Source organism: Nonomuraea sp. NPDC049141 (genome assembly GCF_040648415.1).
In the GTDB taxonomy this organism is placed as follows: domain Bacteria; phylum Actinomycetota; class Actinomycetes; order Streptosporangiales; family Streptosporangiaceae; genus Nonomuraea.
This window is the reverse complement of sequence record NZ_JBEZDR010000006.1, coordinates 364,115-421,785: the sequence shown is the minus strand read 5'-3', so window position 1 is coordinate 421,785 and position 57,671 is coordinate 364,115. Positions and strand designations below refer to the sequence as shown.

37 protein-coding genes and 1 pseudogene (1 of these 38 cut by a window edge) are annotated in these 57,671 nt (G+C 70.6%); 19 read left to right on the top strand and 19 right to left on the bottom strand.

Features of this window, described 5'->3' with window-relative positions:
* Nucleotides 1-41: 41 nt before the first annotated feature.
* Nucleotides 42-4,751: an amino acid adenylation domain-containing protein gene (locus AB0B91_RS20865; protein ID WP_358321780.1), complete on the top strand. Its 4,710-nt coding sequence runs from the start codon at nt 42-44 to the stop codon at nt 4,749-4,751.
* The gene (locus tag AB0B91_RS20860; protein WP_358321778.1) at nt 4,748-14,437 is read left to right on the top strand and encodes an amino acid adenylation domain-containing protein; all 9,690 of its coding nucleotides are present in this window, start codon (nt 4,748-4,750) and stop codon (nt 14,435-14,437) included. Before AB0B91_RS20865 ends, AB0B91_RS20860 begins: the two co-directional genes overlap by 4 nt.
* Here the strand turns inward: AB0B91_RS20860 and AB0B91_RS20855 are convergent, their stop codons facing one another.
* The 3 genes from AB0B91_RS20855 to AB0B91_RS20845 form a co-directional block, all read right to left on the bottom strand.
* Nucleotides 14,438-16,672: an Orn/Lys/Arg decarboxylase N-terminal domain-containing protein gene (locus AB0B91_RS20855; RefSeq protein WP_358321774.1), complete on the bottom strand. Its 2,235-nt coding sequence runs from the start codon at nt 16,670-16,672 to the stop codon at nt 14,438-14,440.
* 125 nt (nt 16,673-16,797) lie between these two features.
* Nucleotides 16,798-17,751: an alpha/beta hydrolase gene (locus tag AB0B91_RS20850; RefSeq protein ID WP_358321771.1), complete on the bottom strand. Its 954-nt coding sequence runs from the start codon at nt 17,749-17,751 to the stop codon at nt 16,798-16,800.
* A gap of 73 nt (nt 17,752-17,824) precedes the next feature.
* Nucleotides 17,825-18,460, bottom strand: a complete 636-nt coding sequence (locus AB0B91_RS20845; protein WP_358321768.1) for a hypothetical protein — start codon at nt 18,458-18,460, stop codon at nt 17,825-17,827.
* A gap of 251 nt (nt 18,461-18,711) precedes the next feature.
* On the opposite strand from AB0B91_RS20845, the gene AB0B91_RS20840 reads away from it, so the two are divergent.
* Together AB0B91_RS20840 and AB0B91_RS20835 are read left to right on the top strand one after the other, a co-directional pair.
* A complete protein-coding gene (locus AB0B91_RS20840) occupies nt 18,712-19,581 on the top strand; it encodes an MEDS domain-containing protein (protein ID WP_358321765.1) in 870 nt (289 codons plus the stop codon).
* The gene (locus AB0B91_RS20835) at nt 19,571-20,347 is read left to right on the top strand and encodes an STAS domain-containing protein (RefSeq protein WP_358321762.1); all 777 of its coding nucleotides are present in this window, start codon (nt 19,571-19,573) and stop codon (nt 20,345-20,347) included. The genes AB0B91_RS20840 and AB0B91_RS20835 overlap by 11 nt, the downstream gene beginning before the upstream one ends.
* A gap of 5 nt (nt 20,348-20,352) precedes the next feature.
* Here the strand turns inward: AB0B91_RS20835 and AB0B91_RS20830 are convergent, their stop codons facing one another.
* From AB0B91_RS20830 to AB0B91_RS20805, 6 genes are all read right to left on the bottom strand, one after another.
* A complete protein-coding gene (locus AB0B91_RS20830; RefSeq protein WP_358321759.1) occupies nt 20,353-21,261 on the bottom strand; it encodes an LLM class F420-dependent oxidoreductase in 909 nt (302 codons plus the stop codon).
* 110 nt (nt 21,262-21,371) lie between these two features.
* Entirely contained in the window at nt 21,372-22,322 is a 951-nt protein-coding gene (locus tag AB0B91_RS20825) for a catechol 2,3-dioxygenase (protein WP_358321756.1), read from the bottom strand.
* An 11-nt stretch (nt 22,323-22,333) separates the two neighbouring features.
* Nucleotides 22,334-23,416, bottom strand: a complete 1,083-nt coding sequence (locus AB0B91_RS20820; protein WP_358321754.1) for a 4-oxalomesaconate tautomerase — start codon at nt 23,414-23,416, stop codon at nt 22,334-22,336.
* 34 nt (nt 23,417-23,450) lie between these two features.
* A complete protein-coding gene (locus AB0B91_RS20815) occupies nt 23,451-24,161 on the bottom strand; it encodes a 4-carboxy-4-hydroxy-2-oxoadipate aldolase/oxaloacetate decarboxylase (RefSeq protein ID WP_358321751.1) in 711 nt (236 codons plus the stop codon).
* Nucleotides 24,158-24,910 carry a PIG-L deacetylase family protein gene (locus AB0B91_RS20810; RefSeq protein ID WP_358321748.1) on the bottom strand — a complete coding sequence of 251 codons (753 nt, stop codon included), beginning with the start codon at nt 24,908-24,910 and terminating at the stop codon, nt 24,158-24,160. Before AB0B91_RS20810 ends, AB0B91_RS20815 begins: the two co-directional genes overlap by 4 nt.
* A gap of 57 nt (nt 24,911-24,967) precedes the next feature.
* Nucleotides 24,968-25,618 carry a GntR family transcriptional regulator gene (locus tag AB0B91_RS20805; protein ID WP_358321745.1) on the bottom strand — a complete coding sequence of 217 codons (651 nt, stop codon included), beginning with the start codon at nt 25,616-25,618 and terminating at the stop codon, nt 24,968-24,970.
* Between the two features lie 193 nt (nt 25,619-25,811).
* Between AB0B91_RS20805 and AB0B91_RS20800 the strand changes: the two genes are divergently transcribed.
* Nucleotides 25,812-27,161, top strand: coding sequence for an aromatic acid/H+ symport family MFS transporter (locus AB0B91_RS20800; RefSeq protein WP_358321743.1), 1,350 nt, complete (start codon nt 25,812-25,814; stop codon nt 27,159-27,161).
* 44 nt (nt 27,162-27,205) lie between these two features.
* Here AB0B91_RS20800 and AB0B91_RS20795 read toward each other — a convergent pair whose 3' ends face one another.
* A complete protein-coding gene (locus AB0B91_RS20795) occupies nt 27,206-27,952 on the bottom strand; it encodes a pectate lyase (RefSeq protein WP_358321740.1) in 747 nt (248 codons plus the stop codon).
* Between AB0B91_RS20795 and AB0B91_RS20790 the strand changes: the two genes are divergently transcribed.
* Genes AB0B91_RS20790 through AB0B91_RS20780 form a run of 3 tightly spaced genes read left to right on the top strand, consistent with a single transcriptional unit; the run spans nt 27,951 to nt 30,661 of the window.
* Nucleotides 27,951-28,169 carry a hypothetical protein gene (locus tag AB0B91_RS20790; protein WP_358321738.1) on the top strand — a complete coding sequence of 73 codons (219 nt, stop codon included), beginning with the start codon at nt 27,951-27,953 and terminating at the stop codon, nt 28,167-28,169. The genes AB0B91_RS20795 and AB0B91_RS20790 overlap by 2 nt on opposite strands.
* A gap of 21 nt (nt 28,170-28,190) precedes the next feature.
* Nucleotides 28,191-29,360 (top strand): FxsB family cyclophane-forming radical SAM/SPASM peptide maturase, encoded by a 1,170-nt coding sequence (locus AB0B91_RS20785; RefSeq protein ID WP_358321735.1) that lies wholly within the window; start codon nt 28,191-28,193, stop codon nt 29,358-29,360.
* Nucleotides 29,357-30,661 (top strand): HEXXH motif domain-containing protein, encoded by a 1,305-nt coding sequence (locus AB0B91_RS20780; protein WP_358321732.1) that lies wholly within the window; start codon nt 29,357-29,359, stop codon nt 30,659-30,661. Before AB0B91_RS20785 ends, AB0B91_RS20780 begins: the two co-directional genes overlap by 4 nt.
* Here the strand turns inward: AB0B91_RS20780 and fxsT (AB0B91_RS20775) are convergent.
* Complete coding sequence (fxsT, locus tag AB0B91_RS20775) at nt 30,621-33,110, bottom strand: FxSxx-COOH system tetratricopeptide repeat protein (protein ID WP_358321729.1); 2,490 nt, start codon at nt 33,108-33,110, stop codon at nt 30,621-30,623. The two genes, AB0B91_RS20780 and fxsT (AB0B91_RS20775), sit on opposite strands and share 41 nt — an antisense overlap.
* A gap of 340 nt (nt 33,111-33,450) precedes the next feature.
* The gene (gene fxsT / locus AB0B91_RS20770) at nt 33,451-35,979 is read right to left on the bottom strand and encodes an FxSxx-COOH system tetratricopeptide repeat protein (RefSeq protein ID WP_358321726.1); all 2,529 of its coding nucleotides are present in this window, start codon (nt 35,977-35,979) and stop codon (nt 33,451-33,453) included.
* Nucleotides 35,980-36,115: 136 nt separating this feature from the next.
* Between fxsT (AB0B91_RS20770) and fxsA the strand changes: the two genes are divergently transcribed.
* The 4 genes from fxsA to AB0B91_RS20750 are packed head-to-tail and all read left to right on the top strand — an operon-like array spanning nt 36,116 to nt 40,012.
* Complete coding sequence (fxsA, locus tag AB0B91_RS20765; protein ID WP_358321724.1) at nt 36,116-36,304, top strand: FxSxx-COOH cyclophane-containing RiPP peptide; 189 nt, start codon at nt 36,116-36,118, stop codon at nt 36,302-36,304.
* A gap of 60 nt (nt 36,305-36,364) precedes the next feature.
* Nucleotides 36,365-37,255 (top strand): SIR2 family protein, encoded by an 891-nt coding sequence (locus AB0B91_RS20760; protein ID WP_358321722.1) that lies wholly within the window; start codon nt 36,365-36,367, stop codon nt 37,253-37,255.
* Nucleotides 37,252-39,255: a tetratricopeptide repeat protein gene (locus AB0B91_RS20755; protein WP_358321719.1), complete on the top strand. Its 2,004-nt coding sequence runs from the start codon at nt 37,252-37,254 to the stop codon at nt 39,253-39,255. The genes AB0B91_RS20760 and AB0B91_RS20755 overlap by 4 nt, the downstream gene beginning before the upstream one ends.
* A 31-nt stretch (nt 39,256-39,286) precedes the next feature.
* Nucleotides 39,287-40,012, top strand: coding sequence for a maleylpyruvate isomerase family mycothiol-dependent enzyme (locus tag AB0B91_RS20750; RefSeq protein WP_358321716.1), 726 nt, complete (start codon nt 39,287-39,289; stop codon nt 40,010-40,012).
* Here AB0B91_RS20750 and AB0B91_RS20745 read toward each other — a convergent pair.
* On the bottom strand, nt 40,009-40,977 hold the full coding sequence (locus AB0B91_RS20745; RefSeq protein ID WP_358321713.1) for a teichoic acid biosynthesis protein C: 969 nt from the start codon (nt 40,975-40,977) through the stop codon (nt 40,009-40,011). The genes AB0B91_RS20750 and AB0B91_RS20745 overlap by 4 nt on opposite strands.
* 324 nt (nt 40,978-41,301) lie before the next feature.
* Between AB0B91_RS20745 and AB0B91_RS20740 the strand changes: the two are divergent.
* The 3 genes and pseudogenes from AB0B91_RS20740 to AB0B91_RS20730 all read left to right on the top strand — a co-directional run.
* Nucleotides 41,302-42,123: pseudogene (locus tag AB0B91_RS20740) on the top strand (IS630 family transposase); the annotation flags it as partial.
* Nucleotides 42,124-42,212: 89 nt separating this feature from the next.
* A complete protein-coding gene (locus AB0B91_RS20735; protein WP_358321710.1) occupies nt 42,213-42,464 on the top strand; it encodes a hypothetical protein in 252 nt (83 codons plus the stop codon).
* Between the two features lie 344 nt (nt 42,465-42,808).
* Nucleotides 42,809-44,974: an NACHT domain-containing protein gene (locus tag AB0B91_RS20730; protein ID WP_358321708.1), complete on the top strand. Its 2,166-nt coding sequence runs from the start codon at nt 42,809-42,811 to the stop codon at nt 44,972-44,974.
* A gap of 592 nt (nt 44,975-45,566) precedes the next feature.
* Here AB0B91_RS20730 and AB0B91_RS20725 read toward each other — a convergent pair.
* From AB0B91_RS20725 to AB0B91_RS20715, 3 genes are all read right to left on the bottom strand, one after another.
* Nucleotides 45,567-45,800: a hypothetical protein gene (locus AB0B91_RS20725; RefSeq protein WP_358321705.1), complete on the bottom strand. Its 234-nt coding sequence runs from the start codon at nt 45,798-45,800 to the stop codon at nt 45,567-45,569.
* 9 nt (nt 45,801-45,809) lie between these two features.
* The gene (locus AB0B91_RS20720) at nt 45,810-48,035 is read right to left on the bottom strand and encodes a hypothetical protein (RefSeq protein ID WP_358321703.1); all 2,226 of its coding nucleotides are present in this window, start codon (nt 48,033-48,035) and stop codon (nt 45,810-45,812) included.
* Between the two features lie 184 nt (nt 48,036-48,219).
* A complete protein-coding gene (locus AB0B91_RS20715; RefSeq protein WP_358321700.1) occupies nt 48,220-48,927 on the bottom strand; it encodes a DUF4386 domain-containing protein in 708 nt (235 codons plus the stop codon).
* Nucleotides 48,928-49,081: 154 nt separating this feature from the next.
* On the opposite strand from AB0B91_RS20715, the gene AB0B91_RS20710 reads away from it, so the two are divergent.
* Nucleotides 49,082-50,269, top strand: coding sequence for a TetR family transcriptional regulator (locus AB0B91_RS20710; RefSeq protein WP_358321697.1), 1,188 nt, complete (start codon nt 49,082-49,084; stop codon nt 50,267-50,269).
* A 26-nt stretch (nt 50,270-50,295) separates the two neighbouring features.
* Here AB0B91_RS20710 and AB0B91_RS20705 read toward each other — a convergent pair whose 3' ends face one another.
* The 3 genes from AB0B91_RS20705 to AB0B91_RS20695 all read right to left on the bottom strand — a co-directional run bounded on the left by AB0B91_RS20705 (nt 50,296) and on the right by AB0B91_RS20695 (nt 52,014).
* On the bottom strand, nt 50,296-50,571 hold the full coding sequence (locus AB0B91_RS20705; protein ID WP_358321695.1) for a hypothetical protein: 276 nt from the start codon (nt 50,569-50,571) through the stop codon (nt 50,296-50,298).
* Nucleotides 50,572-50,867: 296 nt separating this feature from the next.
* Nucleotides 50,868-51,110 carry a hypothetical protein gene (locus AB0B91_RS20700; RefSeq protein WP_358321692.1) on the bottom strand — a complete coding sequence of 81 codons (243 nt, stop codon included), beginning with the start codon at nt 51,108-51,110 and terminating at the stop codon, nt 50,868-50,870.
* A 496-nt stretch (nt 51,111-51,606) separates the two neighbouring features.
* Nucleotides 51,607-52,014 (bottom strand): hypothetical protein, encoded by a 408-nt coding sequence (locus AB0B91_RS20695; protein WP_358321689.1) that lies wholly within the window; start codon nt 52,012-52,014, stop codon nt 51,607-51,609.
* A 616-nt stretch (nt 52,015-52,630) separates the two neighbouring features.
* On the opposite strand from AB0B91_RS20695, the gene AB0B91_RS20690 reads away from it, so the two are divergent.
* From AB0B91_RS20690 to AB0B91_RS20680, 3 genes are all read left to right on the top strand, one after another.
* Nucleotides 52,631-55,645 (top strand): BTAD domain-containing putative transcriptional regulator, encoded by a 3,015-nt coding sequence (locus tag AB0B91_RS20690; protein ID WP_358321687.1) that lies wholly within the window; start codon nt 52,631-52,633, stop codon nt 55,643-55,645.
* Between the two features lie 112 nt (nt 55,646-55,757).
* Complete coding sequence (locus AB0B91_RS20685; RefSeq protein WP_358321685.1) at nt 55,758-57,458, top strand: IS1182 family transposase; 1,701 nt, start codon at nt 55,758-55,760, stop codon at nt 57,456-57,458.
* Nucleotides 57,459-57,559: 101 nt separating this feature from the next.
* Nucleotides 57,560-57,671, top strand: partial view of a hypothetical protein gene (locus AB0B91_RS20680; RefSeq protein WP_358321682.1) — the 5' portion only. 872 nt of this gene lie beyond the right edge of the window; 112 of the gene's 984 nt are visible here — the first part of the coding sequence; it begins with the start codon at nt 57,560-57,562; its stop codon lies off the right edge, out of view.

Here is a 57,671-nt window from a genome sequence, read left to right as displayed (position 1 = left end):
CGCGCAAAACGTGCGAAAAAACTCAATCGGCGGGGGCGGCAATGGCAGCGGGTGGATCACCCCTGGAATCTGTTCTGCACCTCTATCAAGATCAGCTGAGCGCGGCCCCAGAAAGGGTCGCCGTCGCGGCCGGTCAAGATCAACTCACCTACCGGGAGCTGGATCGCCTCGCGAACGGCATCGCCGCTGAGCTGCGTCATCTCCCGATGAACGAGCAGCGCTGGGTGGCCGTGCTCGCGGGCCGCTCGATCCGGCTGATCGCGGGTCAGCTCGGTGCCATGAAGGCGGGCCTCGCCTTCGCCCCGATCGACCCGGCCACGCCCGCGGAGCGGATCCACGCCATGCTGGCGGGAGCCACGGCCGTCGTCACGGCGCCGGAGTGGAGATCCCTGGTCCCCGACGGCATCCCGGTGATCGACACGCCCGCCGAGGCGGATGCGTCACCCCCGCCCCACGTCGAGCCCGGCGAGCCCGCCTACCTCATCCACACCTCCGGCTCCACGGGGACGCCCAAGGGCGTGCTCGTCCCGCACCGCGCGCTGACCAACCTGATCAGCTGGTCGCACGAGACCTTCGGGCTGGGCGGCCGTGCCCCGCTGGTCACCAGCCCCAACTTCGACCCGTCGGTGTGGGAGATCTGGACGTACCTGACCGCGGGCACCACGATGGTCATCCCCAGCGAGCGGACCAGGCTCTCCCTGCCCGCCTTACGCGACTGGATCGTGGAGCAGGAGCTGACCACCTGCTACGCGCCCACTCCCATCGCCGAGGGCCTGCTCGGCCTGTCCTGGCCGGCGGAGACCAAGCTCGCGACACTGAGCACCGGCGGCGACCGGCTCACCACCTACCCGAGACCCGAGCTGCCCTTCCGGCTGATCAACCTGTACGGCCCGGCAGAATGCGCCGTCAACGCGATCGCCGGCGAGGTGCCGGTCTACGACGGCCAGAGCCGCCCGCCCGCGCTCGGCACGCCGCTGCCCGGCGTCACCGTCCACCTCCTGGACGAGGCGATGCGGCCGGTCGAGGAGGGCGAGATGTACCTCGGCGGCGTGTGCGTCGGCCTGGGCTACCTCGACCGGCCCGACCTGACGGCCGAGCGCTTCGTCCGCGACCAGGACGGGCGGCTGCTCTACCGCACAGGTGACCTGGCCAGGCGGCGGTCCGACGGGGTCATCGAGTTCCTGGGGCGGCTCGACGACCAGGTCAAGATCCGCGGCAACCGGGTGGAGCTCGGCGAGATCGAGACCGTGCTCGGCCGTCACCCGCGGGTCCGGGCCGCCACCACCGCGCTGCGCGGCCACGAACTGGTCGCCTACATCGTGGGCACGGCGACCGAGCAGGAAGCGCACGCCCACCTCCGCAGGTTCCTGCCCGACTACATGATCCCCACCGCCTGGGTCTTCCTGGACGAGTTACCGCTGACCGGCAACGGCAAGGTGGATCGTGCCGCCCTGCCCGACCCGGTCCGCGAGCCCCGCTCGATCACGCCGCCCGGCACCGCCACCGAGCTGCTGCTCGCCGAGCTCTGGCAGGACGTCCTCGATGCCGGGCCGATCGGCGCCGACGACGACTTCCTGGCACTGGGCGGCCAGTCGCTGCTGGCGATGCGTATCGCCGCCCGCGCCTGCGAAAGGCTGGGCAAGCCGGTCGAGCCCCGGATGCTGTTCGAACACCCCACGCTCGCCGCGCTCGCCCGGGCGATCGACGGCCTGCCGGAGGCGACGGCGGCGACCCCGGCCGAGGGCGGCCTGACGCCGGCGCAGCGCCGGCTCTGGTTCATCGACCAGGTGGCGCCCGGCGCGCAGTACAACGTGCCCATCCTGTTCGCCCTCGACGGCCCCCTCGACGCCGGGCGGCTGGAGAACGCGATCAACGAGATCGTCCGCAGGCACCCACCCTTGCGTACCCGCTACGAAGAGCACGACGGCGAGCCGGTGCCCGTGGTCGAGCCGACGCGGCTCGTACAGCTGAAGGTCGTGGACGCCACCCCGCGTGGCGCGGACGCGCTGGCCAAGCACGCCGCCCGCGACCCCTTCGACCTGCGCAACGGTCCTGTGCTGCGGGCGCTGCTGCTCCGGCTCGCCGACGACCGGCACCGGCTGCTGGTGACCGTCCACCACATCGCCTTCGACGGCTGGTCGGCCGGGGTCTTCCTGGACGAGCTGGCGCGGCTCTACGCGGGGGAGAGCCTGCCCTCGCCGGTCGGGGCGTACCGGCGCACGCTGGATCTCGACCGCCTGCTGTACTGGAAGCAGGCCCTGGAGGCGCCGCCCGAACGGCTGGGGCTGCCCGCCGACCGCCCCGGATCGACGGGGCCGCTCCGGCGCGGTTCCCGGGTCCGGGCCACGCTGCCGGACGGGCTGCTCGCCGAGGTGGAGACGCTGGGCAGGCGCGCTCAGGCGAGCCCGTTCATGGTGCTGTTCGCCGCCTTCCAGGCGCTGCTGCACCGCTACAGCGGCCAGGACGACATCGTGACGGGCGTGCCGTTCTCCGGCAGGGAGGCGCCGGGCGCCGACTCCATGATCGGCTTTTTCGTGGAGACGCTGCCGATCAGGACCGGCCTGGCGGGCGACCCCTCCTTCGAGCGCCTGCTCTCACAGGTGCGGGCGACGGTCCTGGCCACGCCGACGGACGTGCCGCTTGAGGAGATCGTGCGGGAGCTCTGTCCCGACGGCCGGCCGCCCTTCGACGTGATGTTCGCGATGCAGGAGCCGCCGGACGCCAAGCGGGCCGATGGCGTGACCTTCCGGATGCTCGAGGAGGTGGAGAACGGCGGCGCCAAGGCCGACCTGGTGCTCTACGCCGAAGGGCAGGAGATGAGCCTGGAGTTCGCCACCGACCTGTTCGAGCGCGCCGGCGCGGAGCGGCTGCTGGGACACTACGTGCGCGTCCTGGAGCAGGTGGCGGCCGACCCGGCCGCGCCGATCTCCACACTGCTCGCCCAGCGGCACGAGCCCGCCGGTCACGGTCCCGACCAGTGCCTTCACCGGCTCTTCGAACAGCAGGCGGACAGAACACCGGACGCGGTCGCCGTCGAGTTCGACGGCGCCGCCCTCACCTACGCCGAGCTCGACCGGCGGGCCAACAGGCTGGCTCACCTGCTGCGCGAGCTGGGGGTGGGCCCGGAGGTGCCGGTCGCCCTGCACGTGCGGCGCTCACTCGACCTGCCCGTGGCGCTGCTGGGGATCCTGAAGTCGGGCGGCGCCTACGTGCCGCTCGACCCCTCCTACCCCCAGGGACGCCTCACCCAGGTGCTCGACCGGGTCGACACCCTGGTCCTGGTGACGCACCGGGCGCTGGCCGGCAGCCTGCCGCACGAGCGGCCCGTCCACGTCGACACCGACCTCGACGGCCGGCCGGAACACCGCCCGGACAGCGGCGTCACGGCCGACAACCTGGCCTACATCCTGTTCACCTCGGGCTCGACCGGCCGGCCCAAGGGCGTGGCGATGCCGCACCGCCCGGTCGCCAACCTCATCGCCTGGCACAGCGGCGCCTACCGGAGCCTGCAGTTCACCGCGCTCGGCTTTGACGTCTCCGTGCAGGAGATGTTCAGCACCTGGGCGTACGGCGGGACGCTGGTCATGGTCAGCGACGAGGTGCGGCGCGACCCGGCCGCCCTGCTCGACCACATCGCCCGGAACCGGGTGGAGCGGATCTTCCTCCCCTTCGTGGCGCTGCAGTCGCTGGCCGGCGCCGGGCTCGAACCGCCCGCCACGCTGCGCGAGGTGATCACCGCGGGCGAGCAGCTCCAGGTCACCCCGCAGCTCGAACGGTTCATCAAGCCGTGGATGACGCTCCACAACCAGTACGGGCCGACCGAGGGCGCGATCATCGACCTCGCCCACACGCTCACCGGCCCACCGGCGGACTGGCCGCGGCTGCCACCCATCGGCAAGCCGGTCACCGGCATCCAGACGCCGATACTCAACCGCCTGGGCCACGAGGCGCCCGACGGCGTCCCCGGCGAGCTCCACCTCGGCGGCGCCTGCCTGGCCAGGGGCTACCACGGCCAGCCCGAGCTGACGCGGGAACGGTTCATCACCTGGCGGGACGGGCGCAGGCTCTACCGGACCGGGGACCTGGCCCGCCGCAACGAAGCGGGGGAGATCGAGTTCCTGGGCCGCGTGGACGATCAGGTCAAGATCCGCGGTTACCGGGTCGAGCCCGGCGAGATCGCCGCGGTGCTGTCCGGGCATCCCGCCGTGCGTGAGGCGTTCGTCATGGCCAGGGACGGCGGGCTGGTGGCCTACGTGGCCGCCGACAGCGCCACCGACTGGACCCCGGTTCTGCGCGCCTACCTGGCCGAGCGGCTGCCCGAGTACATGGTGCCGAGCACGTTCGTCGCGCTGGAATCCTTGCCGGTGAACCCTTCGGGCAAGGTGGACCGGCAGGCCCTGCCGGCCCCCGGCCGGAGCGCGCGGACCGTCACGGCCCCGGCCACCCCGGTGGAGCAGGCCATCGCCGTCATCTGGCAGGAGGTGCTGGGCAGCCCGGTCGGGCGGCACGACAACCTCTTCGAGCTGGGTGGCAACTCGCTCAACGCGACCCAGATCGCCTCCCGACTACGCGAGGCGCTGGAGGTGCCCGTGCCCCTGCGGACGCTCTTCGCCCACCCGACCGTCGCCGAGCTGGGCGCGCGGCTCACGTCACCGGACGTGGAGGCGGCCGCCGAGATCTATCTGATGGTCGCAGCATATTCCGACGAAGAGGCCGAGGCTCTGCTGCGGTCGATGGAGGGCGGGCAATGAGCCTGTCAGCCCAGCAGCGCCAGCTCCTGGACGCGTTACGCAAGAAGAAACAGCAGGCCGGGCGCTCCAGGCCCGACCGGCTGCCGATGTCCTTCGCCCAGCATCGCGCCTGGTACCTGGACAAGATCGCGCCAGGCGCCGCGCACTACCTGATACCGCTCGCCTTCCGCATCGAGGGACCGCTCGACCGCGAAGCGCTGCACCGTGCGCTGAACGCCCTGGTGGCCAGGCATGAGAGCCTGCGCACCACGTTCGCCATGGACGAGGACGGCCCGTACCAGATCGTGGCCGACTCGCTGACGCTCGACCTGGCGGACGCCGAGGACGACGCGCCGATGGACCTGACCACCGGCCCGCTCATCCGCGCCTGCCTGCTGCGCGAAGACGCGGAGCGGCACGTCCTGCACCTCATGCTCCACCACATCGTCGCCGACGCCTGGTCGCTGGATGTGCTGCGCCGGGAACTGAGCGCGCTCTACCATGGCCAGGAGCTGCCGGCGCTGTCCCAGCAGTACCCCGACTACGCGATCTGGCAGCGGGAGAACGACTACGGCCAGGATCTGGACTACTGGCGCGAGAAACTGGCGGGGGCGCCGCCGTTCACCGAGCTGCCGACGGATCTGCCCCGGCCGGCCGTCCAGACGTACGCGGGCGCCGAGCTGCCCTTCACCCTCGGCCTCCCGCGCGCGGACTTCCAGGCGTACTGCCGAAGCCTGGGCGCCACGCCGTACATGGTGCTGTTCGCGGCCTACCTGGTGGTGCTCGCCCGGCGCTCCGGCCGGCGGGACCTGGTGGTGGGCACGCCCATCGCCAACCGGGACCGGATCGAGTTCGAGGGCCTGATCGGGTTCTTCACCAACACCCTGGCCATCCGCGCCGACCTGTCGGGCGAGCCGTCGTTGTCCGAGGTGGTCGAGCGGGTCAAGGAGGCGGTGCTCGACGCCCACGACCACCAGGGGATGCCGTTCGAACGGCTGGTGGAGGAGCTCAACCCGGAGCGTCGCCTGGACCGTAGCCCGGTGTTCCAGACGATGTTCGCCATGCTGCCCGCGGCCACAGGGACGTTGGAGCTGGCCGGCCTGACGGTCACCCCCGTGGAGATCCCCGAGCGTACGGCCAAGTTCGACCTGACCGTGGGCGTCCGCGAGAGCCTGGACGGGCTCGTCGAGTACAACACGGACCTGTTCCACGCGGAGACGATCCGCGGCCTGGTGGCCGACCTCCAGCAGGTGCTGGCCGCGGCGGTCGGCGGGGACGAGGCGTCCGGGGAGCTGCCGCGCCACGAGATCTCCCAGATCGTCACCCGGGCCTGGCGCGAGGCACTGGGCACCGGCGCCTTCGGCCCCGGCGACAACTTCTTCGAGGTCGGCGGCCACTCGCTGCTGGTCCTGCAGGTGCACGAGCGCCTGCGCAAGCGGTTCAGCCTGACGGTCACCGACCTGTTCAGGTACCCGACGATCGCCTCGCTGACGGCCTTCCTCAGCTCCGACAGCCTCACCTCCGACGGCCTCACCTCCGACGGTCCCGCGCCGAAGGCGGTCCCGGCCACCGCGCCCGCCGCCGGCGGCGGGCTCGCCATCGTCGGCATGGCCTGCCGCTTCCCCGGCGCCACGGGGCCCGAGGAGTTCTGGACGGCGATCCGCGACGGCGTGGAAGCCGTCCAGGACTTCACCGACGAGGAACTGCTCGCCGACGGCGAGAACCCCGAACTGCTGGCCGACCCCGCCTATGTCAGGTCGGGGACCGTGCTGGACGGCATCGACCTGTTCGACGCCACGCTGTTCGAGTTCACCCCGCGCGAGGCCGAGATCCTCGACCCGCAGCAGCGCCTGTTCCTGGAGACCGCCTGGGAGGCGCTGGAGGACGCGGGCTGCGACCCCGCCCGCCATCCGGGGCAGATCGGTGTCTTCGCCGGCTCGGCGATGAGCAGTTACCTCATCGAGAACCTGCTGGCCGCGCCCGACGTGCTCAAGGCGGTGGGCGAGTACCAGGTCATGCTCGGCAACGACAAGGACTCCCTGCCCACCCGGACCTCCTACAAGCTCGACCTGCGCGGGCCGAGCGTCAGCGTCAACACCGCCTGCTCCACCTCGCTGGTCGCGCTCCACCTGGCCAGGCAGAGCCTGCTCGCCGGCGACTGCGACCTCGCGCTGGCCGGCGCCGTGCGGGTCAACGCCTGGACCCGCCGCGGCTACCTCTACCAGAGCGGCGGCATCGGCTCGCCGGACGGCCACTGCCGTCCCTTCGACGCCGAGGCCCGGGGCACGATCGGCGCCAGCGGCGTCGGCATCGTCGTGCTCAAGCGGCTGGAGGAAGCCATCGCCGCGGGCGACACCATCCACGCCGTTGTACGTGGCTCCGCGGTCAACAACGACGGCACCAGGAAGGTCGGCTACACCGCGCCCGCCGTGGACGGCCAGGCCGAGGTCATCACCGCGGCCCTGGCCTCGGCCGGCGTCGACCCCGGCACGATCGGCTACATCGAGGCGCACGGCACGGGCACCGCGCTCGGCGATCCCATCGAGGTCGCGGCGCTCTCCCAGGTCTTCACCGGGAACCGGCGCATCGCGCTGGGCTCGGTCAAGTCCAACATCGGCCACGCCGACGCCGCCGCCGGGATGTCCGGGCTGATCAAGACCGTGCTGGCGCTCAAGCACCGCACCCTGCCGCCTTCGGCCAACTTCACGACGCCCAACCCGCGCATCGACTTCAGCCCGTTCTACGTCCCCACGACCGGCGCGGACTGGCCCCAAGGCCCGGAACCGCGAAGGGCGGGCGTCAGCGCCTTCGGAATGGGCGGCACCAACGCCCACGTCATCCTGGAGGAAGCACCCGAACCCCCCGCCGCCCCACCGGCGCCCGGCCAGGTTCTCGCTCCACTGACGGCCGGCCAGGCCGCTGTCCCATCGGCGACCGGACAGCTCTCAGCCCCACCGGTGACCGGCCCGCACCTGCTCATCCTGTCGGCCGCCAGTGAGCCGGCGCTGGCGGACATGGCCGTCCGGCTCCGCGCCCACCTGCGCGCGCGTCCGGGTACGGACCTGGACGACGTCGCCGCCACCCTCCGGCACGGCCGCCGCCAGTTGCGCCACCGCGGCATCCTGGTCGCCGAGGACCGCCGGTCGGCACCGGACGCCGAGTTCATCACGGGCGACGAGTCACACCCCCGCGAGGTCGCCTTCGTCTTTCCCGGCCAGGGCGCGCAACGCCGGGGGATGGGCGCGGGCCTGTACCGGTCGGAGGGCGCCTTCCGCGCCGCCGTCGACGACTGCTCCACCATCCTCACGTCGTACCTCGACCTCGACCTGCGCCAGGTCATGTACGGCGAGGCCGGCGATCTCGACCAGACCTGGCTCACCCAGCCCGCGCTCTTCGTCACGGAGTACGCGCTCGCCCGCACGCTGATCGAGCGCGGGGTCCGCCCGGCGATGATGGCCGGGCACAGTATCGGCGAGTACGTCGCCGCCTGCCTGGCCGGCGTCCTCACCCTGGAGGACGCCCTGCGCCTGGTCGCCGCGCGCGGCCGCCTGGTGCAGAGCCTGCCCCCCGGTTCGATGCTGGCCGTGCCGCTGCCCGAGTCCGAGGTACGCCACCTGCTCGGCGAGGACATCTCCCTGGCGGCGGTCAACACCCCCGAGCTGTGCGTCCTGGCCGGCCCGGAGCAGGCCATCGCCGAACTGGAGCAGCGGCTGATACGCCAGGACGTCGCCTGCCGCACGCTGCGCACCTCACACGCCTTCCACTCCGCCATGCTGGATCCGGTGCTCGACGCCTTCGCCGCCGAGGTCGCCTCCGTGCGGCTGGGCACCCCCGACCTGCCGTACCTCTCCAACGTCACGGGCGGCTGGGTGTCCGGCGCCGAGACCAAGGACCCCGCCTACTGGGTACGCCATCTGCGGGAAACCGTACGGTTCGCCGACTGCGCCCGCGCGTTGGTGACGGCCGACGCCGCGGTGGTGGAGGTGGGGCCGGGCCGGACGCTGAGCACGCTGGTGCGCCGTCAGGGCGGCCAGGCGACGGTCGCGCCGCTCGCCGAGCCGGAGAGCGGACAGGCCGCCCTGCTGGAGGGCATCGGGCGGCTGTGGGTGAATGGTGCCGTCGTCGACTGGGCGGCGGTCGGCCCGCCGGGCAGGCGGGTGTCCCTGCCCACGTATCCGTTCGAGCGGCGCCGCTACTGGATCGAGCCGCGCGCCCGGCGCTTCGAGATCGCGCCGGTGGCGGTCGACACAGCTCAGGGGGTTCAGACGAGCCACGCGGCCGGCACGGTTCAGGGGGGTCATACGGCCGACGCGGTTCAGGCGCTCGACGTGGTCGCCGCCGCCTGGCGGGATGTGCTCGGCATCACGCCCACCGGCCCTCGGGACGACTTCTTCGACCTGGGCGGCGACTCCCTCGTGGCCACCCAGCTCGCCTCCCGCCTGGGCCTGCCCATCGAGGCGGTCTTCGACCACCCCACCCTGGCCGGCCAGCAGGCGCTCGTCGCCTCGGCAGGCCGGCACGAGGTGATCCCACCCATTGCCTCGGCGGTTTCCCCGGACATCGCCTCGGACATCGCCCCGGCCATCGCTTCGGCGGTCGCCCGCGAGGTGATCCCGGTCGTCGAGGAGCCCGGTCCGGCTCCCGTCTCGTTCATCCAGCGGCGCATGTGGTTCATCGACCAGGTGCACGGCTCGGCCGCCTACGCCGTGGCCACGGCGCTGGACCTGCGGGGCGAGCTGGACGTGGAGCGGCTGCACGGCGCCCTGCGCGAGCTGGTGCGCCGGCACGAATCGCTGCGGACCGTCTTCCACGCCCCGGACGGCGAGCCGGTACAGGTGGTGCTGCCCGCGGGGGAGACGCCGCTGCCGATCGAGGACTGCGACGACGTCGAACGGGCGCTGAGCGAGACCGCGGCCCAGCCCTTCGACCTGGCGCACGGCCCGCTGTTCCGAGCCCGGCTGTTACGGCTCGACCCGGACCACCACGTCCTGTCGCTCGCCTTCCACCACATCGTCGTGGACGGCTGGTCGATCACCTTGCTGCGGAGCGAGCTGGCCGCGCTGTACAACGGCGAGACGCTCCCCGAGCCGCGGGTCAGGTACCGCGACTACGCGCGCTGGCAGCGGGAGCAGGCCGCCGACCTCGATTTCTGGAAGGAACGGCTGCACGGCATCCCGCACAGCCTGGACCTGCCCACGGACCGGCCGCGCCCGCCGACGCAGACCTTCGAGGGCGCCGTCGCCACCCACGTACTCCCCACGGAGCTGGCCTCGGGGGTGCGGAAGCTGAGTCAGGAGCGCGGCGCCACGCTCTACATGACCCTGCTGGCCGCGCTCCACACGCTGCTGTACCGCTACAGCGGCCAGGAGGACATCTGCGTCGGCTCGCCGGTGGCCGGGCGCACGCGTCCCGAGCTCGAAGGCATCGCGGGCTGCTTCATCAACACCCTGGTCATGCGGGCCACGATGGACGGCGCCCTGCCGTACACGGAGCTCCTGGCGCAGGTACGCTCGTACGCCCTGGGCGCGTACGCCCATCAGGACGTGCCGTTCGAACGCCTGGTGGAGGAGCTCAACCCGCCCAGGGACCTGTCGCGCAATCCGCTCTTCCAGGTGCTGTTCAACCTGCTCAACCTGCCCAAGAGCGACCTGGACCTGACCGGCCTGGCCGTGACGGAACGGGCCGTGGAGACCGGCACCGCCCAGGTGGACCTGGTGCTCTACGTCGACGAGCAGGGCGACGAGCTGCTGTGCAGGCTGGAGTACAACACCGCGCTCTACGACGCCGGCACCGCCCGGCGGCTGCTGCGGCACTACGAGAGCCTGCTCTCCGCCATCGTCGCGGCGCCCGAGACCCCGCTGTCCGACCTGGGCTTCCTCACCGGGGAAGAACTGGCCGAGCAGCTGGACGTCCAGGACGTCGAGGTGCCAGACCTGTGCATCCACGAGCTGGTGGAAGCCCAGGTCGACCGGACGCCCGACGCCGTGGCCGTCACGTTCGAGGGCGTCTCGCTGACGTACCGGGAGCTGGACGAGCGGGCCGGCCGGGTCGCCCGGCGCCTGCGGGCGGCGGGGGTGGGGCCCGAGACGCTGCTGGGCGTCGCGATGGAGCGGTCGGCCACGATGCTGGTCACCCTGCTCGGCGTGCTGAAGGCGGGCGGCGCGTACGTGCCGCTCGACCCGATGTACCCGCAGGAGCGCCAGGACCACATCCTGGAGGACTCCGGCCTCGGCGTCCTGGTCACCGAGCGCGAGCTGGCCGGCCGCTACACCGGCTACCAGGGCGAACTCATCCTCGCCGACGACGAGCGCGACAGGCACGTCCCCGGCGAGAGCCCCGAACGGCGACCCGTGCCGGAGAACCCCTGCTACGTCCTGTACACCTCCGGCTCCACCGGCCGGCCCAAGGGCGTGCGTGTCCAGCACTCCTCGGTGGTCAACTTCCTCACCTCGATGAGCCGCGAGCCCGGCCTGACCGGCCAGGACACGCTCCTGGCCGTCACCACGTTCGCCTTCGACATCTCGGTGCTCGAGCTGTTCCTGCCGCTCACGGTCGGCGGCCACGTGCTGATCGCGAGCCGCGAGGCGGCCTACGACCCGCTACGGCTGGCCGCCCTGCTGGACGGCGCGACGGTCATGCAGGCCACTCCGGCGACCTGGCGGCTGCTGCTGTCGTCGGGATGGCAGGGCAAGCCGGAGCTGAAGGCGCTCTGCGGCGGCGAGGCACTCCCCGCCGACCTGGCCACCGACCTGCGCGGCCGGGTGGCCGAACTGTGGAACCTGTACGGACCGACCGAGACCACGATCTGGTCCACCCTCACCCGGGTCACCGACGGGCCGATCACGATCGGCCACCCGATCGCCAACACCCGGATCCACCTGCTCGATGCCACGATGCAGCTGGTTCCCACCGGCGTGGTCGGCGAGCTCTACATCGGCGGGGCGGGACTGGCCCGCGACTACCTCGGCCGGCCCGAGCTGACGGCCGAGCGCTTCATCACCTGGCGGGACGGGCGCCGGCTGTACCGGACCGGTGACCTGGCCCGCCGCCGGGCCGACGGCTCGATCGAGTTCCTCGGCCGGGCCGACAAGCAGGTGAAGGTCCGCGGTTACCGGATCGAGCTGGGCGAGATCGAGTCGCTCCTGCTGGCACATCCGGCGGTCCGCGAGGCGGCCGTGGTGGTGCGCGGCTCGGACGAGGCCAAGAGCATCGCCGCCTACCTGGTCCATGATGCCGAGCACGACTGGCGCGAATACCTCCGGCGCAAACTGCCCGACTACATGATCCCCTCGGCGTTCGTGACACTGGACGCGCTGCCGCTCACCCCCAACGGCAAGGTGGACCGCAAGGCGCTGCCCGAGCCGGTCGGCCAGGTACGCGCTGAGGGCATGGCACCGCGGACCCCCGCCGAGGTCAAGCTGGCCGAGCTCTGGTCGGCGATCCTGGGCGTGCGGGGGATCGGGATCGACGACGACTTCTTCGCGCTGGGCGGCGACTCCTTCAAGGCGGTGCGTGCCGTACGGGACTCGGGGATCCAGGCGACCGTGATGGACCTCTTCAAGAACCCGACGATCCGAGCATTCGCCGCACTCGACGGATCATCCCGAAATTTCGGTCTCTTGCATGAACTGACGCCTCCGCGCTCCGCGGCCTCGCTGACCGTGGTCTGCGTGCCGTTCGCGGGCGGCGGCGCGATCACGTACCAGCAGTTGGCCGCGGCCCTGCCCGAGCAGCTCACCATGCTCGCGCTGGAGCCGCCGGGCCACGAGATCGGCAATCCCGGCGAGCCCGTGCTGCCCTTCCACGAGCTCGTCGAGGGCTGCGTCAAGGAGATCAAGGAGAAGGTCGACGGGCCCCTCGCGCTCTACGGCCACTGCATGGGCGGCGCGCTCACCGTCCAGCTGGCGCGCAGGCTGGAGGAGGAAGGCGTCAGCCTGGAGAAGGTGGTCATCGGCGGGCACTTCCCGGCGCCCCGGCTGCCGGGCAAGGCCTTCGCCTGGATCCGCAAGGTCTTCCCGATGGAGCGGTGGACCTCCAAGCGGCAGGCGCTGGAGTTCCTGCGGGCCATGGGCTTCTTCACCGAAGCGCTGGACCCTCACGAGCGCGACTTCCTCATGGGCGTCTTCCTCCATGACACCCAGGAGGGCGAGGACTACTACACCGACCTCTACCAGGCGCCCATCAAGAAGCTGGCGGCGCCGCTGGTATGCGTGGTCGGCGAGAACGACCGCGCCACCGAGCTGCACGAGGAGCGCTTCCGCGAATGGGAGGCCTTCTCCGACACGGTGTCGCTGGAGGTCATCCCCAAGGCCGGGCACTACTTCCAGAAGCACCAGGCGCCCGAACTGGCCGAGATCCTCGGCGGTGGCGACCGGCCGGCGGCGCCGCTGCCACCCCGCTACCAGCAGGCCAGCCTGAAGACGTTCCTCCTGGTGGCCCTCGGCCAGCTGGTGTCGCTGATCGGCACCGGGCTGACCACGTTCGGCCTGGGCCTGTGGGTCTACCAGCAGACGCGTTCGATCTCGATGTTCGCCATCGTCTCGGTCATGGCGCTGCTGCCCGCCGTCGTCCTGGCGCCGATCGCCGGAGCGGTGGCGGATCGCTGGAACCGCCGGCTCGTCATGATCACCGCCGACTCGGCGGCGGGTTGCGCCTCCGCCTCGCTGGCCGCCCTGCTCTGGACGGGCGGGCTCCAGCTCTGGCACGTCTATGTCATCGTCGCCGTCGGCGCGGTGTCGACGGCCTTCCACCAGCCCGCCTACATGGCGGCCATCGCCCAGCTGGTGCCCAAACGCTATTACGGCAGAGCCGGCGGCCTGGCCCAGTTGGGACCGGCGGCGGGGACCGTGCTGGCGCCGCTGCTGGGCGGCGCGCTCGTGGCCGCCATCGGACTGCCCGGCATCATCGTGATCGACCTGACCACCTTCGCCTTCGCGGTCACCGTGACCTTGGCGGTCCGCTTCCCGGACACGCTCTTCAAGAAGCGGGAGGAGCCGTTCTGGCAGGAGGTGACCGGCGGCTGGCGCTACATCACCCGCAGGCACGGGCTGCTGGCGATCATCCTGTTCACCTCGTTCCTGAACCTCCCCTTCGCCATGGTCGAGGTTCTGGCCACGCCGCTGCTGCTCAGCCTCACCGACAGCCGGGGCCTGGGCATAGCGCTCTCGATGAGCGGCATCGGGCTCGTCGTCGGCAGCGTGATCATGACGGTCACCGGCGGCCTGGCGCGCCGCACCAACGGCATCCTCGGCTGCTTCATGGCACTGGGCGTCGCCTTCGCCGTCATCGGGATCGCCCCCCACCCGGCGCTGCCCGCCATCGGGCTGTTCTTCATCGGGCTGCTCACCGCGCTGCTGAACGCGCACTGGTTCGCCATCGTGCAGCAGAAGGTCGGGCTCGACCTGCAGGGCCGGGTCATCGCCACCAACCTGATGCTCAGCTGGGCCCTGGTCCCGGTGGGCTTCCTGCTGGCCGGACCGCTGGTCGAGCAGGTCTTCAACCCCATCGCCGGCGCCGCGCAGGGCCGGGGGATCGCGCTGCTCACCCTGGTCGCCGGTGCGGTGACCGTGCTGATCGGCCTGGCGGCCTTCCGCTACCGGCCGGTCCGCTACCTGGAGGACGAGCTGCCCGACGCGATCCCCGACGGCGTGGTCATCACCGACAAGGACCTGATCCAGCGGGAGGCCGACAAGCAGCTCGTCCCTTGATCAGCGTTCGACCTCGACGTGGTAGCGACCGCCGTCATCGCGGTGCGCGCCGTGGATGTCGGTGGCCAGGTCGGGATAAGAGCGGTCGAACTCCTCCAAGGCGTGCAGGTACGCCATCAGCGGGCCGTCGGCGGGCCCGGTCGCCTCTCCGGGCATCAGCATGGGGATGCCCGGCGGGGTGACGACGACGGTGGTGGCGGAGACGCGGCCGGGCAGGTCGGCGAGCGGGACGCGTTCCGTGCGTGAGCGGATCAGGGCCTGGTAGCTGTCGGCCGGGGTGCGGACCGGTTCGGGCAGGGTGGTGAAGATCTGGTCGAGGAGCGCGCCGAGCCCGAGGGCACGGAGCTTGTCGTGTACGTCGGTGCAGAAGCGGCGCAGCGTGGTGTCCGGCGGCCCGAACCCCGGCAGCACCTCGGCCAGGGGCAGGTCGTCGTCATAGGCGCGCTTGAAGTCGGTGAGCGCGTCGATCAGCGTGCCCCACTTGCCCTTGGTGATGCCCATGGAGAACAGCACCAGCAGCGTGTGGTCCCCGGTCTTCTCCACGACGATGCCGCGCTGCCGCAGGTAGGTGGCGACGATCCGGGCGGGGATGCCCCAGTCGAGCGTGCCTTCGGCGGCGTCGGCCCCCGGGCAGGTGATCGTCACCTTGATGGGGTCGAGCAGGCAGTAGCCGTCGGTCAGGCCCTGGAAGCCGTGCCAGGCGGCGCCGGGCTCCAGCGTCCAGCACTCCGCATGGGTGCTCAGCAGGACGGGGTCGGCGTCGGCGAAGGAGACGGGCAGGCCGGTGCCGGGGTCCGTGACGTGCGTGGGCTGCCAGACGCCGAAGTACCAGTCCGGCCGCCGGCCGTCCTCCCGGATGCGGGCGGCCAGCCGGACCATGGCCTGGCGGAACCGGACCGCCTCGATGACGGCCTCGCCCGTCAGGTGCGCTCCGGACGCGCCGTCCATCATCCCCGCCGCCACGTCCAGCGAGGCGATCATCGGGTAGAGCGGCGAGGTGGAGCAGTGCATCAGGTACGTCTCATTGAGCCGCTCGTAGTCCACCGGAGCACGCCCGGCCGACCGGACGTGCAGCATCGCCGACTGCGACAGGGCCGCCAGGAGCTTGTGCGTCGACTGGGTGGCGAACACGGTGGGACGCTCCGGTCCCGGCAGCGTCCGCTCGTCCACGGCCATGCCGTAGCGGCGGGCGTACAGCGGGTTGAAGCGGGCGTAGGCGAACCACGCCTCGTCGAAATGCACGCGCGGAACGCTCTCGCTCAGCAGCTCGGCGACCCGTACGGCGTCGTAGCAGAGCCCGTCATAGGTGGAGTTGGTGATCACGGCGTAGGCCGGGTCGGTCCGCGCGAGAGGGTGGCCGGACAGGCGGGCGCGCAGGGTGTCGGCCCGCAGCTCGGCGGGCGGGATGGGACCGGCCAGGCCGAGGCCGTTGCGTTCGGGCACCAGGTAGACCGGGCGGGCGCCGCTGATGGTCAGCGCGTGCTGGAGTGACTTGTGGCAGTTGCGATCCACCAGAGCGGTCTCGTCGCGGGCGATGGCGTGGTGGCCGACGATGCGGTTGGCGGTGGCGTTGCCGTTCATCACGAAGAACGTGCGGTCGGCGCCGAAGACGCGGGCGGCGTTGCGTTCGGCGTCGCCGATCGGTCCGGTGTGGTCCAGCGGCGAGCCCAGCTCGGGCACGGAGATGGACAGGTCGGTGCGCAGCAGCCGCTCGCCGTAGAAGTCGAAGAACGCCCGCCCGACCGGTGACTTCAGGAACGCGACGCCGCCGGCGTGCGCCGGGGTGTGCCAGGAGTACTGATGGTGGTCCTGCAGCTTGCGCAGCGCGCGGAAGAACGGCGGCAGGATCCGCTCGGTGTAGGCCTCGGTCGCGTGCGCGATGCGGCCGGCGATGAAGTCAGGGGTGTCCTCAAGGGGGAACACGTAGCCCTGGATGACCTCGTACACCCACAGGGGGAGTTCCTGCTCGGCGGTCATGAGGAAGACCGGCAGGCCGTGGAAGCGCTGGGTGACCGCGCCCAGCACCTGATCGGCGCCCGGCGCGTCCCAGTCGGCCAGCATCCCGGCCAGTGAGGCGTCCGAGCCGATCACCGCCAGCGCGTCCTGCGTGCGGTGCGTCCAGCGCAGCTGGACGCCGAGGTCGTCCATGGCCGCGCTGACGCGGCGGATCTGCTCGGCGAGTGCCGTGTCGGCGTCGGGGCGTTCCGCGACCGCGGCGAGGACCGTTCGTTCCATGCGAACTCCATGGCAGGGGGGACTGGTCGATCCGCCCCTTACCCTGAGTCGTAGATCGTCACTCAGGGTGCTCCGGATCGGAGTGGCGCGAGCTCACCGGACGAACTCCGACAGCTCGATCTCCGTCATGGTCGGGGCCGTGCGGACGTGGCGGCGGCGGGACCGTTCGCCGGTCGATGATCGAGCAGGTGGCGGCGCAGGAAGGACAGCTCGGCGTCGACGGCCTGCTCGTGCCCGTCCAGGAAGGGCTCGTAGTGGCCACCGGGCATCCGGACGAGCTCGCCGCGGGGCGCTCGACGCGCCGCCGCGGCGGCGGGCTCGGCAAGGGCGCTCTGATCCTGGTCACACACGAGGACCAGCAGCGGACTCCGGGTCCGGGAGGCGAAGCGGCCGGGCCGGTACAAGGCGATACCCAGCATGGAGCGGGTGGCGATCGCCTGCCGCCAGCCGGGATACCTGTTGCCCGGGTTGAGGGCCCGGTCGCCGTCGACGGAGTCCGGCGTGGTGAGGAGCGCCAGGGTCCCCGGCCGGCCGGCGAGCGGCACCAGCAGGGGCGGGCGGCCGAGCAAAGCGCCCATGGCGTCGAGGAGGCTCAGGGCGGTGAGGCGCAGCAGCGTGAGCGGCCTCTGGTGGCGCCCCGCGCCGCGCGCGGCGGCGGGCCCGTCGGCGTTCGGCGTCTGGGCGATCGCCGCCGCCAGGTGCGGGTTGCGCGCGGCGACGCGGAAGACGTGACCGCCGGACAGGGAGAAGCCCCAGATCGCGAGCCTGGCCGGGTCGACTCCCGGCAGGGTCGCGGCGAAGGCGATCGCGGCCTGCCAGTCGGCGAGTTGCCGGCCGACGGACACGATCTGGCGCGGCCGCCCGCCACTCTCTCCGAGGTGCCGGTAGTCGAAGGCGAGGACCGTGTAGCCGGCTTCGTGGAATCGCCTGGCGAACGGGTCGGTGCCCGGCTCCTTGGTCACCCCGCCGCCACCGGCCATGATCACGCAGGCGCCGTTGACGCCCGGATAGTGCCAGGCGACGCACTCGGTGCCGCCGCTGGTGAAGCGGACCTTCTCCCGCTCCGTGGACATGCGCATGCCGACCTCCAGGTGGTTGACGTCCCTCTTCGAGCAAAGTGAACCACCTGGTTCGCAAATTGTCCACGCGCGGCTATGCGCCGGCAGCCTCCTCCCGATCCAGCGCGCGGATCAGGGCCTCCAGCCCCGCGGAGATCCCCGAGGTGTCCCCGCTGGTCGACCACTCCACCAGGAAGCCCCGGAGCGTCGCGAGGATCATCTCGGCGATCTCGATCTTGCGCTGTTCCGGCCAGCCCGCCGGGCAGATGGACACCAGGGTGGGCAGGTACTGCCGTGAGGCCTCCCTGCCGAGCCAGCCATAGCGGCCGGGGTCGTACATCGCCAGGCCGATGGCCTGATCGAGGACTCGCAGTCCCGACTCCGCCGTCATGAGGATGGGCCACACGGTACGCACCCAAGTCCCCAGCGTCTGGCGGCCGGGTTCGCGGGTGGTGGCGGCCAGCGCGTTGCCGATGCGTCTTTCGCGCAGCTTGATGATCGCCTGTCTGAGCAGGTCGTCGGCTCCGTCGAAGTGGTAGAGCAGGACCTTGTGCGTGGTCCCGGCCGCCCGCGCGGCACGCCGCAGCGAGAAGTCCACGAGCCCGTTGATCGCCAGGTCATCGGTGATGCGGTCCAGGAGTTCCCGGCGCCTGGCCTCGCCCCGCGGCGACCCCGCCGACCGCCGGTAGGCCGCCTGCCCCCTTGAGCCGTCGCCGGCGGAAGTGTTCACAGCGCCCCCTTGGGTCGCCCGTTCTCACACAGTGAATGCACGGGCCGACATTAACCCGCCGGCCGCTTCGGCATGGACGGCCTGGCTGAGCTGCGGCGTCGTATCACGTGTGGCTCGGTGTCCCTTGGGCAGATGGCACACCTGTAGGGCGGGTCACGGGGTCGGGATGCCCCGCGGCCTGTTGATCACTACTCTAAGTTCCGCAGCGATGCGGGCTCCGGGAGGTGGCCGCGATCGGGAAGGTGGCATGGGTGACGGTCGGAGCTGAAACGCAGATCACGGATCTGACGATCAACGATCATGCCTGCCTGACGTTCGGCGAGCACGAGGAGCTGCTCGACCTCACCACGGCCTTCGTACGGGATGGGCTGGCCGAGGGTCAGCGCGTCGTCTGGCTGACAGAGGAGCCGGCGCGCGGCCTGGCGGAGCTGGGACGGCGGGGCGTGGTCGCGCAGGAGGCCACGACGGCCGGGCGCATGAAGGTCATGGCCTGCCAGGACGGGCTGCTGGACGGGCAGGCGTTCACGGTGGAGCACGCCACGCGGTGGTTGCACGGTCAGATAGCGCGTACGGCGCGCGAAGGCTATCCGGGACTGCGCGTGGCGCTCGACATGAGTTGGGCATTACAGCCCGTGAGCGGCATCGAGCAGTTGCCGGCCTTCGAGGAGGAGATCGCGGCCACGCTGTCGGGTGGCAGCGCCGCGGTCCTGTGCCAGTACGACCGCGAACGCTTCGACCCGGTCACGCTCGCCTCGGTCTCCGGCTATCACACCCGCACGGTCGCCGCGGCCACCTACCATCACGACGCGCTGCTGCGTATCTGCCGCCAGTACGCGCCGCCGGGAATCCGGCTGGCCGGGCAGATCGATCGGTCGGCCGAAGGCGCGCTCAGGCTGGCCTTGAGCGAAAGCATCCGGGTTGACGGCGACATCACCGTTAACATGACGGAATTGTCGTTCATTGACCTGTATTGCGCTCGTATGATCATAGATGCCGCCCGTAGCCTGCCCACACCTCGCAGAGCCGTACTCCGCTGCAGCCCTGCGACCCACACGCGATTCCTCCTGCTCGGTGCTTCCGCGATGCCGGGGATCAGCTTGGTGACCGCTCATGATGGCTAGCCGTCCGCCGTCGTCGTCCGGCGGGCTGGACGGTCAGCGGGACATGAAGCGGCCTGTTGAGCCGGCGACCCTCCTGGAGCAGCCCTTCGACCGCGAGTCGATGTACGCGCTGCGCGCGACGCTGGAGGCGCACGCGATCCGGGCCGGCCTGCCCGAGGGCCGGAGCGCGGACCTGGTGCTCATCGGGCACGAGCTGGCCAGCAACGTCATCCTGTACGGCTCCGGCAGGGGATGGGTGCGCCTGAGTGTCGTGGACGACATGCTGCGCTGCGAGGTCATCGACGGCGACGCCACGTCCCCGGAGCGAGAGACTCCCGGATGGCCGTACGAGTTCGGGCACGGGCTGTGGATGGCCCGCTGCCTGAGCGACCTCCACGCCGTGACCCGCGGCCCGGACGGCACCGTCGTCACCGCCGGCTTCACCCTTCCCCATCCCGTCCATACGGACTTCCAGCTGACCCGGCACGACCACGACGGCCGCACCACCCTGAGCCTGGCGGGGAACCTCGACCAGCGGACCGCCTCCGACGTCATCGCCGCCGTCCAGACCCTGATCTCGACCACGACCTCCCTCCGGCTCGTCCTGGACCTGAGCGGCATGACGTTCTGGGACTCCACCGGCATCACCGCCCTGGTCACCTCGCAGGCGAACGTCGCCGCCACGCCGGGCGCGACCATGATCCTGGCTGGGCTCTCCACCGACTACAAGGGACGTCTCGACTCCCTCAGCTTCGTCCCGTTCACCTACGAGAACCCTGGCGACTAGCGAGATCAGGTCGAGGTCAGATCGCTCCGGGCCAGGACGCGCAGGTGCTCCAGCAGGTCGCCGGCGGTCTCGGCGAGCGGCTGGACGCAGACGTGGTCCGCGCCGGCGTCGAGGTGAGCCCGTACCCGGCCGATGATCGTCTCCGGGTCGCCCCACGCCACGATGGCGTCGACCAGCGCGTCGCTGCCCCCGTTGGCGAGATCCTTGTCATCCCAGCCCAGCTCGCGCAGGTTGTTCGTGTAGTTCGGCAGGGCGAGGTAGAGGGACATGAAACGACGGGCGGTCCGCCGCGCCCGGTCCGGGTCGGTGTCGAGCACGACCGTCTGTTCCGGGGCCAGCACGGGATCGGGGCCGAGGACCGCGCGGGCGCGCGCGGTGTGCTCGGGGGTGACGAAATAGGGGTGCGCGCCCTGGGTACGCGTCGCGGCCAGGTCCAGCATCTTGCCGCGAAGGGCGCCCAGCAGCCGCGGGACCGGGGCCGGCCGCGGGCCGTCGTACTCCGTCGCGTCCATGGCGTCGAGGTAGGCACGCATCGCTGACACGGGCTTGCGGTAATCATGGCCTCTCGACGACACCAAGGGCGCGTGGCTCACGCCCAGGCCGAGCACGAAGCGGCCGTCGAACGCCTCCCCGAGAGCGTTGGCCCCGTTCGAGGCGGCGGTGGCGTCGCGGACCCAGATGTTGGCGATGCCGGTGGCGATCAGCATCCGTTGCGTCGCGCCGAGCAGGATCGCCGAATGGGCCAGCGCTTCCTTGCCCTTCGGGCTCTCGCCCACCCACAGCGTCCCGAAGCCCAGGCTCTCCAGCTCGGCGGCCGCTTCCCGCTCGAACGACGCCGGCTCGCCGCCCAGCGTGCTGTTCCAGACCCCTACTCGGCCCATGCGCCGCTTCAGCGCCGCGACATCGATCGTCATCTCGGGCATCACACCTCCACCATGCGTTCACTCGCGCATCTCACGATACGTAGCGCATCACCGGGGCCGGTTAATGCCCGATTCACGGGTTGACTTGATCTCGCGGCACCTCAGCCGAGCGGAGGGGTGCCGTGTGTGTGGAAGGACTCGATGGTCTTCAGTCCCCAGGCCTGTCCCTTGGCGCGTTCCTCCTCCGTCCAGGTGATCAGCGGCCAGTCGGGGGCGAGCACCAGGCGGGTGAGCGGGTTGCACAGCTCGATGCGGTTGCCGCCGGGCTCGTAGACGTACAGGAAGAACGTCTGCTGGATCGCGTGCTTGTGCGGTCCGGTCTCGATGTGGACGCCGTTGTCGAGGCACAGGTCGGCGGCGCGGAGGATGTCCTCGCGACTGTCGGTGGCGAACGCGATGTGGTGCAGGCGTCCCCGCGTGCCCGACCGGTCCTCGGTGTAGACGACGTCGTACGACTTGTTGGTGAAGGTCAGCCACTGCGCGCTGACCTTGCCGGAGTTGAGCACGATCTGCTCGGTGGGTCTGGCCCCGAGCAGCCGGTGCGTGAAGTCGGCGTTGGGGGCGACCTCGGCGGCCAGGAAGTTGACGTGGTCGAGCCGCCGTACGCCGACGCCCTGGCCGGGCTTGGCCTGCGGCTGGTTCTTCAGCCCGGGGCGCAGCTCGGGCGGCGCCTGATACCACTCGCTCTCCCAGTAGAGGGCGATCTCGTGCCCGTCGGGGTCGCGGGTGACGTACAGGGGGCCGATCCCGGGCTCGTCGTCCACCCACGCGCCGGTCAGGCCGGCGTTCTCCAGAGCCTTGACCCGCGCGTTCAGCGCCTCCTCGCTCGACGTCCGCAGCGCCGTGCGGCCGATGCCGGACGTGTCGTGAGCGATGAGCGTGAGGCTGTGGTGTTCGTAGTCGTCCCAGGTGCGCAGATAGACCGAGTCGCCCGAGCGCCCGCTCTCGGTCATGCCGAGCATCTGCGTGAAGAACCACAGGCTGCGGTCGGGGTCGGGGGTGAGGAGCTGGACATGGCCGAGATGGGCGATGTCCCCCAGCGGCGGGGCCATGAGGAGCCTTTCTAGGTGTCGGACGGGCGCGGGTGGACCGTGCCGTCGAAGATCTTGCGGGCGGTGCGGACGACGGCCGTACGGGCCGCGTGAAGGGAGCCGGACGGCCCCTCCGCGACGGCGGTCTCGACGTCGAGGAACCCCGTCGGATGCTCGACGCGCAGCCGCTCCCCGGCGCCGGGGAGCACGGCGAGGTCGCGGCCGGTGCCGCCGGGGACGAGCAGGCCGGCGGCGACGCTCGCCGCGCCCAGCACGCCGATGGAGGTGTGGCAGCGGATCGGGATGAACGTACGCGTGCAGACGGCGCCACCGTCACGGGGCGGCGCGAGCAGGGACAGTTTGGGCACGGTCGTGTCCCGGACGTCGCCGAGACCCATCAGCTTGCCCGCCGCGAGGCGTATCTCGCCCAGCCGGGCGGCGAGCGCGGTGTCGCCCTCCAGCTCGGCCGGGCTCTCGTACCCCGTGACGCCGAGGTCGGCCGCCCGGATGAGGACCACCGGCATGCCGTTGTCCACGCACGTCACCTCGACGCCGGCCACGTCGTCGCGGGCGTTTCCGGTCGGCAGCAGCGGCTGCCGGTCCGCGCCGCCGGGGAACTCGATCACGATGGCGGCGGCGGTCCCCGGCACGCCGGAGATCTCCGTCGAACCGTCGTAGCTCACCACCCGGCCGGGGCTCGGGAAGGTCGCCGTGGCCAGTTCGCCGGTGTTGAGCATCCGGATCCGCACGGTGGTCTCGCCGTCGGCGGCCGGGACCAGTCCGCGTTCGACGGCGAACGGGCCCACTCCGGCGAGGAGGTTGCCGCAGTTCTGCCGGTCGGTGACCTCGGCGGTCTCGACGCCCGTCTGCAGGAAGAGGTAGTCGACGTCCGCGGCGTCGTCGCCGGAGCAGGAGACGACGGCCACCTTGCTGGTCAGCGGGTGCGCGCCGCCCAGGCCGTCGATCTGGCGCGGATCGGGGCTGCCCATGACGCGCAGCAGCAGGTCGTCGCGTGCCGCCCGGTCGGCCGGCAGGTCCTCGGCGAGGAAATAAGCCCCCTTGGAGGTGCCGCCGCGCATCAGCATGCAGCGCACGCCGCGCTCACCGGAGCTCACGTCGCGGTCCTCTCGCGGTCGCGCTTCTCGGTCGTCACGTCGTCGTCCCCTCGCGGTCGTACTCCTCCGCCGTCACGTAGCGCACGCCCAGGCGGGCCAGCGTCTCGCGCAGGCCGTATCGGTCGAGGCCGAGCTCGCCGGCGGCGAACGCCGCTCGGGCGGCCTCCTCCTTGGCCGCCCTGGCCTCGGCCGCCTTCACGGCCGTGGCGACGAGGTCACGCGGGACGCACATCACCCCGTCGTCGTCGGCGAGCACCGCGTCGCCGGGCCTGATCACCTGCCCGCCGACCACCACCGGCACGTTGACCGAGCCCGCGGTCGCCTTGACCGTGCCCTGCGCGCAGACGGCCGCCGACCAGACGGGGAACCCCATCGCACGCAGCTCCGCGGTGTCCCGCACGCCGGCGTCGATCACCAGCCCGCGCACGCCGCGCCGCCCCAGCGCCGTGGCGAACAGCTCCCCGAACATCCCGTCCGTGGACGGCGAGGTGGTGGTGACGACCAGCACGTCCCCCTCACGGCACTGCTCGACCGCCGCGTGGATCATCAGGTTGTCACCGGGCCAGCACAGGACGGTGACCGCGGTGCCGCCGACGCGCACGCCCTGCTGGATGGGCCGCAGCCCGGGACCGAGACTTCCCGCCCGGCCCAGGGCCTCGTGCACGGTGGCCACCCCGAACCCCGCCAGCGCGGCCACCTCGGCGGCATCGGCCCTGGGCGGGCCGGTGACGATCACTCCGGTCATGCCAGCACCGCCGTCACCTGGGGGTAAGGCCGCATGTACGCCTCGCCGTACGTCGTGTGGGGCAGCCCCAGATTCGGGCCGGCATTGCGCTTGAGCTGCACCCCGCGACGCGTGGCCAGGTCGGTGTAGTAGTCCCACATGTGCCGCTGGGCGGGCAGGCACTCCATCGCCTTGCGCTTGGTGTCGAAGACCTCGGTGATGTCGAGCAGCACCTGCGGGGTGAAGCCGCACATCTCCGGCTGGTGGGGCTCGAAGAAGAACACCGGCGGGGCGCCGAGCGGCTCACCCGATGCCGGGTAGCCGATCGCCTGGGCCAGGACGCGGGCCTGCAGCGCCATCCGGGCGGCCGCCGGGTGGTCGCCGTTGTACGGATCCTCCAGCGGATGCGTGAGCACCACGGTCGGCACCACCTCGCGGTAGACGCCTACGAGCGCGTCCGTGAGCTCCGGCGTCTCCCGCAGCGGGTAGTCACCGGCGTCCAGGAAGCGGATGCCGGCCCCCAGGGTCGCGGCGGCCTGCTCGGCCTCGGCCCGTCGCAGTTGTTTGATCTCGTCGAGGGATCTGCCTTCGCGCCAGGCCTTCGCGGACTCGCCGCGTTCGCCGAAGGACAGGCAGACGATGGTCACCTTCTCGCCCCGCGCGGCGGCCAGGGCGATCGCCCCGCCCGCGCGCCAGACGAAGTCGCCGGCGTGCGCGCTGATGACCAGGGTGGACTGCGCGGGAGCTGCCGGCTTCCCGTCGTCGGTCATTGTCGTTCTCCTCGGTGTGTGGGGGTCGCGGCGGCGGTCGGTGGCTGGCGGACGGCGTCATTCGCGCAGGGCTGCGATGACGCTGGCCAGGTGGGCGTGCGCGGCCACCTGGGCCGCCTCCGGGTCGTGGGCACGGATCGCCTCGATCAGCGCCAGGTGCTCGTTGAGTGACTTCTGCGGACGCCCGGGGCGCAGGGCGAGCTGGAAGCGGTGCCGGACCAGCTGGGCGTTGAGCCGTCGCAACAACTCGACCGCGACCTGCTGCCCGGAGATGTCGCGGATGTAGGCGTGCAGCTCGTGGTTGAGCGCCGAGTACGTCAGCGGCTCGCCGGCGGCGACCGCCTTGACCATCGCCTGGCCCAGGGCGGCGAGCTCGGACAGCTGCTCGTCGGTGGCCCGCACCGCCGCCTTGGCCGCGCACAGCCCTTCGAGGACCATCCGGCACTCGGTGATGGCGACCGCCTCCTCGACGGAGACGACCCGCACCCGGGCGCCCCGGTTGTGAATGCGCTCCACCAGCCCCTCGGCGGTCAGGTCGATCAGCGCCGCCCGGATGCTCCCTCGGGTCACCCCGAACCGCTCCGCGAGCTCGCCCTCGACCAGGCGCTGGGCGGGCGCCATCTCGCCCCGCGTGATGGCTTCACGCAGGCCGGTGAGTGCGTGCTGTTTCGCCTGTTCACCGCTGATCGGGCCGTCTTCGTACGGCATCGGCCGCCCTTCCTCTGTACGTGCGTGTCGAGGCTAAATCTAGGGCAACAAAAATGTCAACAATCGTGTTCGCCATATTGCCAACAGGATTATGGCAAGTTACGGTCGGCGGCACCGGGCCGGCCCGCACCCACCGCCGCCCCACCTGATCGCGATTCCAGCCCCCCAGGAAACCCCTCCGAGAGGAATCAGGATGTCCTCCACCCCACCCGCCGTCGCCTCGGGACGGCCCACCAGGCTCGTCGTCCTGGTGATCGCCTTGTGTTGGATGGTCGTGCTCTTCGACGGGCTCGACATGTTCATGTACGGAGCCGTACTGCCGAAGATGCTCGACGACCCCACCCTGGGCCTGACCGCCGCGAAGGGCGGCGAGATCGGCAGCTACGCCACCTTCGGCATGCTCATCGGGGCGCTCGCCGCGGGCACCGTCACCGACTGGGCGGGCCGTAAGAAGGTCATCGCCGGCTGCTGCGCGCTGTTCTCGATCGCCTCGGCCGTGTGCGCCGCCGCGCCGTCGCTCGGCGTGTTCGGCTTCGGCCGCCTCCTGGCCGGTCTCGGTCTCGGCGGCCTGCTGCCCATCGCGATCGCCATGGTCGTCGAGTACGCCCCGCGCGGCCGCGGCAACCTCATGATCGGCATGCTCATGACCGCCCACCACGCGGGCGGCATCCTCGCCTCAGCGCTGAGCCTGTGGCTGGTGGCGCCCTTCGGCTGGCGCTCGCTGTACTGGGTGGGGGTCGTGCCGCTGATCATCGCGGTGCCGCTCGTCGCGCGGTTCCTCCCTGAGTCGCTGGGCTTCCTGGTGACCCGTGGCCGCCGCGACGAAGCAGAGGCGCTCGCCCGCAGGCACGGCGTCGATCTGGCCGAGTTCCCCGCCACTCAGGACGCCTCGGCCGCCCGCGCCGACCGCTGGGCCGGCCTGCGCGGCCTGTTCCAGAACTCCCTGTGGCTGCCCACCCTGCTGTTCTGGCTCGCCTCCTTCGGCGGCCTGCTGCTGGTCTACGGCGTGAACACCTGGCTGCCGACCATGATGCGCGCCAACGGCTACGAACTCGGCTCCGCACTGGGCTTCCTGCTCGTCATCAACCTGGGCGGCATCGTGGGCATGCTCGTCGCGGGGCGGATCGCCGACCGCTTCGGCGCCACCCGCGTCTCCGCGCTGTGGTTCGCGCTCACCGCCGTCGGCACCTTCCTGCTGGGCATCCGCATGCCTCTGCCGATCACCTACATCGTCGTCTTCCTCACCGGTGTGTGGTTGTTCAGCGCCCAGACGATGGTGTACGCGGCGGTCGCCGGGCGCTTCCCCACCGAGAGCCGGGCCACCGCCCTGGGCTGGACCGCCGGCATGGGCCGTTTCGGCGCGGTCTTCGGCCCCTGGCTGGGCGGCGTCCTGCTGGCCAACCACGCGCAGAGCTGGGGCTTCACCGTGTTCGCCATCACCGCGGTCTTCGGCTCGGTCATGATCACGCTGAGCGGCCGCGGCGCCAAGCCTTCCGCGCCGGCCACCCCGTCCGTCCCTTCCGGGCGGCCCGTGGTCACCTGACGCGGCGGCGGGCGCGGCTTCGGGGAGCCGCGCCCGCCGGTGGGTCACCGGTAGGTGATGTCCGAGGCGGCGTAGAAGCAGTTGACGCCGTCGGCGCCGCTGCCGATCTTGGTGGGTTCGCCGCTGGTCACGCCCTTGTACTTCTCGCAGATCACGATCTTCTTGCCGGAGTCGCCGACGATCGTGATGCCGGAGAACCTGGCGGTGTCGCCGTAGTTGGTGTTGATGCCGGCCAGCGTCTTGCCCGGGTACGTGGCGGTGACGTTGGAGATCACGACGTGCCGCGCGTACTGGCTGGAGCAGTTTCCGCAGGAACGGTAGAGCTTGCCGAAAGTCTCCACCTGGAAGTTCCTGATGTACATGGTGCCGGGGCCGTTGTGCTGGAAGACCTTGTCGCTGGCCGCCCTGGCTCCGCCGCCGTCGATCGTCATCGTCTGGGACGACGAGGTTCCCTTGAAGGTGGCGGCGTCCTCGCCGACGTCCTCCCACCAGACGTTCTGGAGCGTGCAGGTGCCCGTGCAGTGGATGCCGTCGGCCGCCGGGGCGCCGATGATGACGTTCTTCAGCACCGCGCCGTTGGCCAGCTTGAAGATCGGGCTCTGTCCCTCTTCCTGCCCGCCGCTGCCCAGGGGCCCGGTGCCGTAGTAGCGGACCATGTTGCCGTCGCGCGTGCCCGACACGCTGATCGTCGCGCTGACCGGCTGCTGGCCGCTCGGCGTCGGCCAGGTGGCGGCGGATGCCACCGGCCCGCTTCCGACGGTGCAGGCCAGGGCCAGTGCTGCTGCTGTCATGGCCAGGATCGTGCTTCTCACCGTTGCCTCCCTGCGGATGCTCGTCCACATGACCGTCAATCTAGGAAAGCGCTTTCCGGTGGTCAATGTGGACCTTGGAGCCGGCCTTCGGCAAGAAGGCGTCGTGGCTGGCCAGGGCATGACAGAGCCCTTTGCCCAAAGTGAAACTTTCAGGTCCGAGGGCTTCCGTGTGCGTCAAGTGGCCACTGCCGAATGAATAAGCGTAAGGTTCCGCCACGTGTCACGCTCGAATGAAGGATGGCAGCCGTGGCCTTTGTGCCAGTTCATCCTAAAAATACACAGTAGATGCGACCTGAGGTGCGATTATTGTTATGTCTATGAAATGGCCGATCAAAGCTGGAAAGAGCAGCCGCGTCGGGTTTCAAAGGCCGTCATCGCACACACCGCCTTCCGGATCGCTGAGCATGCTCACGCGCACCGGATGCCTTCCGTCCACCTGATCCTGCATGGCGGGGAGCCGCTCCTCGCCGGTGCCGACCACATCGCCCATACCGTCCGAGCCGTCCGGCAGGCCCTGGGGCCGGGCGTCCGGCTCGACGTCAGCCTGCAGACCAACGGGATGCGCCTCGACGAGACGTACCTGAAGCTGTTCGATGATCTCGGGATCCGCGTCGGCGTCAGCATGGACGGCGGCGCCGACGATCACGACCGGCATCGGCGGCGGGCCGACGGGAGCGGTAGCCACGCCACCGTCTCCGCCGCGCTCGACCTGCTCACCGAGCGCTATCTCCACCTGTACGGCGGGCTGCTCTGCACCGTCGACCTCGACAATGATCCCCTCACCACCTACGAGGCGCTGCTCGCGTCCGGGCCGCCCCGGATCGACTTCCTGCTGCCGCACGGCAACTGGGCCGAGCCGCCGCCCGGCCTGCCCGCCGCGGACGGCGCGACGCCGTACGCGGACTGGCTGATCCCGATCTTCGACCGGTGGTACGGCGCGGCGCACAGGGAGACCGAGGTGCGGCTGTTCGCCGATATCCTGCACCTCCTCATGGGCGGCACGTCGTCGAGCGAGACCCTGGGACTGGGGCCGGCCCGGATGGTGGTGATCGAGGCCGACGGCGGCATCCAGCAGTCCGACACCTTGAAGTCCGCCTATCCCGGCGCGCCGGTCACCGGATTCCACGTCGCCCGCGACACCTTCGACGCGGTGCTGCGGCATCCGGCCGTCATGACCCGCCAGCTCGGCGCCGAGACCCTCGCGAAGGAATGCCGGGACTGCCCAGTCCTGTCCATCTGTGGCGGTGGCCTGTACGCGCACCGCTACGACCCGGACAACGGCTTCGGCAATCGCTCGGTCTACTGCGACGACCTGTTCCGCCTGATCGACCACATCCGCGGCGAAGTCCAGCGCGACGTCGCCACCCTGCTGGAAGGGCGCCGATGAGCCTCAAGCACCACATCATCCCGGACGAGCACTTCCAGGCGCTCGGCTCGGGCGGCGGGGGCGCGGAGGCGGCTCGCCTCCTGCTTGGCGCCCAGCACAGCAAGCACGTCCTGCTCCTCCACGGGGTGGGCCGGGCGGCCCCGGAGGCGTACCGGCTGCTGAGCGCGGCCCAGGGGCATCGGCCGCGCGCGGTGGACGCCGTGCTCCGCCATCCCGCCGTCGGCGCCTGGGCCTGGCGTACCTACCACGCGCTGGCGACCGGGGCCGGCGGGCACTCGCCCGCCCGGCTCGCGGCCGTCGCCGCCGCGGCCGCCGTCCGTTCGGGCATGGACTTCGAGATCGAGGTGCCCGCCGACGAAGGCGGCATCACGCTGCCGTCGCTCGGCCGCGCCGTACTCGCCGGTCCGTCGGCGAGGGTGCGCCGCGCGGGCGGCCCGGTGGAGGTGATCGGCGACGAGACGGTACGCCTCCCCGACGACCCCCACCAGGACGCCCCCGGCTGGCAGGCGCTGCGGCACCTGGAGGTCACGGCCCAGGGCAGGACCCTCACGCTCTGCGTCGACGACCTCGACCCGTACCGGATGCCCGGCGCCCGGCTGGCCGCGGACCGGCTGTCCGAGGACGAGCTGGCCGTCTGGCGGGCGGCGCTGCGGAGCGCGTGGGAGCTGCTGCTCGCCCATCACCCGACCGTCGCCGAAGAGGTGTCCGTGGCCACGAGCGTGCTGACGCCGCTGACCGACGTCCCGGGCGACCAGATCAGCGGCAGTTCCCGTGAGGCCTTCGGCTGCGTCGCGCTGTCCACGCCGCCCGACGCGACGACGCTGGCGCTGACGTTCGCGCACGAGGTCCAGCACGGGAAGCTGTCAGCGCTGCTCGACGTGATCCCCTTGCTGCGGCCGTCCGGCGACAGGCGTTACTACGCGCCGTGGCGCGATGATCCCCGCCCGCTGGGCGGCCTGTTCCAGGGCGCGTACGCCTACGTCGGGGTCAGCGGGTTCTGGCGCAGGCAGCGGCGGCACGAGCAGGGCGAGGCCGCGCTCGCCGCGAGCGCCGAGTTCTACCGGTGGTGGGAGGCCGCGGTGGGGGCGACCCGGGTGATCGCCGAGAGCGGGTTCCTGACCTCGCCCGGCGAGCGCTTCGTCGCCCGGATGGCCGCGACCCTGCGGGCCTGGCGGGACGAGGAGGTCTCCGGCGAGGCCATCGAGAAGGCGCACCGGGACGCCGCGGCCCACCGCGCGATGTGGGAGGAGCGCAACGGGGTCACGCCGTCGTCTCCAGGCGGCGTGACAGTTCCTGGATGAAGTCGCGGGCGTCTCCCCAGAAGACGGCCGCGCGCATGTTCAGCCGGGCGATCCGGGCCAGGTGATATTTCCTGGCGGCCTCCTCCATCCCGCCGGGGCCCGGATCGTACAGCACCATGATGTTCCTCCTGGGGGTGGAGACACCCGACAGGAGGGACATCAGCAGGTCGAACGACGACGACCGCGGGTTGTACCCGATCATCAGGAACGGGTACGTCACCAGCGCCCCGACGATGTCCGCCGACCATCTGCGGTGCTCGACCCGCAGGCACCTCAGGCGGTCGCTCTCGGACAGCACCAGCGAGCCCGGCAGGTCGTACGAGCCGGCCAGATGGCACACCAGGGGCCGCTCGGGAGTGGGCGCGACCACCGGCTCCGCCGCCGCGAGCTCCGGCCGCCACGGCAGCACCTTCATCACGGGCTCCCTGCCCGCGCGCAGCAGCGACTGCGTGAGCTGGCCGTGGTAACTGGTGGTCAGGAAGGAGGTGGCGGGCACGTTCGCGAGGAAGGCGTGCGGGTCCTCCGTGTCCTGCTGCTCCCATTCCCGCTTCAGCCCTTCGAGGATCTCCTCGGCCATGGCCGACTGGTCGGGCAGCGTCACCGCGTAGTCGAGCACGGACTCGAAGTTCCACGGGTCCGCGAACGGGTAGCCGAGCCGGCCGGCCCACTCCCAGCTCATCGCCCGTACCCTGGCCGCCTTCTCCCGGGAGATGTCGCTGCCGACGATCGGGGTGCAGTCGCCCGTGGTCACCTGGTAGATCAGCCGCGCCCAGTCGTCACCTTCCATCTCCCGCGCCATGAGCGCCCTGCGCGGCACGGCGGGCGCGGGGGATGGCCGGGGGACCGCGCTGTCGTAGACGGCCGTGCGGGCCCCGGCTTCGGGCGCGACGCCGCTGTAGCGCTCGGCGCCCTCCCCGTCGTTGATCGCCCGGAAGTACGTGACCAGCCGGGCGACGAAGCCCCGCACGTCCTCGTCCGCGGAGTCGGCCAGGGACGACGCCTCGGCATGGCCGGCCAGTTCGGCGTAGCGGGGGAAGTTCGCCCGGTCCTCCGGATCGCCGCAGTCGGATCCGGCCAGCAGCCGGTGGACGTCGCGCCGGGCCCGCTCCTGTTCCTCACCGGTCATGCGTTCCTTGACCGTCGACTGGAGCAGGCGGTGCACCTGGACGGTGCCCCGCCCGGCCAGACGGACGAACCCGTAGCGGGTGAGCGCCCGGATCGCGTTGTCGGCCAGCACGGGATCCTGGAACACGGCGGCCGACTCGCCCGGCAACGGCAGGCTGCCCTGGCGCAGCAGCCCGTGCGAGATCGACTCCGGCCGCAGGAACGCGCAGCGTTGCAGCAGGTACAGGGCCTCCGGGCAGGTCTGCCTGAGCGTCTCGAAGCCCAGGTCCCACGCCGACGCCAGGCCGCGCCCGTAGTCGACCGGCGGATGCTTGTCCAGCATCCGGCCGGGCTGCTCGCGCAGCCGCGCGAGGTAGGCCGCGGGGGCCAGACCGGAGCCCTTGATGTAGGCGACCGCCTGCACGACGCCGAGCGGCATGTCCTCCAGTTCCTCGGCCACCTGCCCGGCCTCGTCGACGGACATCCCGGGCACCCGCCGGGTGAGCAGCTCGACACTGTCCCCGCGCTCGAACGCACCGACCTCGATGGGGACGGCGACCTCGTCCCACGCGGGCTCGCGGGAGGTGATGAGCACGTGCCCCGACCGGCCGCGGGGTAGGAACGCCCCCACGGTCTCCGGCTGCCCGGCGTTGTCGAACACCATCATCCACGGCGCCCAGCGGGAGTCCTCCCGCAGCAGCTTCAGCGTCTCCGCGACGATCTCGGCCTCGCCGATGTCCGCGTTCAGCCGCCTGCCGAGCGAGGCCAGATCGGTCCGGATCAGGCTCGGTTGCTCGGCCCTGATCCACCAGACGGCCACGTACCTGGACGCATGCTGGCTGATGTACTCGGAGGCGAGCTGGGTCTTCCCGTGCCCGCCGGGCCCGACCAGGCACACCGGCCAGTCCGTCTGCGCGAGCATCGCGGTGTCGAGTTCGGCGAGCAGTCTCCGGCGGCCGGAGAAGTGGCCCCGGACCGGCGGCGTGCCGCCGCCCAGGATCCGCGGCAGCGAATCGTCCCGGTCGTCCGGTGCCGGCTCGGCCGCCTGACTCATGCTCGCGGAAACGCTCCGGTGCCGGTCCAGCCACTCGCGGACGTAGGCCTCCTCATCGTCCTCCAGACGCAGCCCGTTCTCCCGCCCGAAGGCCAGGCAGGCGCGGACGAACGCGTCGACGAGCGGCCAGGAGGGCGGTCGCTTGCGGTCGCCCTCCAGCAGGCTCTGCACCGTGCTGGGAGCCAGCCGCTCGGGATTGAGCCGCCGCAGTTCGCGGTAGGAGGGGCCGCCGGCCCGCCCGCGTAGTTCGCTGAGAGCGGCGAGGAAAGCCTGGAGGGATTCTTCGGGCATCGTCCCCCCTGTCGGATTTCGTACGAAGTCATTCAGGATTATCCGCTTTATCGGAGCGTTCCACCAAGGAGATGTACCAGCTCGTCCAGCATTGACCCGGATCATTGCGGGACACCCCAACCCCCGGCTTCCCTGAATACAGGACATATCGCAAGGGAGGCACAATGTGGCCCGAAACCGTGCTGCTTTTCTCGGCCGCCACTTTTCTGCTGGGCGCGCTGCGTTTCCTGATCCTGTTCCTGGGGCTTCGACTTACGCTGCGCAAGGCGCGCCAGTGCGATCACGCGGTCTTATATCACGACTTCGCGATGGCGATGAGAGGCGCCCAACCGGGGCCGGATCAGATGGGGGGCGGGTCGAAGTCGCAGTCCATGCGCGCGCCCTCGTCCAAGGCGAGCCGCGCGTCGGGATGATCGAGGCCCATGGCTCCGGCGTAACCGCGCTTGGCCTCGGCGTACAGCGCGTCGGCCTCCTCCTGCCGGCCGCACGCGCGGGTGTCGAGGACCAGGTTGGCCAGGCAGGCGAGCAGCAGCGGGTATTCGGCGCTGAAGATCCTGCGCAGCCGGTCGAGCGTCTCGCGGCCCAGCCGCATCGCCTCCTCGTGGTCGTCCAGGGCGGCATGGTCGCTGGCGAGGTTGACGGCGCAGGTCAGGGCGTAGTGATGGTCACGTCCGAGCCGGTCGTCGAGGCCGGTCAGCGCCCGCTCGTCGGTGTGCATGGCCACGTCGGCGTCGCCGCGCAGCCGCTGCAGGACCGCCAGATTGGTCGCGCAGCCGTACACATAGGGGTGGGTGTCGCCGTAGATGGCCTGGTATCTCGCCACCGCCTGCTCGGCGATGTCGTAGGCGGCGTTGATGTCGCCGGTCGCGCGCAGGGCGTTGGACAGGTTGCTGGCCGCGGCGACCGTCTCGGGATGGTGGTCGCCCATGATGCGCTGCAGGCGCGCGTGCACGTCCTTGGCGAGTTCGAGCGACCCGTCGAAGTCGCCGGCCCTGCGCTTGGCGATCGACAGGTCGCGGGCCGTCTTCAGGGTCCACAGGTGCTCGGCGCCGAGTTCCTGGACGCCGTAGGCGTAGGCGTCCTCACCGAGGTCGACCGCCTCCCGCGAGTCGCCGCTCAGCCGGACGGACCTGGCCAGGCCGTTCCAGTTGTTGAGCACGTCGGCCTCGCCGATCCGCTCCTCGCTCTCGTTCTGCTTGCGGTGCACGACGTCATGCAGCGCCCTGGCCGCCGTGTAGTCGCTGTTGAGGCCGTAGTCGATGGCCAGGTTGTTCATGATCTGCAGGGTCGCCGGCGCCTGCTCGCCGAACACGGTCGTGTGCTGGGTCTGCAGCCGCTCGTCCAGTTCCCTGGCCGCCGACCAGTCGCCGGCGGCCCGAAGGTCGGCCGCGAACCCGCTGCTGAGCACCAGGGTCTCGCGGTCCTCCGGGCCGAGCACCTCGGTCATCTTGGCCAGCGTGGCGCTGTCGAGATCGTAGGCGGCCCGGTATTCGCCCAGCTCGCGGATGATGCCGCCGAGGTGGCGCTGGGCGATCAGCACGTCGGGGTGCTCGGGCCCCGACCTCTCGGTCCAGCTCTCAACGAACCGCTCCGCGAAGATCCGCGCGGACTGGTAGTTGCCTGATCGATAGAGGTAGTAGAGGACGTCGCGGACCATGGTGCGGACCGCCGGTTCGGCGCAGTCGGCCACCTGCGAGGGCAGGATGTGCGCGATCAGCTCGTTGTAACGCCCCCAGCTCGCCGTCTCGTCGGGCACCTTCGGCGCCGCGCCGGCGAGCAGGAGGTGCACCTCGTGCCGGAAGCGGCGGCGCTCGTCCTCGTCCAGCTCGTCCCGCAGCAGCGCCTGGACCAGCCGGTGCACCTGGATCGTGCGCGCCTGCGAGTCGATGGTCGCCAGCGCGAACCTGCCCAGCTCCCTGATCGCCCTGGTGAGCAGGATCGTGTCACCGAAGATGCTGCTCAACCTGGCGTCGGACGCCTGATGGCCGGCCCGGCGGAAGACGTCGCGGGGAATCGGCTCCGGGCCGAAGAAGGCGCAGCAGCGCAGCACGTCGACGGCCTCGGGCAGCTTGCTGCGTAGTTGCGCGACCGACAGCGCCCAGGCGGCGGTCATGGGCATCGGGTATTCGGACGGCTTGCTCTCCGAGAGCAGTGCGCTGGTCTGCTCCTTGAGCAGCCGGAGGTAGTCGTCCACCGAGATGCCGGTCTCCACGTGCAGCGCGCCCGCCTGCTCCAGCGCCAGCGGGAGGTCACCGAGCTGCTCGGCGAGCCGGTCGGCGTCGGTGCTGGACAGTGCCGCGCGCCTGGACAGGAACTCCACACTCTCCTGGCGGTCGAAGACGTCCACCGCGACGGTGTCGACGATGCCCTGCCAGCGGTGGTTGCGCGAGGTGACGATCACCTGCCCCGGCCCCTGAGGGATGAGCTCGCTGATCTCCTCCGGCTGGTCGGCGTTGTCGAAGACCAGGAGCCAGCGGTCGTACGGTTCGCCGCGGCGCAGGGCGTCGAGCACCGCGTCCGCCGCGTCCTCGGCCCCGCTCCGGGTGGCGGCCTGCAGGCCGAGATGCGGCGCCAGACCGGCCAGCGACGACTTGACCAGGACGGGCTGGTCGGCGGGGATCCACCACACCACGTCGTATTCGGACCTGAACCGGTGTGCGTACTCGACCGCGAGCTGGGTCTTGCCCACCCCGCCCAGGCCGTGCAGGGCGTGCGGGACGACCGCGGTCACCTCGGTGGACAGGCCCGCGTGCAAGCGTTCGAGCAGGACGGACCGGCCGGTGAAGTTGACGTTGCGGGCGGGGACCTTGCCCCAGACCTCGGGAACCCGTCCCGACGTCCGGACGGACTCTGGCTGCGAACCTGTCACGTCACGCCTCCGGGGTCGCTGACGACCGCATCCCGCCTATCGTAGAGGGTTTCGCGTCGCTCGAACATTTACGCCTCCCTTACGGATAGGGTTGGCGTGATTTCTGTGTCCCGAGTTCCGGAACGTAGGAGCTTTAATGAGCGATGAGCTGGCCGAGCCGCCCGCCCTCGTCGATGTGAGTGGTTTGTCGCTCGCCGACCTCGACAAGGTGGATGAGTCAGCACTCGCCCACGCCCTGCGCATGTTGCTGCGCGCGGGCGAAGACGCGATGGGACCGATCGCGGGGTTCAGCCAGAGCATCGACGGGCCCGCCGCCACGGGCTAAAAATAGGGACGTACCTCGTGCTCCATGCCCTCATCGTGCCAGGAGAGCAGGTCGTCCCGGATGAAGGACTCCGACTGGGCCCGGCTGATCGATCAGCTCCGTACCGGTGACTGCACCCCGTTCATCGGTGCGGGGGCCAGCGACGGCAACCTCCCGTCCAGCGGGGAGCTGAGCCGTGAGTGGGCGGCTCGTTTCGACTATCCCTTCGCCGACGACGGCGATTTAGCCAGGGTTATGCAGTATGTCCGAAGTGTCGTTGGCGATTCCGGGCTCAAGCACGAACTCAGCCGCCGCCTCACGGCGATCGGCCCGCCCGACTTCACGGCTCCGGGCGAAATCCACTCGTCCATGGCCGGCTTTCCCATCCCGGTGTTCCTGACCACCAATTACGACGACTTCCTCGTACGGGCGCTCCGCGGTTCCGGGAAGGAGCCCAGCGCGGCGATTTGCCCGTGGCACGAGGGCGTGCCGTATGACAGAAACCTGTTCGAGCGCGGCGCTGGAATACGCCCCGACGCCAACCGGCCGATGGTCTACCATCTCCACGGAAGCACGAGCCTCCCGTCCTCCATGGTGCTGACCGAAGACGACTACATCGACTTCCTGGTCCACCTGACGACCGCGCGAGCGCAGAACAACCGGCACGTGATTCCGCCGATCATTCTCGACGCCCTGGCGAACCGGCCCCTGCTCCTTCTCGGCTACACACTTCAGGAATGGACATTTCGGGTGCTGTTCCATGGACTGATCAGACGGTACCCGGCCATCCGCCGCCGACGTCACGTCAGCGTTCAGCTCACACCCGAGAACGAGAACGTCAAACCCGGAGCCGCCCTGCGCGCCAAGGAATATCTCGACCGGTATTTCGACGGATGGGAGGTCTCCATCTTCTGGGGCACCCCCCGCCAGTTCTGCGCGGAACTGGACGAGCGAATGGGGAAGCGGTCGTGATCGCCGAGCCGCCGACCGGCGCCTTCGAGGCCGAGCCGTACGTGGGCCTGCGTTCCTACACCAAGGACGACCAGGAGCGCTTCTTCGGGCGGGACGCCAAGGCGTACGAGATCTCCGTGATGTGGCAGGCGCACCGGCTCACGATGCTGCACGGGCCGTCCGGAGTGGGCAAGACCTCCGTGCTGGAGGCGGGAGTGCTGCCGGAGCTGGCGGACAAGCGGGTGGACGTGCTGCCGATCGGGCGGCTCTCCCACGGCTCCGCCTTCCCGATGGCCGCGCTGCCCGAGCGCAATCCGTTCACGGTGGCGCTGCTGTCGTCGTGGGCGCCGGGCGAGTCGCTCACCCGGCTGTCGGGGCTCACCGTCCAGCAGTTCCTGCGGCGTCGCGGGCCCAGGATCGACAAGTACGGCGACCCCATCCCCATCCTGGTGGCCATCGACCAGGCCGAAGAGCTCTTCTTCGACTTCCCTTACCGTCAGGGCTTCCGCGACCCGTTCATCGCCCAGCTCGCCGAGGCCCTGGACGACAACGAGGACCTGCGCCTGCTCCTGTCGATCAGGGAGGACTACCTGGCCAGGCTCATGGCCCACGGGGAGCCGCTGCGCAGCAGCGGGCCGTCGGCGTCCGTGGTGCTGACCCCGTTCCAGGAGGAGGAGGCGCTGGCCGCGATCAAGGAACCGCTCGCCGGAACAGAGCGCTCCTACGCCCCCCAAGCCGCCGAGACCCTGGTCAAGGAGCTGCGCACGGTGCGGCTGCACGGCACCGGCGCCCCCGCCTCCTACATCGTGGACACGGTCGAGCCGGTGCAGCTGCAGATCGTCTGCTCGGCGCTGTGGAACTCCTGCCCGCCCGACCTGACGGTCATCACGCCGGAGTACGTGGAACGGCACGCAGACGTCGACCGCTCCCTCGGCGACTTCCTCGACCAGGCGCTCGCGGAGATCGCGCACGACCACGAGATCCCCGTCGAGCGGCTCAGCGCCTGGCTGCGGGAGACCTTCATCACCACGCTCGGCACCCGCGGCACCGCGTACGAGGGCGAGACCCAGACCGCCGGCATGCCGAACAGCGTGGTCAAGGCGCTGATCGACCGGCACGTGCTCCAGGCGGAGATGCGTTCGGGCTCGCGCTGGTGCGAACTCCAGCACGACCGGCTGCTCCAGCCGGTGCTGTACGCGCTCGGCGGCGCGCGCCCCCAACCCGGCTCCGGCCAGGCGCCGGTGAGCGCCGCCGAGCACCTGCGCGTGGCCGAGCAGGTGCTGGCGGACGGCGACCTCGCGCTGGCCGAGACGCACGGCGAGAAGGCCAGGCGGACCTGCGGCGGGGACGAGTTGCGCACGCGCGCGGAGATCGAGTCCTTTCTCGGCAACCTCGCGTACACGCGCGGCGACTGGGCGGCTGCCGAGCGCTGCTACAAGCAGGCCAGCCAGGTGTACGAGCGGCTGCGGGACACCCCGGCCGTGGGCCGCTCGCTGGCCGCGGCCGGCCGGGTGATCCTGCATCAGGGCCGCCCGGACGAGGCCGTGGACGAACTGCGATCCGCCGTGAGCCGGGTGCCGAGCGACCTCACCGTCCAGGTCGAGCTGGCCATCACGGTGTGGCACACGGGCACCCCGCAGGCGGCGCTGCCCATCCTGCACGGCGTGCTGTCGGTGGACGGTGACACCCCCATCGCGCTGCGGGCGCGTGGCGAGATCCTGGCCGACCTGGGCAAGCCCGTACAGGCGCTACGCGACCTCGACCGGGTACGCGAGCCCGCCGAGCCCGCCACCATCGCCGCCCGCGCCCTGGCGCTGGCCGAGCTGGACCGCGTCGAGGAGGCGTCGGTCGAGGTGGAGGCGGCCTTGGTCGGAGGGCGTGATCACGGTCTGGTGGCGTACCTGTGCGCGCGGGCCCTGTCCCGGATGGGCGACCGCGCCCGCGCCGCCCAGATCGCCCGTGACGCCACCCGGCCTCCCCTCACCTCCTACCAGCGCAGGGTTCTGGCGGGCCTACTCTGAAGCAGAATATTGTTCGGTAGTGTGGTGACCTATGACGGACATCTTTGACGACCTCAAAGCCGAGTACGAGCAGTTGGACGCCGTCCTCACCGCCCTCACTCCCGCCCAGTGGTCCCACCCTTCGGCCGCGGCGGGCTGGACCGTCTCCGACGTGGTCCTCCACCTGACCCAGAGCGAGGAACTCGTCGCCGCCACGGTGGCGGGTGACGACGTCGCGGTCCGTGGCGACGGCGTCGACGCCGTGGCGGACGCCCTCGTGGCCGCCCAGCGCGACATCACCCCCGTCGACCTCCTGGCCCGCTGGCGCGCGGCCGCCTTCGCCACCCCCACCGCCCTGCGCGCCCAGCCCAGGGGCACCCGTCTGTCCTGGGTGGCCATCCCGCTGTCCCCGGCAACCCTCGCCACCACCCGTTTGGCCGAGCACTGGGCCCACGCCTACGACATCACCGCCCCTCTCGGCATCGCCTACCCCGACGCCGCGCGCCTGCGCCACATCGCCTGGCTCGGCCATCGCACCTTGCCGTACGCGTTCGACGTCGAGGGTGTCGAGGGCGGCCCCGTCTACTGTGAGCTCACCTCACCCGACGGCGACCTCTGGCGCTTCGGCGACCCCGCCTCCCCCTCCACCGTCACGGGCCCCGCCGCCGACTTCTGCCGCGTCGGCGCCCGCCGCCTGGCGCCCGCGGACTCGGCGCTGAAGGCAACGGGCCCGCATGGCCGCAAGGCGCTCGCGGTCCTCCGCAACTACGCCCTCTAGACCAAGGTGTTCTTGTAGATGATGGCGGCCTGGCGGGCGCCGGCCGCGCCGGTGGCGAAGCCGAAGCACAGGCGCGGTGCGGCGGCCGTGAGCTGGATCGCCATGCCCTCCGGCTCGCGGTAGGTCAGTGACTTCCACGCCTGGGAGAAGGACCGCTGCACCACTTTGCCGTTAGCCAGGTCCACGGAGGTGAGGTAGGTGTTGCCGGGGGAGGGGTTGCCGGTGCTGTACGCGTCGCCGTCGAGCAGGTACAGATACTGCCCGTAAGCCGTGTACCCCTGGAAGGTGCCCAGCCCGGCAGGCTGAGTGATGTCGTACAGGGGAGTGGGGTGGCCGCCCGCCTTGACCGCCGAGAGCGGGAAGGCGGCGAAGTGGCGCTCGCCGTTGAGGCGGTAGCGCATGATGAGGCGGTTGGTGGAGGGGTCGATCGCGCAGGTCGTGCTGTCGGCGCCGGCGACCGGCGCGTACTTCGTCAGGGCGGTGGACGCTGTGGTGAGCGTCTGGCCGTTCACGAACTTGAACCGGGCCAGCTTTCCGCCCCAGGAGTTGGTGCCGTCGGCCACCCCGTCGGTTTCGGTCCAGAGGTACGCCGACGTGCCGGACGGCTCCACCCCGATCTGGACGCCGTGGCCGAATCCCGTGAGGTACATGTGGCCGAGGATCGCACCGGACAGGCTGAGCTTGGTGACGCACAGGTTTCCCGCGGCGGCGGAGCCGGAGCCGTTACGTACCTGCACGGTGTAGAGGTGGCCGTTGACGTTGTCGAAGGCGAAGGACTGCAGCACCGTCTCGTCGTGCAGCGCCTTTCCGGTCATCAGCGCCGCCGGGGAGGAGGTCAACTCGAAGCGGCTCGCCGCGCGTGCGGCTGCGTTGGCCGGGGCGCCGGACAAGGCGGTGAGGCCGAGCGCCCCCGCGCTGAGCAGGGTTCTACGGGTGACCTCGGTCCCCAGAACGGTACGTAACACTCGTCGGCTCCTATCCGTCAGACGACACCGCAAGATCGGGACATATCATGGCGACTTCCGTCATTCGGCGATGCTGATATGACGGAAATTTTCAGATTGTCAGCGTTCTCACAGAATCCCGGTATCGTCCCGGCCCACAGACCCGACAAGCCCGCGCATCGGCAACACGTCGGGCGAGTGCCCGTCGCCGGCGGATGCCACCTCGTTGCGGCGGGCCGCCTAGTGAGCCGGTCTTGAGTTGTTGCCTCACCACATGAGTCGTGTTCTGTTTCTGGTTGTGGTTTCGATGGTGACGGGACCTGTTGGGCGCGGTCTGCTGGAGGCATGGGCGACAGCAGGCTGGAGCCTTTGACGCTGTCGGAGGCTGAGCGTTTGAGGTTGGAGAGCTGGGCCAGGCGTTGGACGACGGCGCAGGGCTTGGCAAAGCGGGCGCGGATCGTGCTGGCGTGCGCGACTGGGCTGAGTAATACGGCGGTGGCAGCGCGGCTGGGCACCGACAGAGGCACAGTACGTCGGTGGCGGACGCGGTTCTTACGGGATCGGCTGGACGGGCTGAGCGACGAGCCGCGGCCCGGGGTGCCGCGCACCATCACCGACGATCAGGTGGAGGAGGTGGTGGTGCGCACCTTGGAGCAGACGCCCGAGGGGGCGACGCACTGGTCGAAACGGGAGCTGGCCAGGCAGGTGGGCATCTCGCCCACCAGCGTGCTGCGGATCTGGCGGGCATTCGGCCTGCAGCCATGGCGCACCGAAGACTTCAAGATCTCCCCCGACCCACTGCTGCTCGACAAGATCCGAGATGTGGTCGGGTTGTATCTGGCCCCGCCGGCCAACGCGGCGATCTTCGCGGTGGATGAGAAACCACAGATCCAAGCCCTGGCCCGGACCGCGCCGGTGCTGCCGATGATGCCCGGCGTGCCCGAGCGGCGCAGCTTCGACTACGTCCGGCACGGCACCGTGGACCTGTTCGCGGCGCTGAACACCGCGAACGGCAAGGTGATCGGCAAGTTATCGGCACAGCATCGCGCTATCGACTTTCGTGACTTCCTCGATGAGATCGACCGTCAGACCGAGGCCGGCCTGGCGGTCCATGTGATCTGCGACAACCTGTCGGCGCACAAGGCACCGGTGGTGCAGCGCTGGCTGCCGTACGGCCGGTGCTGGAGGAGTACGGCCGGGAAGCCCTGTACGAGGTGTGGGACTCCACGCAGGGCAAGAAGGCAGCGGCTGCACTCATGCGAGTAGCCCGCGCCAAGGGCTACCTGCCGACCGAGGATGACGCCGACAGTGAGCCTGCGCCAGAAGGGGGCGTCCACTCAAAGAATCTTGTCCGATTCAGGCAGTTCACCGAGCTGGTCAGCGACCGCGAGGGCAGGCACCTGATTGAGGCCGCAAAGGAGGACCCGGACTGGGGCAGGGGTGCACTTCTCCCAACGCTCAAGCAGGCGGTGTGGATGCTGGAGTCAGAGTTCGGCGACGCTGGTTGATCTTGTTGACAAATTTGTCATCAACGCCACGGAGGGCGCCCGCCAGATACGGCGGGCGCCCTCTGCATCTTGAACATTGCGACGAACCGAACGTCACCCCGCTCCACCGTCAGCGCTGAGAGGCTGTTATCGGGAGATTGATCTTGAATTGTGGGCATCCTTGAAACTGGCAGCCGACCATTGGGGCGGGCACTGTGAGGAGATGACCAGAGCCGAGCTGTTCGACCCGCCGCCGCACCGCCCAGCGATCAGGTCGGCACGGCAGCCACCTGCGACGACGACCAACTGGTGACGATTCACGTGCAACCGCTGCCGGATTGTCTGCCACAGGCAACGATATCGGCGTGAGCAGACGCAAGGCTGGCTGGCGGATCGCCGTCGCCGTGCTGGCCCTCGTGGTGGTGGGCGCGGCAGTGGTCGCGGTATGGCGGGCGCGGACACCGGGTGCCGAGGTCAACCTCGCCGACGTCGTCGCCGTGGCACTGGCCGGGGCCACCCTGATAGGCGCGGTGGTGGCCTGGGCACTGCGTTCCCCGCCCGCGGCCACCCTGGCCTGCGTCGTCGACGCGGACGCGGGTGCATGCGTGGATGTTGACGCCGCCGCGCAGGTGCTGGCCGGTCTGGTGGAGCGGCAGTGGCGCACCGAGGCTGGCCACAGGCTGCTGGATGATCCCGAACCAATCCCAGTGCACTGGCAGCTCATCGCCGACGAGACGGTGATGAGCCAGCCCCGCCTGATCACCGCCGGGGCCGAGCTGACGTTCACCGGCCGGGCTAACGACATCGTGGCCTTGGCGGACGCCTTCCGCGGGCTGACCCGGCGGCGGCTGGTCATCGTCGGTGGAGCGGGCATGGGCAAGACCACCTTGGCGATTCAGTTGCTGCTGCAGTTGTTGTCCACTCGCGCGGCCGACCAGAGCGGCGCCTGCGAGGGGGAGATCGTGCCGGTGCCGGTGCTGCTGCCGGTCTCCGGCTGGGACATGAGCATCCATGCCCGGTTGCAGGACTGGCTCGCCGTCCGCCTGGCCCAGGACTACCCGGCGCTGGCCGCACCGCAGCTCGGTGCCGGCGCCGCCGCCGCGCTGGCCGAAGGCGGCCACATCCTGCCTGTCCTGGACGGCTTGGACGAAATCCCCGCGCCCACGCGCGCCCAGGTGATTGCCGCGCTCAACGACTCGCTGACCGCCCGCGACCAGCTCATCCTCACCAGTCGCCGCGCCGAGTTCACCACCGCCATCCGCGGCACCGGCCGTCCCCTGACCGCTGCCGCGGTCATTGTCCCCAAGCCCTTAACCCCGCAGGCCGCCGCAGACTACCTGACCGCCTGCCTGCCCGCCTCTCTCTCCGATGCCTGGGCCCAGGCCCTGGCCGCACTGCGATCCCGCACCGCCCCCGGCCTGACCAGGCTGGCCGCCACCCCGCTGGGCCTATGGCTGATCCGCACCGTCTACCTGGCCCCTGGAGCCGACCCCGCCCCACTGACCGGCCCCCTGGGCTGCGACTCCGATGCGCTGCGCGCTCACCTGCTCGACCTGCTCATCCCCGCCGTGATTCAGGCGCGCCCGCCCAGCACCGACCGCGCCGACCATTTCCGACCCCGGCACCGGCTCGACTCCGACGCCACCCGACGCCACCTGACCTACCTGGCTCGCGCCTTCCCTCCAGCCGCCACCCGCGACATCACCTGGTGGCACATCGCACGCACCACACCACACATTCGGGCGATAGCCGGGCTCGCGGCCGGGCTCGTGTTCTGGCTGGCGGCCTCGCTGGCGGTCGGGGTCGGGCTTGGGCTTGGGCTTGGGTCCGGGCTCATGGTCGGGCTTGTGGTTGGATTCATGCTCGGGTTCGTGCTCGTGCTCGTGTTCCCCAGATCTAGCAAAACACCCGGCTACGCCAACCTCCGCCTGCGTGGACGAACACCCCTTCTCCTCCGCTCTATCAAAGGCAGACTTGAGGGCGTGCTCGCGCTCAGGCTCCTGCTCGTGCTCGTGATCACACTCTTGGTCGGGCCCAGGGCCGGGCTCGCGGTCGGGCTCGCGGCCGGGCTCGTCATGGGGCTCGGAGTCACACTGGCATTCGGGCTGATCGACTGGGGGGAACAACCCACTCTCATATCGACCAGCACACCCCGCTCCAGTTGGCAAGCCGACAGAGCCCTCACCCTTCTTCGCATGGTGGTGTTCGGGTTCCCGATGGGGCTCGCGATGGGGCTCGCGGGCGTGCTCGCGATGGGGCTAGCGGCCGGGCTCGCCTTTGGGCTCGCGGGCATGCTCGTGGTCGGGCTCGCGGGCGGGCTCCTGGTGGGGAAGCATCATGCGTGGCTGGTCTGCACCATTGCGGTGGCCCGACTGGCCCTCCAACACCGGCTTCCCTGGCAAGTCATGGACTTCCTCGACGACGCCCACCGCCTGGGGCTGCTGCGTGCCGTCGGCCCGGTCTACCAGTTTCGCCACGCAGCCCTGCACGATCACCTCGCCGCCGCCAACGCCACTGAGGCAGCTTCATGATTACTTGATTCGACTCATCCTCTTCTTCCCTTGCCCGACCTGAAGCCGCCCCAACTACAGCTTGCACCGCCACTCATGCGGGCATCGGCGAGACAGCGACAAGAACTTCAACACGCAGACTTGACGGGGAACACCAGCGCCTCTTGCTTTCCGTCGGCGAGGGTTCGCCGCTTGAGCAGCTACTCGGCCCCGTCAGGCAAGAGCCTGACAGCTGGCGCATCAGATATGACCGCACCAGCTTATCGAACAAGAGTACGAGCGAGCATGGGGAGCCGTTCCGGGACGGTTACCGCTCGGCGCGCCGATGAGCGGCTGTTTCCGTCGTACGTAGCGGTCGACTAGTGAGCGTGTCCGCTGGCGGGTTGGCCTGCCGGTCCTGGCTGATCGGTCCAGCAGCAGGGGCAGATGATCTGTATCGCGTCGGCTGGCACGCGCCATCGGTTGCGGCAAACCCATCTGCGGCGGCAGCTCACCGTCGTGTCGTTGACCAGCAGCTCGCCCAGCTCCAACGGGGCTTGGCGGCCGCACGGGCACATCCATTCGGCTGGGGTCTGCAGGGAGTCGGTGACGGCCATCCCGTCGGCGGTCCCCGTCATGGTGATTGTGGCCCGAAAGGCGCCGCCACCTGGACCTCGCTGTGGATCTCGTGGCAACGGACGCAGCGGACATGGCTCAGGTCTTGATCGCGTACCGTCCAGTTCATGGCGATGAGCGCCAGGGTCTTCAGCATGGCCAGACTCTCCAGCGTGCTGGGCGTGGCTGTTGCCCCCACCATCCGCGCCGGCGGCGACGCCGTCCAGTCCGCCGGGCGGAAGAGAATCTTCATGCCTGCCGACTACCTGGTGAAGGAGCTGAAGGGAATGAGGTATCCGGGGCCGTTCGGGTTCTTCTTGGAGGGCTGGCAGGGGCGCAGCGTGTGGGGATGGGATGAGGGCACCGGCAGTTGGTGGGCGGCACTGTGGCGTGATGATCTGCCTGACGACCCGGTCGCCGATGCGCCGCATGTGGGGATCGGCCCGCTGTACGGGCAGCACATCTCCACGGTGAGCGGGCTGGTGCCGTTGATCGCCGCCGCCACGCAGGTGGAGCCGGACCGCATCGACCAGCTGCTCGCCGACAGCATGTGCTCGCGGTCGCGTTGCAGGCCGGGTGCCGGGCGGAGGGGGCTGTCGCCCCGGGCGGCGGCCGCCCGCTTGCGCTGGGTGTGTTGGGCGCGGGCAGCGCGTTCGATCTCGCGCCGGGCGGGTGGCAGGCCGGCGCGGCGTCGGCGTTCGTCATGGACGGCGGCCAGCTCGTCCTGGGCGAGGTGGTGGTCGTGTCGGGCCTGGTCCGCGCGCTGGGTGGCGTCGTCGACGTCGCGGGCCCGGGCGCCGCGCCGGGCGGCGTCGAGATCGTGGTCGAGCTGGCGGTGGCGGCTTCGGATCAGCGGCCAGGTGGTGGGCGGCGGCGCTGCGGTGGCGGCTTGCTCGGCGGCAGTCTGCAGGGCCGGGCCCTCGTGCAGGGCGGGCGCCAGGCGCTCGCGCGCGGCGGCCAAGTCCTGAAGGACGCGAGGCAGGGCGGCCTCCAGCTCGCGGCGGCGGGCCCGGTGCGCGGAGCGCAGGCGGCCCAGCCCGGCGAGCTCACGCTGGATGTCGGTCTCGCGCTGCTGGAGTAGGCGGATCTGCTTGCGGCCGTCGATGACGGTCTGGCGGGCCTGTTGCAGCCGCGTCGCCGCTCGCTCGGCGTCCTCGATCTGGGCGAGTTGCTCGGCGAGCCGGGCCCGGGTCTCCTCCAGGGCGCGCTCGGCGGGGCCGCCGCCGTCGCGGGCGTAGCGGCGGGCGTGCTGCTCGGCAGCCTCGACTTGCGCGGCCGCCGCAGCGACGCGCTCGGCGAGCGGTCGCACCCGCGCCTGCAGCTGCGCGTCGGTCAGCAGCCCAACGCCGAGCGGGAGCTGAGTCAGGCACAGTAGCGCGCTGGCCCGCTCGACGGCGGCCCTCGCCTCGCGCTCGGCGTCCTGCAGCTCCCGCCGGGCGCGTTCGACCTCCGCATCGACCGGCCGCTCGGCGGCCCCCGCGGTTTGGGTGGCGTGCTCGGCGTCGCCCTGGCGGCCACCGGCATCCCGCTCGGCATCCCGCTCGGCGCCCTCGCGACCCGGGTCGCCGACGCGGTCATGTCCCCGGTGCCGTTCGAGCAGCTGCTCGACCGCTCGCGGATCGCTCGGTCGACCGGCGCGCTCGCGCTCGGCGGCTCGCTGGTGGACGATCGGTTCGGGCTCGGCGGTGACCAGCCGATCGGCGCGGTCGCCTTGCAGGGTGGCGGCGTAGGCGGCCAGCGCGCGCTGCAGCTCGACGGCGTAGCTGTCCGGCTCGCCGAGCCGGGCGCGGTCGGCGTCGGTCTCCAGCAGCTCGCGCGGCAGGTACAGGCGCACGGCCTCCCGGTCGCGCGACATCGCCGCATACAGGCTGTGCGGGTCCAAACCTTGGCCGTAGACCAGCGCGCGGTCGACGGTGGCGCCCTGGGTGGCGGCCACCGTCATGGCGGTGCCGTGGCTCAGCCCGCCGGCGGCGATGTAGCCGGGCGTGATCCATTCCCGTTCCAGCCGCGGGCCGTCGGGGTGCGGGGCGCGCCACTCGACCAGCACCCGGCGCTGGGCGTCGAACGCCATCACGCGGCCGCGGTAGCCGTTGAGCACGTTGGCGCCCTGGCCGCGGCGGGCCCGGTAGTCGTTGGTGTGGATGCGCACGTGGTCGCCGACGGCCAGGGCGAGGGTGCGGCCGCCCGGCTGCCGGTAGCGCACCTCGGGTCCGGTGATCTCGCCGGCGGCGCGGCGCAGTACCCGGGCGGCGCCGTTGAGCTTGTCGACGTCGGCGTTGCTGCCGGCCAGCAGCGCCACGGCGGCCAGCTCGGCGTGTACGTCGCCGGCGTAGGGGAGGCGGGCCTGCTGCAGCGCCTGCAGCAGCACGTGGCCGGGCAGCATCGCCCGCGGGTGCATGGCCAGCTTCGGCTTGACGAGCCGCTTGCCCGTGCCGGGATCGCGGCCGGCCATGAGCCGCCGGGCGGCCTGGTGGTCCTCGGGTGTCAACGGGGTGCCGGGCTCGATGCCGAACTCGCGCAGCCCGTCGCCGATCCACGTCAGGCCGCGCCCGGGCTCGGCACCGGCGACCGCCTCCTGGCTCCTCCTGGGTCAGGCCGATATGAAGCTCGGGTTCGCCCTCCAGCTGGTGACCGTCCGCTGGCTCGGGACGTTCCTCGGTCCCTGGGACCCGTCAACCCGCTGCGGGTGCCGCCGTGGGCGCACCTGACGGGGCTTGGTCGAGCGCGTGACGGCGGACGCCGCGGATCAGCAGGTAGCCGACCATCCAGAGCTCCCCTACGGTCGCGGGGACGGTGAGAGCGTCTGCGATGCCCTGTGCGTCGGGGGCGAGGTATCCGACGAACGCGCTGAGCAGGTAGCCGATGCCGCCGCCGATGAGAATCCAGCCGAGCGGGCGGGGCATCCAGCCAGAGCGGAGCACGCAGGAGCCCATGGGGATGAGCCACAGGCCGAAGAACACTGCTCCCACGCCCCACAGGTTGCCGCTGACCAGGTACAGGACCTGGACGACGGCCGCTGCGTCGCCGATCGGGGCGAGCGCGACCTGGACCGCTGTGGCGAGCAGCGCCGCGCTGGAGAGAATCGCGACCGCGTTGACGAGGCCGAAGGCGACGATACCGCTGGCGGCAAGCGGGTGTGCGGTGCGGAACAGGCGGTAGAACCATGTCGCTGTGAGGGCTTTGGTGACGACGATGAGCAGCTCTAAGGCGACCCCGGCGCGGGCGAGCGATTGGTGGTCGACCAGGTGGGCGAGCGTCGCACCGGGGTCGCCGGCCGTGAAGAGCCGCGGCCGGATGAGCAGGAAGCCCAGTGCGCCGGTGACGGCGAGGCCGAGGTAGAGCAGTCCGGTCGTGCGGGCGGTGCGGATCAGCGCGTGCATGGTGGCTCTCCTTGAGGGCTGTGCCGGCGCGGCGGCCGCGAGAGATTGACTGTGTGCCTTACCTCGTAAGGTAACTTACGATGTAAGGCGCCGACAAGGGGGTGGAAGACCGATGGCAGCGAAGGCATTCCGCGAGCCGCTCAGCCGCGAGCGCGTGCTGGCGGCGGTTGTCCTGGCGGATGCGGAGGGGATCAAGGCGCTGACGATGCGCCGCCTCGCCGCCGCCCTCGACGTCGAGGCCATGTCGCTCTACTACCATCTGCCGGGCAAGGAGGCCCTGCTCGACGGCGTCGTCGAGACCGTGGTCGCCGAGATCCATGACGGGGTCGGCCGCCTCGACACGACCAAACCTGACGGAGACTGGCGTACGCGGCTGCGGTTCCTCGCGGCGCGGGAAGTGATGCTGCGTCACCCGTGGGCGCCCGGGCTGCTGGGCTCGCGCCGGACCATCCCGGCCGGCGTTTTCGCGTACTACGACGGGATCGCGGGCACGCTGGTCGGTGCCGGGTTCTCGTACCACCTCGCGCACCGGGCGCTGCACGCGTTCGGCAGCCTGCCTCTCGGGTTCGTGCAGGAGATCTTCAGCCCGGCGTCGGCCGGGGGAAGCATGGAGGTCGACGCCGCGGAAGCAGACCTGACCGCGATGGCCGAAGCCCTGCCGCACCTGACAGCGATGGTGGCAGCCGAGATCCACGACGTCACCGACCCCACGCTGGGTTGGTGCGACAGCCAGGTCGAGTTCGAGTTGCCGGGCAGTGTCGTCTTGCCCGGCCCGCCACACGGCCTTGACGACGTCCCCCACGACAAGGCGCTCATCTGCGTGCTGGACATGGGGGCGTACGATGCGGCCGGCTACATCATCACCGAGACCGACTTCGCCAATTGGATCGGTTCCGCCGCCGATCGGCCATTGACCTGGCTCCTCATGGACCGCCAGGTCGCCGACGACCTTTGCCCGAGCGCGGCGGAGAGTCGTCAGTCTTGGCAGACCGACCTGGAAGCCGATGCTGAAGCGGCCGCGCACACCGACAACCTGCTACCCGTCGCACGGGCCAGCCGCAGCGGGATCGGTCTCCACATCGCCACATTGCGCAGGTACGCGAAGGCCTTCCGCGGAGAGCCGCAAGGCACCCGGTATGACGACCTTCTAACGGATGCCGGAGTGCAGCACATAGCCGCAGTCGATCTCGAAGCCCTCGCTGACGATCTGGAAACGTGGATTGCGCGCGACTGGGTCGCCGTCATCGACCTCAGCGCGGAACGCCAGAATCTGGCGGGACCGCTTCCTCCCTTCCCCGGTTCCGGCCCGGACGGTGACCAGAGTGCGACAGACAAACGCTGAACACTCGGACAGCCCCTTACGGAGCGCTACTGACACTTCTTGTCGCCGACCGCTGTCACGAACTGCTTCGCCGATTCTTCGGCCGCAAGGACCCCAAGCTGTGGGCTTACGAAGGTGACGACGCGCATGCCCCCCACAACGACGTCAACCTGCTGCTCCGATTCTTTGAGCGCGTCAACGCTGCCAAGATCTCCAAGGCTGTCGATAGCCCCATGCTGGCCGAGCTGATTGGCCGCCATGCTGCGTGGTGGGATCTTGCCCTGGCAGAAGAGAAGGAACATGCGCCGCGGTGGCATCTGCATGATCTCGCGATTGGGCGAACAAGTACGCTAAGGACCGCGCAGGTAGACACGAATATCTGCGGAATTGGGCATCCAACCGCCGCCGAGATTTACCTGAGTCGACGCGCGGCAAGGAGTAGCCGTAGCTTGCCGCGCGCGGCGCGGACCGTCCGGGCCTGCTCGGCGGCTACCGGTACGGCTGACACGCCCTGCTCGGCGAGGCCTTCGCCGGACGCCTCGGTGAGGGCCTGGCCCTCGTCGACGGGCGCGGGCGTCGCCTGGCTCCCGCCGGTGCGGGCGGCCGGTTCCGCGACCGTCTATTCGGGCGACGAGCTCGGCGCCGCGGCGTCGGGCGTGGGGTCGGCCTCCGGCAGGGCAGCGGGGCGGCGGCCCGTTCTGGCGGACCCGTAGTCCTTGATCGCCTCACTCACCTTCGCCCGGCCGATGCCGACCCGTCGGCCGATCTCCGCCAGGGACAGTCCCGAGGCGTTGGCCTCCTCGAAGACCGCCGCCCGGACCCCGGCGAGCACGCCCTTGGCCGCGTCGATCAGGAGCGGCACCCGGCGGGCCCGGTCGATCGACTCCAGCCGATCCAGCTCCTGCAGCGCGCCGATGCCGCCGAGATGAGGGCTGCCGGCCCGATCTCACCGCGGTGTCGGACAGTTGTCCCCATTGCAAGCCGAAACAGGACGCCCCCATGGACCTGGCCGACCAACGAGTCCACCGCAAAGCCATCTTTCGCGGCCTCACCAACGAGTACCGGATCGCCAGGTGATCAGATGGCCAGCTGACACCACCCGAGAACCGGCATGTCAGACACCGCACCCTATTTATGAGCCCCACAGGATCGGCGTCCACAACGCCGCCGTGGCGTTGTCGCCCCGTACTTGGGCCGAATGAGCCGGTCGATGATCTGCTGCCGGTCGGATGCTGTACCTCCTCTGGCACCCTTGCTGACCGCGAACACCACGGCCGCCGCCGCACCGACCGTTTGGAGTAAAGGCACGCTGGCACCAGCGCGCGCCAAGCTCTGCGACTTGTCCTGGACCAGCCGCGTCAGCAACTCTCCCTGATTTGGTTGGAATGTTTCGAAACGGTGTTTCCGTTGAGCTCGCTGCCGAGGATGACTGCCTTAAAGGTGTGAGTTCCGGTACCCGCACAGTTGTAGAAGACGTACTGATCGTATCCCGGACCGGTCACCGTCGCCGATCTCTTGGTTCTCCAGGCGCCGGGCACAATCTGCTCCCAGATCTCGATGGTGGCCCTGCCTGTGCCGCAGCTGATGCTGCCGTAACCGATGATGGTGTTGCCGTCCCGGTAAGTCCGGCCTATTTGAAGACAGCTGGCCGCCTGAGACGTTGGGGCGGTGGACGAAGCGGATGTGATTCCCGTGCCACCCAAGAGTGTTAAGAAGGATACGGTCGCAGTGGTGGCGACACGGAAGAGCGCTGGCCTTCTCTTCATGAGCACGTCCTTTCCGATGGTTGTGGCAGTGATCGATGGAACGTGTTGGTGGGCGGATCTGGTGAACGTGCGATCTTCACCGGGGCCGCGCCCGGTAGACAGAAGTACTGGCCCGTATGCGCCAGTTGCGTAGCCCGTGCACGGTGCGCGCTCAGCAGCTACGCAGGCCCCACGACAGCATGTTCGTCGTCGACCTCTCGTGCAGTATTCCCGAGCTGTTGCCGGGGATGATGAAGCACCAACCCCAATTGCCGCCTATGTGCGCCTGCAACCTGGGTGAGTCGCCGCCGCCGCAGTTGCGGTAGCCGACGTACTGCTTGCCGCTCGACAGCCAGGAACTCGCGCCACAGGGCTCGGCCTGGACTGGCCCAGCCGGGACGGTCAGTGTCGCCCCCCATCAACGCGGCGATGGTCACCGCCAGCGTGAGTCTTTTCGCGGTCTCTCTCATGCCGAAAAGCTAGCGAGCGGGTGACTATCACCTGCTTGACGGCCGATGAACGCTCGCGATTCCCCGCTCCACGTCTGTGAGCAGCGCGGATCCCGCGTTGCCTGGCGGCGGGCGGCAGTTTTCGGCAGAATCGGCGGCAGGCCTGGCGATTCGGACGGGGATCGTTCATGCAACTGGCACGGAGTTCGTTCGGCGGGCTGATCCGCGGCCGCCGCGTCGAGGCGGGCATCACACAGCAGGAACTGGCCCGGCTGGCCGGCCTGAGCGTGCGCGCCCTGCGTGACATCGAAAGGGACCGGTCGCGTCCCCGTGCGTTGTCGGCGCAGCGCCTGGCCGCCGTCCTCGACCTCCCGGATGACGACCGAAAAGGGCAGCCTCCCGACCACCGGCTCAACACCGGCGAGAGCGGCCTGCGGCTGGACATCCTCGGCCCGATGGCGGTCAGGCTCGACGGCGCCGAGGTGAGCGATCTGTCGCTGGCGCGGCGCGACCTGCTCGCCCTCCTGGCGCTGCACGCAAACGACGTGGTCACCATCGACGAGATCGTCGACACGCTGTGGGGGGAGCGGCCTCCCCGGACGTGCCGCAATGTGGTGCATGTCCACATCAGGCGGCTGCGCGCGGCGCTCGGCCACGGACCGGCCGGTGAGCCCCTGATCTCGGCTGGTAATGGGTACACGATCAGGGTCGACCGGGGTGGAATCGACGCTGGGCGGTTCAGTGACCTCCTGGCCCGGGCGCAGGCCGAGGAGCCTGGGTCGATGGAGGCGTACCGGCTGCTGGACGAGGCGCTCGGTTGCTGGCGCGGCCGGGTGCTGGCCGACGCTGGCGAACGCGTCCGGCAGCACCCCGCCACGATCGCGCTCGCCAACCGGAGGCTTACGGCGGCCCTCGCGTTCGCCGACACCGCCCTCGTGCTGCGACTCCCCGAGCAGCCGATCACGTTGCTGCGCCGGCTCGCCCACGACGAGCCGCTGCACGAAGGACTGCATGCCCGGCTGATGCTGGCCATGGCTGCGAACGGCGAGCGGCCGACGGCGCTGGTCGAGTACGCCGGGCTGCGCCGCCGTCTCCGCGACGAACTGGGGATCGAGCCGGGACCGGAAGCCCGGCAAGTCCATCTCACCCTCCTGCACACCGACCACGCCGACGCGGACGGCGCAGGCGGGGGCGCGCGTCGGCTCGACGGGGTGACACCGGCACAGCTTCCTCCGGACATCGCAGCTTCCGCCGGCCGCGCTGACCAGTTGCGCACGCTCGACGAACACCTGGCCGGCACCGCGTCGGCGGCGCCGATCCTGGTGATCAGCGGCACGGCCGGGGTCGGCAAGACCACGCTGGCCGTGCACTGGGCCCACCGGGTCCGCGCCCGCTTCCCCGACGGCCACCTGCACGTGAACCTGCGCGGTTTCGATGAAACCACGTCGCAGGTCACGCCCGCACAAGCCCTCCGCTGCCTCCTGTCCGCCCTGCATGTGTCCCCAGAACGCGTCCCGGCCGACTTCGACGCCCAGGTCGCGCTGTATCGCAGTCTGCTGGCCGGCCAGCGGATGCTGATCGTGCTGGACAACGCTCGCGACGCCGGGCACGTGCGCCCGCTGCTGCCCGCCTCGCCCGGCTGCCTGGCCCTGATCACCAGCAGGCACCGGCTCACCGGCCTGGTCACCGCCGAAGGCGCCTATCCGATCGCGCTCGGCCTGCTCTCCACCGGCGAAGCACGGGAGCTGCTGGCCCGCCGCCTGGGTGACCACCGGCTGGCCGCCGAGCCGCAGGCGGTCGCGCGCGTTGTCGAGCACTGCGCGGGCTTGCCGCTCGCGCTGTCCATCGTGGCCGCGCACGTCGCCACCGCGCCGAGCCTCACTCTCTCCGCGTTGGCCGATCAGGCGGAGAGGATGCGAGACACGCTGGAGGCGTTCGCCACTGGGGACCGCGCCACCGACCTCAGAACGGTGTTCTCCTGGTCGTACCAGGCGCTCGTCCCAGCCGCCGCTCGCCTGTTCCGGCTACTCGGGCTGCACGCCGCGCCCGACCTGTCCGCCGCCGCGGCGGCCGCGCTCGCCGGTATCTCCCCGCGGGAGGCGACGCCGTTGCTGGCCGAGCTCGTACGCGCCCACCTGATCGTCGAACCCGTCCCCGGCCGGTACGCCTTCCACGACCTGCTACGCGTCTACGCCCGGGAACTGGCCGGCGAGCTCGACGGCGAGCCCGACCGGCGCGCCGCCCTAGGCCGGATGATCGGCTACCACCTGCACAGCGCTCATGCCGCGGCCCTCCTCCTGGACCCGAATCGAGCCACGTTCGAGCCGCCCCCTGTGCCGCCCGGCGTGACGCCGGAGCATCCGAGTGACCACGACGCGGGCTTCGCCTGGCTGGCCGCCGAGCGCGAAGTGCTGATCGCCCTCACGGGGCAGGCTGCCCGCACCGGTTTCGACAGGTCCGCCTGCCACCTCGCGTGGGCTCTGACCGACTTCCTCAACCGCTGCGGCAGGCGGCACGACAGCGTCTCGGTGCAGCGCATCGCGCTGGATGCGGCCACCCGGCAGAACGACCCGTACGCCCGAGCGCACGCGTGCCGCTCCCTGGCCAAGGCCCTGGCCAGGCTGGGCCGCTCCGACGAGGCTCACACGCAGTATGAGCGGGCCCGTGCGGAGTTCGCCGCTATCGGGGACGACGCCGGACAGGCCCGATGCCATCGGGGACTGGCGGTGCTCCACCAGCGGCAGGGCCGCCTGCCGGACGCGCTCGACCATTGCCTTCAGGCGTGTGAGCTGATCAGAAAGACCAGCGATACGGTGCAGCTGGCCAGGGCGCTCAACGCGCTCGGCTGGTGCCAGGCCCTCCTCGGCAAGCACCGGGAAGCGCTCGTCCACTGCGAGGAGGCCCTCCGGCTGCAGAGGGGCCAAGCCGATCCGCCCGCCGAGGCCGGAACGTGGGACAGCCTCGGCTACATCCATCGTCACCTGGGCGACTTCGTCCACTCCGCGTCCTGCTACCAGCGGGCCGTCGACCTTAACCACGCCCTGGGCGACCGGCCTTGCGAAGCTGACGCGCTCGACGCCCTCGGTGACACCCACCACGCCGCCGGCGACCATCACGCGGCCACCGCCGCCTGGAGAGAGGCGCTCGCCATCTACGACAGCCTCGACCACCAGGCCGCCGACACGGTCAGGAACAAGCTCTGAGCTTGACTCTGTCGGGAATCTTGAAAACATCCAGCTGTCCCGAAGGGCGACTGATCAGTAACTGTGAGGCTTCTGGGGTCGGCGAAGTCGGTCATTCTCCCGAGGTGGTCAGGTGTCTCTACCGGTTCGTCCCCGGTCCGCGCTGGAGGTCCCGGAGCTCACCGCCCAGGTAGCACGAGCGAGTAATCCCCGTGGCACCCCGGCCATGTGGATCCGCGACCGGCTGGATGGGTTATGGAGCGATGAGGACTTCGCGCAGTGGTATTCCCGCGACGGCCGGCCGGGACTCTCACCCGCCCAACTGGCCACGGTGAGCGTGCTGCAATTCGTGCTGGACCTTTCCGACCGCGATGCCGCCGAGGCCGTGCGCTGTCGCATCGACTTCAAGTACGCGCTCGGCCTCGAACTGGACGACCCCGGCTTCCACCACAGCGTGCTGGGTGACTTCCGTGACCGCCTGCTGCAGGACGGGCGGGCGGACCGGCTTCTCGATCTGGCCCTGGCCCGTCTGAAGGAGGCCGGACTGGTCCGCGAGCGCACCACCCAGCGCACCGATTCCACTCATGTCCTGGCCACCGTGCGCGACCTGACCCGCCTGGAGTTGGTCACCGAGGCCATGCGCGCAGCCCTGGAGGAACTGGCCCGCACTGCCGCTCACGCGCTGAACGGCTTGGTCGATGAGGACTGGGGACGCCGCTACGGCCGGCAGGTCCGCCTGGGCAAGAACCCCACCCGGCCCAAGACCAGGATCAACACCACCGGGGCAGATGCCCGTCGCCTGCTGGATCACCTGAGCCGAAACCATCCCGGCCTGCTGGGCGGCCCTCAGGTGCAGGCCCTGCGACAGATCCTGGTGCAGAACTACTCCTGCGACTCCACCGGGCGGCTGCGCTGGCGTGACGATGACGACGATAGCGGTCTGCCGCCCTCGGCCAAGCGGATCATCTCGCCCTACGACCTGACGGCCCGCTATGCGCGTCGGGGGCAGGTCACCCGTTGGCAGGGGTTCCTCGCGCACGTGACCGAGACCTGCTCCGGCGACGGCCCCAATGTGATCACGGACGTGGTCACCATGCCCGCGACCAGCGCTGACACCGAGGTCCTGCCCGGCATCCACACCCGACTGGAACGCCGGGGCCTACGGCCCGAGCAGCACCTAGTCGACGGTGGCTACACCTGCCTGGTCCACCTCGAACAGGCCGAACGTGAACACCAGATCACCGTGGTCGGACCGCTTCCAGGCAACCCCACCCACCAAAACCGCCAGGGTGAGGGTTTCGCCCGCGACGACTTTCGCATCGACTTCGACCGCCAGGAAGTCACCTGCCCGCAGGGCCAGGTCAGCAAGGGCTGGCACGGCCCTTATCCGACATCCTCGCTGACCGCCGCCCCGTTGATCGTGGCCCGCTTCACCAGGAGCCAGTGCCAACCCTGCCCGGTCCGAGCCAAGTGCACCACCTCCCGCGACGGTGCGCGCAACGTGGGCTTTCCTCCGCGAGAACTACACGAACTGCAGCTGCGCAACCGCGCGGAGCAGCGAGAACCGGACTGGCACAAGCGCTACGCGGTGCGTTCCGGCATCGAGGGCACCATCTGCGAGTTGGCCCACGGCCATGGCATGCGCCGCTGCCGCTACCGCGGGCAAGCCAAGGCCCACCTGCAACACGTGCTCACCGCCATCGCCGTCAACGTCGAACGCCTCAGCCGGCACCCTCCTGGAGAAAGCGCGCCCCCACGACCGCCGACAGCCTTCCAGGACTACCTCGACCAGCAAGGCATCCCGCGCTTGCGTTCCTGGCGAGCCGCCAGCTGACCCGACAGCGAACAAGATCCCCGACAGAGTCAAGCTGAGTCTGAGACCCTGGCAGAACTGTTTGCAGTGTTATAGTCAAAAGCAAACAGTTGGAGGTGGCAGTGTCCCGTTTCACGGACCTCGCCGCACCGGGACGGCTCCATCGCCTGATCTTGACGGCCGTTCCCCCGTTACTCATGCTGATCGTCCCCACGGTCTTGGTGGGCATTTACG

Coding starts and splice junctions, on each gene's coding strand:
- AB0B91_RS20865 (WP_358321780.1), top strand. CDS start 42: ATGGCAGCGGGTGGATCACCCCTGGAATCTGTTCTGCACCTCTATCAA.
- AB0B91_RS20860 (WP_358321778.1), top strand. CDS start 4,748: ATGAGCCTGTCAGCCCAGCAGCGCCAGCTCCTGGACGCGTTACGCAAG.
- AB0B91_RS20855 (WP_358321774.1), bottom strand. CDS start 16,672: ATGGAACGAACGGTCCTCGCCGCGGTCGCGGAACGCCCCGACGCCGAC.
- AB0B91_RS20850 (WP_358321771.1), bottom strand. CDS start 17,751: ATGCGCATGTCCACGGAGCGGGAGAAGGTCCGCTTCACCAGCGGCGGC.
- AB0B91_RS20835 (WP_358321762.1), top strand. CDS start 19,571: ATGATGGCTAGCCGTCCGCCGTCGTCGTCCGGCGGGCTGGACGGTCAG.
- AB0B91_RS20830 (WP_358321759.1), bottom strand. CDS start 21,261: ATGACGATCGATGTCGCGGCGCTGAAGCGGCGCATGGGCCGAGTAGGG.
- AB0B91_RS20825 (WP_358321756.1), bottom strand. CDS start 22,322: ATGGCCCCGCCGCTGGGGGACATCGCCCATCTCGGCCATGTCCAGCTC.
- AB0B91_RS20815 (WP_358321751.1), bottom strand. CDS start 24,161: ATGACCGGAGTGATCGTCACCGGCCCGCCCAGGGCCGATGCCGCCGAG.
- AB0B91_RS20810 (WP_358321748.1), bottom strand. CDS start 24,910: ATGACCGACGACGGGAAGCCGGCAGCTCCCGCGCAGTCCACCCTGGTC.
- AB0B91_RS20805 (WP_358321745.1), bottom strand. CDS start 25,618: ATGCCGTACGAAGACGGCCCGATCAGCGGTGAACAGGCGAAACAGCAC.
- AB0B91_RS20800 (WP_358321743.1), top strand. CDS start 25,812: ATGTCCTCCACCCCACCCGCCGTCGCCTCGGGACGGCCCACCAGGCTC.
- AB0B91_RS20790 (WP_358321738.1), top strand. CDS start 27,951: ATGGCCAGGATCGTGCTTCTCACCGTTGCCTCCCTGCGGATGCTCGTC.
- AB0B91_RS20795 (WP_358321740.1), bottom strand. CDS start 27,952: ATGACAGCAGCAGCACTGGCCCTGGCCTGCACCGTCGGAAGCGGGCCG.
- AB0B91_RS20780 (WP_358321732.1), top strand. CDS start 29,357: ATGAGCCTCAAGCACCACATCATCCCGGACGAGCACTTCCAGGCGCTC.
- fxsT (WP_358321729.1), bottom strand. CDS start 33,110: ATGCCCGAAGAATCCCTCCAGGCTTTCCTCGCCGCTCTCAGCGAACTA.
- fxsA (WP_358321724.1), top strand. CDS start 36,116: ATGAGCGATGAGCTGGCCGAGCCGCCCGCCCTCGTCGATGTGAGTGGT.
- AB0B91_RS20760 (WP_358321722.1), top strand. CDS start 36,365: ATGAAGGACTCCGACTGGGCCCGGCTGATCGATCAGCTCCGTACCGGT.
- AB0B91_RS20750 (WP_358321716.1), top strand. CDS start 39,287: ATGACGGACATCTTTGACGACCTCAAAGCCGAGTACGAGCAGTTGGAC.
- AB0B91_RS20735 (WP_358321710.1), top strand. CDS start 42,213: ATGCGAGTAGCCCGCGCCAAGGGCTACCTGCCGACCGAGGATGACGCC.
- AB0B91_RS20725 (WP_358321705.1), bottom strand. CDS start 45,800: ATGAAGATTCTCTTCCGCCCGGCGGACTGGACGGCGTCGCCGCCGGCG.
- AB0B91_RS20715 (WP_358321700.1), bottom strand. CDS start 48,927: ATGCACGCGCTGATCCGCACCGCCCGCACGACCGGACTGCTCTACCTC.
- AB0B91_RS20705 (WP_358321695.1), bottom strand. CDS start 50,571: ATGCAGATGCCACCGCGGCGCATGTTCCTTCTCTTCTGCCAGGGCAAG.
- AB0B91_RS20695 (WP_358321689.1), bottom strand. CDS start 52,014: ATGAAGAGAAGGCCAGCGCTCTTCCGTGTCGCCACCACTGCGACCGTA.
- AB0B91_RS20690 (WP_358321687.1), top strand. CDS start 52,631: ATGCAACTGGCACGGAGTTCGTTCGGCGGGCTGATCCGCGGCCGCCGC.